Origin of the sequence: Thauera sp. 2A1 (assembly GCF_009469595.2) — a bacterium.
Lineage (GTDB): Bacteria > Pseudomonadota > Gammaproteobacteria > Burkholderiales > Rhodocyclaceae > Thauera.
Genome location: NZ_SSXV01000017.1, coordinates 56,546 through 99,690 on the forward strand (window position 1 = coordinate 56,546; position 43,145 = coordinate 99,690).

At 65.1% G+C, this 43,145-nt stretch carries 40 protein-coding genes, 1 tRNA gene and 1 pseudogene (1 of these 42 cut by a window edge); 26 read left to right on the forward strand and 16 right to left on the reverse strand.

Annotated elements, in window-relative coordinates; genetic code table 11:
* The 4 genes in view from GH664_RS15280 to GH664_RS15295 are tightly spaced (at most 59 nt apart) and all read right to left on the reverse strand, a layout consistent with a single transcriptional unit that may run on beyond the window.
* Positions 1 to 164 carry the 5' portion of a hypothetical protein gene (locus GH664_RS15280; protein ID WP_228111556.1) on the reverse strand. The gene continues 523 nt to the left of window position 1, outside the view, so only the first 164 of its 687 coding nucleotides appear in the window; it begins with the start codon at positions 162 to 164; its stop codon lies off the left edge, out of view.
* 59 nt (positions 165 to 223) lie between these two features.
* Positions 224 to 1,612 carry a pilus assembly protein TadG-related protein gene (locus GH664_RS15285; protein ID WP_153168947.1) on the reverse strand — a complete coding sequence of 463 codons (1,389 nt, stop codon included), beginning with the start codon at positions 1,610 to 1,612 and terminating at the stop codon, positions 224 to 226.
* The gene (gene lnt / locus GH664_RS15290; RefSeq protein WP_153168948.1) at positions 1,609 to 3,168 is read right to left on the reverse strand and encodes an apolipoprotein N-acyltransferase; all 1,560 of its coding nucleotides are present in this window, start codon (positions 3,166 to 3,168) and stop codon (positions 1,609 to 1,611) included. Before lnt ends, GH664_RS15285 begins: the two co-directional genes overlap by 4 nt.
* A gap of 30 nt (positions 3,169 to 3,198) precedes the next feature.
* On the reverse strand, positions 3,199 to 3,468 hold the full coding sequence (locus GH664_RS15295) for a hypothetical protein (protein ID WP_153168949.1): 270 nt from the start codon (positions 3,466 to 3,468) through the stop codon (positions 3,199 to 3,201).
* 173 nt (positions 3,469 to 3,641) lie between these two features.
* Between GH664_RS15295 and GH664_RS15300 the strand changes: the two genes are divergently transcribed.
* The gene (locus tag GH664_RS15300) at positions 3,642 to 4,148 is read left to right on the forward strand and encodes a TIGR00645 family protein (protein ID WP_153168950.1); all 507 of its coding nucleotides are present in this window, start codon (positions 3,642 to 3,644) and stop codon (positions 4,146 to 4,148) included.
* A gap of 7 nt (positions 4,149 to 4,155) precedes the next feature.
* On the opposite strand, the gene GH664_RS15305 is transcribed toward GH664_RS15300, so the two are convergent.
* Both GH664_RS15305 and map read right to left on the reverse strand, forming a co-directional pair.
* Positions 4,156 to 6,732 carry a [protein-PII] uridylyltransferase gene (locus GH664_RS15305; protein ID WP_153168951.1) on the reverse strand — a complete coding sequence of 859 codons (2,577 nt, stop codon included), beginning with the start codon at positions 6,730 to 6,732 and terminating at the stop codon, positions 4,156 to 4,158.
* Positions 6,733 to 6,755: 23 nt separating this feature from the next.
* Positions 6,756 to 7,571, reverse strand: coding sequence for a type I methionyl aminopeptidase (map, locus tag GH664_RS15310; RefSeq protein ID WP_153168952.1), 816 nt, complete (start codon positions 7,569 to 7,571; stop codon positions 6,756 to 6,758).
* A gap of 240 nt (positions 7,572 to 7,811) precedes the next feature.
* Here map and rpsB point away from each other — a divergent pair, with 240 nt between their 5' ends.
* The 18 genes from rpsB (at position 7,812) to GH664_RS15400 (ending at position 24,861) form a co-directional block, all read left to right on the forward strand.
* Complete coding sequence (gene rpsB, locus GH664_RS15315) at positions 7,812 to 8,567, forward strand: 30S ribosomal protein S2 (RefSeq protein WP_153168953.1); 756 nt, start codon at positions 7,812 to 7,814, stop codon at positions 8,565 to 8,567.
* Between the two features lie 128 nt (positions 8,568 to 8,695).
* Positions 8,696 to 9,601, forward strand: coding sequence for a translation elongation factor Ts (gene tsf / locus GH664_RS15320; protein ID WP_153168954.1), 906 nt, complete (start codon positions 8,696 to 8,698; stop codon positions 9,599 to 9,601).
* A 10-nt stretch (positions 9,602 to 9,611) separates the two neighbouring features.
* Positions 9,612 to 10,325, forward strand: coding sequence for a UMP kinase (gene pyrH / locus GH664_RS15325; RefSeq protein ID WP_153168955.1), 714 nt, complete (start codon positions 9,612 to 9,614; stop codon positions 10,323 to 10,325).
* Positions 10,326 to 10,358: 33 nt separating this feature from the next.
* Positions 10,359 to 10,916, forward strand: a complete 558-nt coding sequence (gene frr / locus GH664_RS15330; RefSeq protein WP_153168956.1) for a ribosome recycling factor — start codon at positions 10,359 to 10,361, stop codon at positions 10,914 to 10,916.
* Positions 10,917 to 10,963: 47 nt separating this feature from the next.
* Positions 10,964 to 11,761 (forward strand): polyprenyl diphosphate synthase, encoded by a 798-nt coding sequence (gene uppS / locus GH664_RS15335; protein ID WP_194270423.1) that lies wholly within the window; start codon positions 10,964 to 10,966, stop codon positions 11,759 to 11,761.
* The gene (locus GH664_RS15340) at positions 11,754 to 12,575 is read left to right on the forward strand and encodes a phosphatidate cytidylyltransferase (RefSeq protein ID WP_153168957.1); all 822 of its coding nucleotides are present in this window, start codon (positions 11,754 to 11,756) and stop codon (positions 12,573 to 12,575) included. Before uppS ends, GH664_RS15340 begins: the two co-directional genes overlap by 8 nt.
* A gap of 20 nt (positions 12,576 to 12,595) precedes the next feature.
* On the forward strand, positions 12,596 to 13,789 hold the full coding sequence (gene ispC / locus GH664_RS15345; protein ID WP_153168958.1) for a 1-deoxy-D-xylulose-5-phosphate reductoisomerase: 1,194 nt from the start codon (positions 12,596 to 12,598) through the stop codon (positions 13,787 to 13,789).
* Positions 13,790 to 13,793: 4 nt separating this feature from the next.
* The gene (rseP, locus tag GH664_RS15350) at positions 13,794 to 15,161 is read left to right on the forward strand and encodes an RIP metalloprotease RseP (RefSeq protein WP_153168990.1); all 1,368 of its coding nucleotides are present in this window, start codon (positions 13,794 to 13,796) and stop codon (positions 15,159 to 15,161) included.
* Positions 15,162 to 15,169: 8 nt separating this feature from the next.
* Positions 15,170 to 17,533 (forward strand): outer membrane protein assembly factor BamA, encoded by a 2,364-nt coding sequence (gene bamA, locus GH664_RS15355; RefSeq protein ID WP_153168959.1) that lies wholly within the window; start codon positions 15,170 to 15,172, stop codon positions 17,531 to 17,533.
* Positions 17,534 to 17,568: 35 nt separating this feature from the next.
* Complete coding sequence (locus tag GH664_RS15360; RefSeq protein ID WP_153168960.1) at positions 17,569 to 18,069, forward strand: OmpH family outer membrane protein; 501 nt, start codon at positions 17,569 to 17,571, stop codon at positions 18,067 to 18,069.
* A gap of 15 nt (positions 18,070 to 18,084) precedes the next feature.
* Complete coding sequence (gene lpxD, locus GH664_RS15365; protein ID WP_153168961.1) at positions 18,085 to 19,119, forward strand: UDP-3-O-(3-hydroxymyristoyl)glucosamine N-acyltransferase; 1,035 nt, start codon at positions 18,085 to 18,087, stop codon at positions 19,117 to 19,119.
* Between the two features lie 2 nt (positions 19,120 to 19,121).
* On the forward strand, positions 19,122 to 19,559 hold the full coding sequence (gene fabZ / locus GH664_RS15370; protein ID WP_368857356.1) for a 3-hydroxyacyl-ACP dehydratase FabZ: 438 nt from the start codon (positions 19,122 to 19,124) through the stop codon (positions 19,557 to 19,559).
* Positions 19,556 to 20,326: an acyl-ACP--UDP-N-acetylglucosamine O-acyltransferase gene (gene lpxA, locus GH664_RS15375; RefSeq protein ID WP_153168963.1), complete on the forward strand. Its 771-nt coding sequence runs from the start codon at positions 19,556 to 19,558 to the stop codon at positions 20,324 to 20,326. The genes fabZ and lpxA overlap by 4 nt, the downstream gene beginning before the upstream one ends.
* Positions 20,327 to 20,330: 4 nt before the next feature.
* A complete protein-coding gene (lpxB, locus tag GH664_RS15380; RefSeq protein WP_153168964.1) occupies positions 20,331 to 21,506 on the forward strand; it encodes a lipid-A-disaccharide synthase in 1,176 nt (391 codons plus the stop codon).
* Positions 21,479 to 22,066, forward strand: a complete 588-nt coding sequence (gene rnhB / locus GH664_RS15385; protein ID WP_153168965.1) for a ribonuclease HII — start codon at positions 21,479 to 21,481, stop codon at positions 22,064 to 22,066. The genes lpxB and rnhB overlap by 28 nt, the downstream gene beginning before the upstream one ends.
* Positions 22,063 to 22,875, forward strand: coding sequence for an RNA methyltransferase (locus GH664_RS15390; protein WP_153168966.1), 813 nt, complete (start codon positions 22,063 to 22,065; stop codon positions 22,873 to 22,875). Before rnhB ends, GH664_RS15390 begins: the two co-directional genes overlap by 4 nt.
* Positions 22,876 to 22,936: 61 nt before the next feature.
* Positions 22,937 to 23,722 (forward strand): peroxide stress protein YaaA, encoded by a 786-nt coding sequence (gene yaaA / locus GH664_RS15395; RefSeq protein WP_153168967.1) that lies wholly within the window; start codon positions 22,937 to 22,939, stop codon positions 23,720 to 23,722.
* 8 nt (positions 23,723 to 23,730) lie between these two features.
* Positions 23,731 to 24,861, forward strand: coding sequence for a M14-type cytosolic carboxypeptidase (locus GH664_RS15400; RefSeq protein WP_153168968.1), 1,131 nt, complete (start codon positions 23,731 to 23,733; stop codon positions 24,859 to 24,861).
* 106 nt (positions 24,862 to 24,967) lie between these two features.
* On the opposite strand, the gene hpnE is transcribed toward GH664_RS15400, so the two are convergent.
* Genes hpnE through hpnC form a run of 3 tightly spaced genes read right to left on the reverse strand, consistent with a single transcriptional unit; the run spans position 24,968 to position 27,970 of the window.
* Positions 24,968 to 26,290, reverse strand: coding sequence for a hydroxysqualene dehydroxylase HpnE (gene hpnE / locus GH664_RS15405; RefSeq protein ID WP_153168969.1), 1,323 nt, complete (start codon positions 26,288 to 26,290; stop codon positions 24,968 to 24,970).
* Between the two features lie 4 nt (positions 26,291 to 26,294).
* Positions 26,295 to 27,128: a presqualene diphosphate synthase HpnD gene (hpnD, locus tag GH664_RS15410; RefSeq protein WP_153168970.1), complete on the reverse strand. Its 834-nt coding sequence runs from the start codon at positions 27,126 to 27,128 to the stop codon at positions 26,295 to 26,297.
* A complete protein-coding gene (gene hpnC, locus GH664_RS15415) occupies positions 27,125 to 27,970 on the reverse strand; it encodes a squalene synthase HpnC (protein WP_153168971.1) in 846 nt (281 codons plus the stop codon). The genes hpnD and hpnC overlap by 4 nt, the downstream gene beginning before the upstream one ends.
* A 118-nt stretch (positions 27,971 to 28,088) precedes the next feature.
* Here hpnC and GH664_RS15420 point away from each other — a divergent pair, with 118 nt between their 5' ends.
* The 5 genes from GH664_RS15420 to GH664_RS15440 all read left to right on the forward strand — a co-directional run bounded on the left by GH664_RS15420 (position 28,089) and on the right by GH664_RS15440 (position 34,994).
* Positions 28,089 to 28,766, forward strand: coding sequence for an ABC transporter ATP-binding protein (locus GH664_RS15420; protein WP_153168972.1), 678 nt, complete (start codon positions 28,089 to 28,091; stop codon positions 28,764 to 28,766).
* A complete protein-coding gene (locus GH664_RS15425; protein ID WP_153168973.1) occupies positions 28,763 to 31,312 on the forward strand; it encodes an FtsX-like permease family protein in 2,550 nt (849 codons plus the stop codon). Before GH664_RS15420 ends, GH664_RS15425 begins: the two co-directional genes overlap by 4 nt.
* Positions 31,312 to 32,505, forward strand: a complete 1,194-nt coding sequence (locus tag GH664_RS15430; protein ID WP_228111553.1) for a carotenoid 1,2-hydratase — start codon at positions 31,312 to 31,314, stop codon at positions 32,503 to 32,505. The genes GH664_RS15425 and GH664_RS15430 overlap by 1 nt, the downstream gene beginning before the upstream one ends.
* Positions 32,506 to 32,595: 90 nt before the next feature.
* On the forward strand, positions 32,596 to 33,486 hold the full coding sequence (gene rfbD, locus GH664_RS15435) for a dTDP-4-dehydrorhamnose reductase (protein ID WP_153168974.1): 891 nt from the start codon (positions 32,596 to 32,598) through the stop codon (positions 33,484 to 33,486).
* Positions 33,487 to 33,545: 59 nt separating this feature from the next.
* On the forward strand, positions 33,546 to 34,994 hold the full coding sequence (locus GH664_RS15440) for a mannose-1-phosphate guanylyltransferase/mannose-6-phosphate isomerase (protein WP_153168975.1): 1,449 nt from the start codon (positions 33,546 to 33,548) through the stop codon (positions 34,992 to 34,994).
* A gap of 28 nt (positions 34,995 to 35,022) precedes the next feature.
* Here GH664_RS15440 and GH664_RS15445 read toward each other — a convergent pair.
* From GH664_RS15445 to GH664_RS15455, 3 genes and pseudogenes are all read right to left on the reverse strand, one after another.
* Positions 35,023 to 35,107, reverse strand: a tRNA-Leu gene (locus GH664_RS15445).
* A 145-nt stretch (positions 35,108 to 35,252) separates the two neighbouring features.
* A pseudogene (locus tag GH664_RS15450) lies at positions 35,253 to 35,399 on the reverse strand (4Fe-4S dicluster domain-containing protein); the annotation flags it as partial.
* A gap of 358 nt (positions 35,400 to 35,757) precedes the next feature.
* A complete protein-coding gene (locus GH664_RS15455) occupies positions 35,758 to 36,849 on the reverse strand; it encodes a DNA-binding protein (protein ID WP_194270424.1) in 1,092 nt (363 codons plus the stop codon).
* 187 nt (positions 36,850 to 37,036) lie between these two features.
* Between GH664_RS15455 and GH664_RS15460 the strand changes: the two genes are divergently transcribed.
* Positions 37,037 to 38,212: a tyrosine-type recombinase/integrase gene (locus GH664_RS15460; protein ID WP_194270425.1), complete on the forward strand. Its 1,176-nt coding sequence runs from the start codon at positions 37,037 to 37,039 to the stop codon at positions 38,210 to 38,212.
* A gap of 28 nt (positions 38,213 to 38,240) precedes the next feature.
* On the opposite strand, the gene GH664_RS15465 is transcribed toward GH664_RS15460, so the two are convergent.
* Positions 38,241 to 38,498: a helix-turn-helix domain-containing protein gene (locus GH664_RS15465; RefSeq protein WP_096447404.1), complete on the reverse strand. Its 258-nt coding sequence runs from the start codon at positions 38,496 to 38,498 to the stop codon at positions 38,241 to 38,243.
* 131 nt (positions 38,499 to 38,629) lie between these two features.
* Between GH664_RS15465 and GH664_RS15470 the strand changes: the two genes are divergently transcribed.
* Entirely contained in the window at positions 38,630 to 39,556 is a 927-nt protein-coding gene (locus tag GH664_RS15470) for a DUF2726 domain-containing protein (protein WP_153168978.1), read from the forward strand.
* On the opposite strand, the gene GH664_RS15475 is transcribed toward GH664_RS15470, so the two are convergent.
* From GH664_RS15475 to GH664_RS15485, 3 genes are all read right to left on the reverse strand, one after another.
* Entirely contained in the window at positions 39,515 to 40,309 is a 795-nt protein-coding gene (locus GH664_RS15475; protein WP_153168979.1) for an HD domain-containing protein, read from the reverse strand. The two genes, GH664_RS15470 and GH664_RS15475, sit on opposite strands and share 42 nt — an antisense overlap.
* The gene (locus tag GH664_RS15480; RefSeq protein WP_153168980.1) at positions 40,293 to 40,883 is read right to left on the reverse strand and encodes an HNH endonuclease; all 591 of its coding nucleotides are present in this window, start codon (positions 40,881 to 40,883) and stop codon (positions 40,293 to 40,295) included. Before GH664_RS15480 ends, GH664_RS15475 begins: the two co-directional genes overlap by 17 nt.
* A gap of 84 nt (positions 40,884 to 40,967) precedes the next feature.
* Complete coding sequence (locus GH664_RS15485; RefSeq protein ID WP_153168981.1) at positions 40,968 to 42,164, reverse strand: RtcB family protein; 1,197 nt, start codon at positions 42,162 to 42,164, stop codon at positions 40,968 to 40,970.
* Positions 42,165 to 43,145 lie beyond the last annotated feature (981 nt).

Here is a 43,145-nt window from a genome sequence, read left to right on the forward strand (position 1 = left end):
CGCACCTCTTGTGCCAGTTCTGCATCGGTGCGGCGCCCACCGTCGGCGCGGGCTGCTGTGGCTTCGAAAGCCAGGTAGCGCGCCGCGCTCTCCGACATGTGTGCCAGGTCCTGGTATTTGCCGAGAAGCGGAATGGCCAGGAAGAGCGGCACCAGGACGAGCATCAGCACCGCAAACTCGGCGAGGGACTGACCGCGCTGGGCGGAGGAGGCGCTTCGTCGCGTCATGGCAGCAACGCGCCTTCCTGACGTGCTGCTGCCCAGGCGCGATCGTCAGCCGTCGGACTCACCAGGCGCACCTCCCAATAGGGGCTATACAGGCTGGGGTACTCGCGCCCGCCGTCCCTGCGTTCGTCGATGCGGTCGAAGAAAACTTCTGCACGCGACAGCGCGGCCATCTCTTCGCCTGGCGGCGCCGCATTGAATTGGCGCAGGCGCCCCGATGGCTGCACGACGCTGTTGCCGCCGGACATCCGCAGGCTGCCACCTGGCTTGCTCACGCGCAGGCTGACTCCCGTTCTCGCCGATTGCGACGGCTCGAGCCGCGCGAGATCGCGTGTCGTGGGCAGGCCGCTGAATCGAGCGCCGAGTTCATCGAGATCCAGCATCGAAGGCTCGGCGTACATCTTCGTGGTGCGCCGGTTGTCGGCGTACGTGCCGCCGTGGAAACCGGTGCCCGACGCACCATCGTCGCTGTCCGCTTCCGCCGCTCCCCAGGCCAGGGAGGTGCGCCGCCAGCGCCAGCTCCCCTTGCGCAAGCGCTGACCCTGGTGCTCCAGCGTATCGATCGCACGCCACTCGTCGTAGTTGATGAGATCGGTGCCACCACGCCGCTTCAACTCGACATTGCGCTGCAGGGGCCAGATGTCGGGCCCGTCGATGGACCAGCGTCGCTCGGCGGTGAACGCGTCCCGCGACCGAAGCACCGTTTCGGCGAGCCGACCGCGCCCGTCGCCATCGGGGTCGTCCTTCCGATACGCCTTTGTGAAGGCATCGAAACCATGACCCGTCACGATCAGCTCCGCCGACATCGCGGGGTCGATGCGATGCACGATTTCGTTTGCCAGCGTGCGCTGCGCTGCGCCGGCGCTCAGTGCCGTGTGAATGATCGACTGCGATTGCGACAGCGCCTGCGAAACCAGGTCGTGCGCTGAGACGATGGCGGCAAGGCCTTCATCCAGGACACGCACCGCACCATCCGTCACCCCGCCGGTGACATGGTCGAGATAGGCGGTGCCGCCGAAAGCGGCAACGAGGCTTGCCAGCCGGGGATATTCTTCCGGGTCGTAGATCCAGCTCGATGCGACGTCCGCGAGCGCGTCCGCGTTGTCAACGCCAGTACCAAAGTAATGGATCCATGAAGCAAGACTCACCGCCTGGGCGATCGCGACCTGGTTCGCGACGATCGCGCGGTTGGAGTAGGCATCGAAGTTGAGCGCGCGCGCCTCGAGGACGGCCACGCTGTAGGCCGCACTGTCGGCTGCGTTCGTGATGCGGAGCTTCTCATCGACGACGCGGCCGCTGTTGAACATGAAGTACATCACCACCGCCGAGCCGAGCATGAAGAAGAGGCCGAGCGGCAGCGCCTGTCCGGCATTTCGCGTACGCATCATGTCCGCACCACGATGTGGGGGGCACCGCCGCGGCTGGCAGGGCCGACACCCAGCACCGCGAGCACGGCGGCAAGCGCGGCGAAGCCGACAGGGATTGCGTCGCCGTAACGCGTGTAGGGCGTCACTCCCTCGCGCGGCTGGACTGCGGCATCCAGCACGGCGGGTCGATTCGGAGGCGCTGCCGCGACGATGCGGCCTCGATGGTCGATCGACGCGCTCCAGCCGGTATTGGCCACCCGCAGCAGCGGCTTGCCCGCCTCTGCCGCACGCGCCTGCGCAACCTGCAGGTGCTGATGCATCGGTGCGTCGCTGCCTTCCCAGCTATCGTTGGAGATGACGACAAGGTAGCCGGCGGCGGCATCCTCCGACCTCAAGGCGCTCGCGAACAGATCCTCGAAACACAGCTTCAGCGCCACCCTGACGCCTCCCATCACGATGCCGTCCTGGTCGACAAGGCCCGGGACGGTGTCGGTCATGTGCGTACCGCTCGGTCGTTCGGGTAACAGGCCCAGCAAGCCGGTGGCAGGGAGGTATTCACCGAACGGAACGAGAAAGCGCTTGTCCCGCGTCTGCGCACCGGAAACACCGATCACCCTCGCTGAGCTGAAGTAGCCACCTGTGTCCAGGCCCGAGGGGCGAAAGAAGGAGATGAGCAGGTCACGCTTCTCCTCCGTCGCAGCACGCTCAAGAGAAGCGATGTAAGCCTCAGGCAACTGGTGCTCGAGCAGCGGCAGCGCCGTTTCGGGCAGTACGGTGACCGGAGCATCGCTCGCAAGCAACGCGCTGCGGTACTGGTCGAGCGCGCGTAACACTTGCGCACGATCGAATTTGTCGGTGGCCGGAAAATTGCCCTGCAGCAGGCGCATGCGAATCGGCTGAAGGACAGGCCGCGTCCACTCGATGGCCGTGCTTGCCAAGCCAAGGCCGACCAGCGCCGCAATGGCGGCCACCGTCGCAGGCCACTCGCGCCGGGTATGCCTGAGGCTGAGTAGCGCCAGCAAGCCACCGAGCATCACGACGACGAAGCTCAGGCCCAATGCACCAATCACTGGGAACAAGGCGCTTAAGGGGCTTCCCGGGGCCTGCGTGTAGCCCAGTTGCCCCCAGGGAAAATGGAAGCGGCTGAAGTGGCGCGCCCACTCGCCCAAGGTCCACAGGCCGGGGATGAGCAGGCCGGCGACCGCGAGGCTGCTCGTTCCCCTGCGCCAGGCCGACATGGCAATCCACGCAATCACGGCGGGCGCAGCCGAAAAGGCGAGGATGAGCACCGACGGCAGCGCATGAGCACGCAGGAGTGCATCCGATGGAGCAATGCCGGTGAAAAGCCAGCTCAGTGTCGCACCATAAAGGCCGACCCCGAACAGACCGCCTGCGACGAGCGCGGCTGTGGGCACGGGTGCCCGGTCCGCGATCCAGGTCAACGCCAGCCCGGACAGCGGCGCCAGGAACCATGCACCATGGGGCGCGTGCGCGAAGCTCGTTGCAACACCACCGACCAGGGCCAGCGCGTGCAGGCGCAGGTTGCCGGGCAGCGGCTTGAGGACAGTGCGCGACATCGTGACGACTTCTGAAGGACCAGCGGAAACTCAGCGCCCGGTATTCCCGACGTAGTTGTCGAGCGTGCGCTTGGTGTCCGCCTGGCTCGCAGCGCTGGTCGCCGCGGCCTGCGCGCGCGATTTCGCCGAAGTTCCGTCGCTTCCTGCGATCTCGGTTGCGATCGCGGCCGTCTGATTGCGGACTGCCTGCCCGAAATACTGATACACCGCGATGGCAGCGACGGCGATGAGTGCAACGATGATGATGTACTCGGTCATTCCCTGGCCGTACTGGCCAGCCAATCCGGGTTTGCGTGACATTTCGCGCCTCCTCCTGAAAATGCGAGATGCATTAATATGGCGCGATTGAAAGCGTAGTGCAATATGTATATGCCATATTATGCGCAGGCCAGGGACTGTTTTTGAAAGCAAGACAGGATGCTGCATTGCAGCACTGCTAGAATCGCGCGCTCTGCTACATCAAGGGCTCAGCCATGAAACGACTCGAAAACGGATTCGAACATCTGCTCTTCTCCAGCCGCTGGCTCATGGCGCCGGTGTATTTCGGGCTGGTGCTGGCGATGCTCATCCTGCTCGTCAAGTTCGGCAAGGAGGTGTGGGGGCTGTTCGCCCACATCATGACTGCGACCGGCGGCGAGCTGATCATCGGCGTGCTGTCGCTGGTCGACATCGCGCTGATCATGAACCTGCTGATCATCATCATGTTCAGCGGCTACGAGAACTTCGTCTCGAAGATGGAGGATCTGCACAGCCACCAGGATCGCCCCGACTGGATGGGGCACATCGGCTTCTCCGACCTCAAGATCAAGCTGATCGGCTCGATCGTCGCGATCTCGGGGATCGAACTGCTCAAGGCCTTCATGAACGTCGGCAATCTCAGCGATCGTCATCTGGCGTGGATGGTGGGCATCCACATCACCTTCCTGTTCTCCGGCGTCCTGTACGCGGCGATGGACCGCATCGCCGGCAAGGGGCACTGATCGGCGACTAGACCTGCAGCCGGTCGAGGATTTCGCGCTCCACCTTCAGTACCTGGGCGTCCTGCGACAAGCAGCCACCCGAGAGCAGGAACGTATCCTCGACGCGTTCGCCGAGGGTATCGATTCGCGCCGTGTGCAGCCGTATGCCATGGCTCGCGAGCACCTCGGCCACATCGAAGAGCAGGCCAGGGCGATCGGCCGCGGTGAGCGAAAGGATGTAGTGCCGGCCCGCTTCGTCCGGACGCACACTGACCTCGGGCGTGATGGGGAAGTGTTTCACCTGGCGTGACAGTCGCCCGCGCGCCGGCCGCTCCGGTGCACCAGGATGCTTCAGGCGCTCGGCCAGTTCATGCTCGATGAGCGCGATGATGTCGCGATAGGGCATGTCATGTCCGGGATCCTGCAGCACGAAACTGTCGAGGGCGTAGCCGTGGCGGGTGGTATGCACCTTGGCGTCCAGGATGGTGAAACCCATGCGCCCGAAAAAGCCGGTCAGCCGAACGAACAGGTCCTTCTGGTCCGGTACATAGACCATCACCTGGATGCCTGTTTCGTCGTCGACCACCCGCGCCTTGACCACCGGTTCATCCGCGGCGGGGCGATGGTAGAGGACCCGCGCATGCCATGCGATCTCGTCTGGCGTCAGGCGCATGAAGTACACCGCGTCGAGCTGCGACCAGAGCGCATCTTCGACCCCCGGCCGCAGGCCGTGATAGCGCAACAGGCGTCGTGCATCTTCCTGGCGGTCGTCCAGGCCGAGCGCCTTCGCCGGCGTCGCGCCGCGCAGCAGTCTCTGCGTGGCAAGGAAGAGATCTTCGAGCAAGCGCCCCTTCCAGCCATTCCAGACTTTCGGGCTGGTACCGCGGATGTCGGCATGGGTCAGCAGGTAAAGCGCAATCAGGCGGCGTTCGGTGCCGACAACGGCGGCGAAGCGCTGGATCACATCCGGATCGGAGGTGTCTTCCTTCTGCGCGAACTGTGACATGGTGAGGTGCTGCCCAACCAGCCAGACCACCAGTTCGACGTCCTCCGGCGGCAGGGCGTGTTGCGTGCAGAACTCGCGGGCGTCCTCCATGCCGAGCCGCGAGTGGTCGCCGCCGCGCCCCTTGGCGATGTCGTGGAAGAGGGCGGCGAGGTAGAGCAGCCAGTGTCTCGGAAAGCCAAGGACAAGGCGCGACATCAGCGGGTATTCGTGCGCGTGCTCACCCATCGTGAAACGGCGCACATTGCGCAGCACCATCAGGATGTGCTGGTCGACCGTATAAACATGGAAGAGGTCGTGCTGCATCTGGCCGACGATCTTGCGCCAGGCCGGCAGGTAGCGCGACAGGATGCCGTACTGGTTCATGCGCCGGAACGCATGCACGATGCCGCGCTTCTGCTGCACGATCTGCATGAACAGCGCACGATGTGCCGGATCGGCACGGAACTCCGCGTTGATTCGGTTCCGGTTCAGCCACAGGGCGCGGAGCGTACGCGCCGTCATCCCCTTCAGCTCGGAGCGCTGCTGCAGGATCAGGAAGCATTCGAGCAAGGCCGCCGGATGGCGCTCGAAGGTGTCCTCGTGGCGGATGTCGAGCAGCTCGCGAACCGCCTGGAATCGCTCGCTGATGACGATGGCCGCACCGCGATCGGGAAACATCACGCTGCCGTAGTTCTGCAGCAGGATGGTATTCAGTTGCGTCACCATCTTCGCCGTCAGGTAGTAGCGCTGCATGAACACTTCGGATGCGCGCTTGCTGCCCGCGGCTTCGAGCCCCATCAGCCTGGCGAGTTTTTCCTGATGGTCGAACAGCACACGGTCTTCCGCGCGGCCGGTCAGCAGGTGCAGCCGGATGCGGACATGCTGCAGGAAGCGCTCGATGTTGCGAAGGTCGCTCGCCTCGCTGCCGGTGATCAGGCGATGCCGCGCAAGATCGCGCCAGTTGCCGCCCAGGCGCGCGGCGCGGGCGATCCAGCCCAGCATCTGGAGGTCGCGCAGGCCGCCCGGACTTTCCTTGCAATTGGGCTCGAGCGCGTAGGGCGTGTCGTTGTAGCGTGCGTAGCGCTGTTCCTGCTCGAGCCGCTTCGCCTTGAAGAAGGCGCGCGGATCCATTTGCTGGTCGTAGCGCCGCACCAGTTCGCCGAAGAGCGCCCGATCACCGGTGACCAACCGTGCCTCGAGCAGGTTGGTCTGCACGGTGATGTCCGCTTCCGATGCCTCGAGGCAGTCGTCCACGGTACGAACCGAATGGCCGATTTCCAGGCCGATGTCCCACAGCGCGCCGACCAGCGCCGACAACCTGGTTCTCAGCGCCTCGTCGGGCGCCTCAGGAAGCAGGAAGAGCAGATCGACATCGGAATGAGGGAACAACTCGCCCCGTCCGTAGCCGCCCACCGCGACCAATGCAGCCTCGGCCGGCATGCCGCAGGCGCACCACAGGCGCGTGAGCACGCGATCGACCACCTTGGCGCGCCCCTCGAGATACGCCCGGGTGCGAGGCTGGCCCTCGTACGCTGCACGCAGCCCTGCGCATTCGGACGCCAGTTCGCTGCGCAGCGCAGCGACGATGTCTTGCAGGGCTGCTTCGCCGGCTTGGCTCATGGCGAGGGGGGCGGGTGCCCGGGTCAGGAGAAGCGATCCGCGACCAGCGCAGGCGCGGGCGGCGTCTTCCCGGACACAGTGAGCACCTCGACGCCCGTCTCGGTGACGAGCACGGTGTGCTCGAACTGCGCCGACAGGCTACGGTCCTTGGTGACGATCGTCCAGCCGTCCGGCAGTTCCGAAATGGCCGCCTTGCCGGCGTTGATCATCGGTTCAATGGTGAAGATCATGCCGGGCTTCAATTCAACGCCGGTTCCCGCCTTGCCGTAGTGCAGCACTTGCGGCTCCTCGTGGAACTTGCGCCCGATGCCGTGGCCACAGAACTCGCGCACCACCGAAAAGCCGCTGCCTTCCGCATGCTTCTGGATCGCGGCGCCGATATCGCCGAGATGGCCGCCCGGCCTGACCGCGGCAATGCCCAGCCACATGCACTCGTAGGTGACCTGCGTCAGGCGCTTGGCGATGATGCTGGCGTCGCTGCCGACGATGAAGGTGCGGCTGGTATCACCGTGATACTCGTCCTTGATGACGGTGATGTCGAGATTGACGATGTCGCCCTTCTTGAGCACCTTGTCGCCCGGAATTCCATGGCAAACCTGATGGTTGATCGAGGTGCAGATCGACTTCGGGAAAGGGGTGTAGCCGGGTGGGGCATAGTGCAGCGGCGCCGGAATCACCTGCTGCACATTGACCATGTATTCGTGGCAGAGGCGGTCGAGTTCGCCGGTGGTGACACCGGGCTTGACGTAGGGATCGATGTAATCGAGGACTTCGGCTGCCAGACGGCAGGCCACCCGCATCTTTTCGATTTCTTCGGGCGTCTTGATGGTGATGCTCATGTCGGGGTCGGGGGTTCCGGTGAAGCGTACAGGGTTGACAGGCTATCGCATGCGCCTTCGCCGGGCAAACCGGCACCATCGCCTGCCTTGAGCCAGCCAACCCGCGCGTGCTAATATCGCGGGCTTGTCTGCCAAGGCAGGCAAAATCCACACGCCCGACAATCCGGGGTCCGCTGCTGCAAGCACCTTGCGCAGCGGCGATGGCGGGCGGCGGTCCAACCCTTGATACTGGAGCAGCACATGTCCGTCACTATGCGTCAGATGCTCGAAGCGGGCGTCCATTTCGGTCACCAGACCCGTTTCTGGAACCCGCGCATGGCCCCCTACATCTTCGGCCAGCGCAACAAGATCCACATCGTCAACCTCGAGAAGACGATGGCGAAGTACACGGAAGCGATGAGCTTCGTGCGCAAGCTCGCATCCAACCGTGGCAACATCCTCTTCGTCAGCACCAAGCGCCAGGCGCGCGAGATCATTGCCGAAGAAGCGCGCCGTGCCGGCATGCCCTTCGTTGACGAGCGCTGGCTCGGCGGCATGCTGACCAACTTCAAGACGGTCAAGCAGTCGATCAAGCGCCTGAAGGAAGTCGAGGCGATGATGGAAGACGGCTCGATCGATCGCCTGTCCAAGCGCGAGGCGCTGACCGTGCGCCGTGAGCTCGAGAAGCTGCAGAAGTCCATCGGCGGCATCAAGGACATGGGCGGCCTGCCGGATGCGCTGTTCGTGATCGACGTGGGCTATCACAAGATCGCCATCACCGAAGCGCAGAAGCTGGGCATCCCGGTCGTTGCGGTGGTCGATACCAACCACTCGCCGGAAGGCGTTGACTACGTGATCCCGGGTAACGACGACTCGTCGCGCGCGATCCGCCTGTACGCCCGTGGCGTGGCCGACGCTGTGCTCGAGGGCCGCAGCCAGGTGCTGCAGGAAATCGTCGCCGCCGGTGGTGACGAGTTCGTCGAAGTCGAGGAAGAAGGTTCGCAGGGTCAGGCCTGATGAATCCAGGCCGGCGTCCTGCGGGTGCCGGCCTGCAATGGATTTCTCGGTTCTGTTGCCAAACGGAATTCCGATCGCGGCGGGCGCTTTGTCCGCCGTTTGCAATATAGAGACATTCAGGAGCTAGCATGGCGGAAATCACCGCAAGCATGGTCAAGGAACTGCGCGAGAAGACCGACGCGCCGATGATGGAATGCAAGAAGGCGCTCGCCGAAGCCGCCGGCGATATGGCCAAGGCTGAGGAAATCCTGCGCGTCAAGCTGGGCAACAAGGCCTCCAAGGCGGCTGCCCGCATCGCCGCCGAAGGCATCGTCTGCGTCAACGTCTCCGCCGACGGCAAGCTCGGCTCGATCATCGAAGTCAACTGCGAGACCGACTTCGTCGCCAAGAACGATGACTTCCTGGCCCTCGTCAAGAACTGCGCCGAACTGGTCTCGACCAAGAACCCGGTCGACGTCGCCGTGCTGTCGGCGCTGCCGCTGGGCGAAGGCACGGTCGAGTCGACCCGCGCTGCGCTGGTTGGCAAGATCGGCGAGAACATGTCGCTCCGCCGTTTCGTCCGCGTCGAGGCGAAGGGGCAGCTCTACTCGTACATCCACGGCGGAGCCAAGATCGGCGTGCTGCTGGACCTGGTCGGCGGTGACGAGCAACTCGGCCGTGACATCGCAATGCACATCGCTGCCTCCAAGCCCAAGGCGCTGGACGCCTCCGGCGTGTCGCAGGACCTGATCGACGCCGAGCGTCGCATCGCCATTGAGAAGGCCCGTGCCGACAACAAGCCGGAAGCGATGCTCGAGAAGATTGCTGATGGCACCGTGCAGAAATTCCTCAAGGAAGTGACGCTGCTGGCCCAGGTGTTCGTCAAGGCCGAGGACGGCAAGCAGACGATCGAGCAACTGCTGAAGGCCAAGGGCGCCTCGGTGGCCAGCTTCACGCTGTACATCGTTGGCGAAGGCATCGAGAAGAAGGTTTCCGACTTCGCCGCGGAAGTGGCCGAGCAGGCCGCCGCCGCTGCCGCAGCCGCGCAGAAGTAAGGAGTCCGATGTGTCCGCCGCCTACAAGCGCATCCTGCTGAAGCTCTCCGGTGAAGCCCTGATGGGCGACGACCCTTACGGCATCAACGAGGAGGTCGTCACCCGCATCGTTTCCGAGGTCGCCGAGATCACCCGTCTCGGCGTTCAGGTGGGTGTGGTGATCGGCGGCGGAAACATCTTCCGTGGCATGAAGGGCGCTGCGTCCGGCATGGACCGCGCCACCGCGGACTACATGGGCATGCTGGCAACGGTCATGAACGCGATGGCGCTGGCTGACGCGATGCGCCGCATGGACGTCGAGGCGCGCGTGCAGTCGGCGCTGCGCATTGACCAGGTCGTCGAGCCCTACATCCGCGGCCGCGCGATCCGGCACCTCGAGGAAGGGCGTGTCGTCATCTTCGCTGCCGGCACCGGCAACCCCTTCTTCACCACCGACACCGCAGCTGCGCTTCGCGGCGCCGAAATCGGTGCCCAGATCGTGCTGAAGGCGACCAAGGTGGATGGCGTGTACACTGCGGATCCGAAGAAGGACCCCAGCGCCAAGCGTTATCATCGCATCAGCTTCGACGAGGCCATCGGTCGCAATCTGGCGGTTCTGGACGCGACGGCCTTTGCCTTGTGCCGCGACCAGAAGCTGCCGATCAACGTGTTCTCGATCTTCAAGCCGGGCGCGCTCAAGCGCGTCGTACTAGGCGAGGACGAGGGCACGCTGGTGCATTCCTGAGCCGCCCGTCGAACCCAATTCGAGGAAGCACGCATGATTTCCGAACTCAAGAAAACGGCCGAGCAGAAGATGCAGAAGTCGATCGAGGCGCTGAAGGCGGATCTCGCCAAGGTGCGGACGGGTCGCGCGCACACCGGTCTGCTCGACCACGTGATGGTCGAATATTACGGCTCGATGGTGCCGGTCAACCAGGTGGCGAACATCACCCTGATCGACGCCCGCACCCTGGGTGTCCAAGCCTGGGAAAAGAACATGATGGGCAAGATCGAGCGCGCGATCCGCGATAGCGACCTCGGCCTCAACCCGGCCAACATGGGTGAAATACTCCGTGTGCCGATGCCGGCGCTCACCGAAGAACGCCGCCGCGACCTCACCAAGATCGTTCGCCACGAAGGCGAGACGGCCAAGGTGGCCGTGCGCAATCTGCGCCGCGACGCCAACCAGCACCTGAAGGATGCGGTGAAGGACAAGACGATCTCCGAGGACGACGAGCGTCGTGCCCAGGACGACATCCAGAAGTTGACCGACAAGGCGGTTGCCGAAATCGACAAGCTGCTGGCGCAGAAAGAACAGGAACTGATGCAGATCTGATCCCTCCGGATCGGCTGTTCCCATTGGGGCACGCGAGGAGGCGAATCGTGGCAAAAGCAGGCTTCACCAGCTCGACGCGGGATATTCCAGCGGTTTCAGGCATCCCGTCTCACATCGCCGTCATCATGGATGGAAACGGCAGGTGGGCACGCAAGCGCTTCCTGCCGCGCGTGGCCGGGCACAGCCGCGGCGTGGATGCACTGCGTGAAGTGATCCGCGCCTGCATGGATCGCGGCGTGGCCTATCTGACGGTGTTCGCGTTCAGTTCCGAGAACTGGCGCCGACCGGTGGAGGAGGTGTCCTTCCTGATGCAGCTCTTCATGAAGTCGCTGCAAAAGGAAGTCGAGCGCCTGCACCAGAACGGCATCCGGTTCCGCGTCGTCGGCGACCTGTCGCGTTTCGATCCCTCGCTGGTGACGATGATCCGCGACGCCGAGACGCTGACCGCCGGCAACACCCGCTTCAATCTCACCGTGGCCGCCAACTATGGCGGGCGTTGGGAGATTATCGACGCGGTGAACAAGATGCTCGAGCGCAACCCCGACAAGCGCTCGGGTTTCACCGAGGATGACCTCGCGGCGGGGCTGTCGACGCATTTTGCGCCGGAGCCCGATCTTTTCATCCGCACCGGCGGCGAGAAGCGCATCAGCAACTTCCTCTTGTGGCAGCTCGCCTACGCCGAACTCTATTTCACCGACACCCTGTGGCCCGATTTCGGCGCCGAGGCGCTGGACAAGGCCATCGAGTCCTATCGGACGCGCGAACGCCGCTTCGGGCGCACCAGCGAGCAACTGACCGAGCAGGGCGGCGCCGGTGGCGCAACGCCCGCGGGGCGTCATGCTTAAGGCGCGCGTCCTCACCGCGATCGTCCTCCTTGCCGGGCTCCTGTCCGCCTTGCTGCTGTTGCCAGCAGCAGGCTGGCTCGGCCTCTGCGCGCTCGTGTGCGGCGGGGCAGCGTGGGAATGGGGCGGGCTCGCTGGTTTCGGCACGCGCCCGCGCGCAATCCTCGCGCTGAGCTTCGGCCTGATCTGCCTTTCTGCGGGTTTCTGGCTCGGACTGGCAGCCGATCGCCCGCTGGCAGCCTCGCAACTCGGCGGGTTCTATCTCGTCAGCGCGATCTTCTGGATTGCAGTGATCCCGCTGTGGCTCACACGCAAATGGAAGCTGGCCAGCTCACTTGCCGCCATCCTCATCGGCGCCGTCGTGCTGCTGCCGCCCGCGCTCGCGCTCGCACATCTGCGCCTGATCGATCCTCGGGTGCTGCTTGCCGCCATGGCAATCGTCTGGGTGGCCGACATCGCGGCCTACTTCTCCGGGCGAGCGTTCGGCCGCCACAAGCTCGCGCCCTCAATCAGCCCGGGCAAAACCTGGGAAGGCGCCGTCGGCGCGGCCGTGGGCGTACTGATCTTCGGCTTTGCACTGTCGGTTTCCCTGAACGTGCCGGCGCCGGTAGGGTGGGGTGGTTTCGCCTTCGTGCTGGTCGGTTACACCGCGGTGAGCATCATCGGTGACTTGTTCGAATCGCTGCTCAAGCGGCAAGCCGGCCTCAAGGACAGCGGCAACCTGCTGCCCGGCCATGGCGGCATCCTCGATCGCATCGACAGTCTCACGTCCACCTTGCCCATCGCCGGCCTGGCGGCCCTGTGGTGGGCACGCTGAATCCTGCCGGGCTTCACCTCATGTCAGACACTCCTCACCAGCGCATCACCGTCCTGGGCGCAACGGGCTCGATCGGTCTCAGCACGCTGAACGTGATCGCACGTCATCCTGAGCGGTTTTCCGTCTTCGCGCTGACCGCGCAGCGCCAGGCCGACAAGCTGCTCGAGCAATGCCTGCAGTTTTCGCCGCGCTATGCGGTGCTCGGCGACGAGAACGGCGTCGCCGCGCTGCAGGCTGCGCTGGCTGCGGCGGGGAGCCGGACCGAGGTGCTTACCGGTGTGGACGGGCTCGAATATGTGTCTGCGCACGCCGACGCCGACGCGGTGATGGCCGCCATCGTGGGTGCCGCCGGGCTGCGGCCGGCGCTCGCGGCCGCGCGCGCAGGCAAGAAACTCATGCTGGCCAACAAGGAAGCGCTGGTGCTCTCCGGCCAGCTCTTCATCGATGCGGTGAGCGCGAGCGGCGCGGCGTTGTTCCCGATCGACAGCGAACACAATGCCATCTTCCAGTCCTTGCCTGCAGGCTATGGGCGTGATCCACGCGCGGCGGGGGTGCGAAGGGTGTTGCTGACTGCCTCGGGCGGACCGTTCCGCACGACGCCGGTCGAGCAACTCGCGGGCGTCACGCCGGAGCAGGCCTGCGCGCACCCCAACTGGGTCATGGGGCGCAAGATTTCGGTCGATTCGGCGACGATGATGAACAAGGGGCTCGAAGTGATCGAGGCTCACTGGCTGTTTGGCGCGCGCGCCGATCAGATCCAGGTCGTCGTGCATCCGCAGAGCGTGATCCATTCCATGGTCGACTACGTCGATGGCTCGGTGATCGCGCAACTCGGCAATCCGGACATGCGCACGCCGATCGCCCACGCGCTTGCCTGGCCGCAGCGCATCGATGCCGGAGTGCGTGCACTCGACCTGTTCGAGATCGCGCGGCTCGACTTCGAACGCCCTGATTTCGAACGTTTCCCCTGCCTGGCGCTGGCCTATCAGGCGCTTCGGGCGGGCGGCAGCGCCCCGGCGGTCCTGAACGCCGCCAACGAGGAAGCCGTGGCTGCCTTCCTCGACGGCGGCATCGGCTTTCGCCAGATCGCAGAGGTCATCGAGAGCACGCTGGAACAAGTGCCGTCCTTGCCGGTCGATTCGCTGGATGCGGTGCTCGCGACCGATCTGCGGGCGCGCGAGCATGCCCGCGTCGAGATCCGCCAGCGGCAATGACACGATGAACCTGTTCGACTACCTGATTCCCTTCGCGCTCGCCCTCGGCGTCCTGATTCTCGTCCATGAGTTGGGACATTACCTGGTGGCACGCGCCTGCGGGGTGAAGGTGCTGCGCTTCTCCATCGGCTTCGGCAAGGCGCTGCTGGTCCGCCGGGCCGGCCGCGACGGGACCGAATGGGCGATTGGAGCCTTCCCGCTGGGTGGCTACGTCAAGATGCTCGACGAGCGCGAAGGCGAGGTCGCGAGCGAGGAGCTGCACCGCGCGTTCAACCGCCAGACCGTCTGGAAGCGGTTCGCCATCGTGGCTGCGGGCCCGATTGCCAACTTCCTGCTCGCGATCGCGCTCTACTGGGGAATGTTCGCAGTCGGCACCGCCGAACTGAGGCCGCGCATCGCGCTCGGCGATATGACGACGATCGCCGCGGCTGCGGGCCTGCGCGACGGTGATCTCGTCGTCGCAGTCGACGATGAACCCATCCGTAGCTGGCAGGAGCTGCGCTGGGCTTTGCTGAAATACGCCGTCGATGGCCGCAGCGTCGTACTGCATGTCAGGACCCTCGAGGACGTCGACGCCTTCCGTACCCTCGACCTGCGGGACGTCGACATCGACGACGGACGCAGCGATCCGATCGGCCGCATCGGTCTGCGCCCATGGAGACCCCAGATCCCGGCCGTGATCGGCCGGCTGGTGGCCGGCGGTGCCGCGGAGCGTGCCGGAATCAGGGTGGGCGACGAAGTCAAGGCCATCGACGGCGAGGCGCTCGCCGGCTGGACTCAACTCGTCGACCGCGTGCGGCATGCCGCCGGGCGCGAGCTGCGCCTCGACGTCGAGCGTGCGGGCGAAAGGCTCACCTTCAATCTCACGCCAGACCTGGAGACCGACAACGGCCACCAGGTCGGCCGCATCGGCGTGGGTGTTGCAGATCCCGGCATCACCGGCGGCCCCGAGCTTTTCGCCACCGTGCGCTATGGCGTAGTCGAGGGGTTGACCAAGGCGGTGCGCCAGACGTGGGAAACCAGCGTGCTCAGCCTGCAGATGATCGGCAGGATGCTGCTTGGTGAGATCTCGTGGAAGAACCTCTCCGGACCGGTCACGATTGCGGACTATGCAGGCCAGACGGCCCAGCTCGGCCTGGCGCATTACCTCAAGTTCGTGGCGATGATCAGCATCAGCCTGGGCGTCCTGAACCTGCTGCCCATCCCGGTGCTGGATGGGGGGCATTTACTGTATTATGTTGTGGAAATCATCAAAGGCGGGCCCATTCCGGAGCGCATCATGGAGATCGGTCAGCAGATCGGCCTGGCGCTCCTCATCATGCTCATGGCCTTCGCCTTCTACAACGACATCAACCGACTAATTTCCGGCTGAATACCCGAATGAATCGCAAGCTCCTGCCCGGGCTCGTCATGGCCCTGTTTGCCGCTGCGCCGGCGTTCGCTTTCGAGCCCTTCGTCGTCAAGGACATCCGGGTCGAGGGCATCCAGCGCACGGAAGCGGGCACGGTCTTCAATTACCTCCCTGTGCGGGTCGGCGATCGCTTCGACGAATCCCAGGCTGCCGACGCAATCCGGGCTCTTTTTGCCACCGGCTTTTTCAGTGATGTTCGCATCGAGGCAGAAAACGACGTCATCGTTGTCGTCGTGGACGAGCGGCCTGCCATTGCGCAGATCGATTTCGTCGGCGTCAAGGAGTTTGACAAGGAGGCCCTGAAGAAGGGCCTGCGAGACGTGGGTCTCGCCGAGTCGCGTATCTTCGACCGCTCGCTGCTCGAGAAGGCCGAGCAGGAACTCAAGCGCCAATACCTGTCGCGCGGCAAATATTCAGCGACGATCACCACCACCGTGACGCCGCTCGAGCGCAACCGTGTCGGCATCAACTTCGCAGTGGACGAGGGCGACGTCGCCAAGATCCGCGAGATCAGGATCGTCGGCGCCAAGGCGTTCGACGAGGACGACCTCATCGCTCAGATGCAGCTCACCACCCCGGGCTGGCTGACGTGGTATACGAAGAACGACCAGTATTCGCGCCAGAAGCTGTCTGCCGACCTGGAAACGCTGCGCTCCTATTACCTGAACCGCGGTTATCTCGACTTCAACATCGATTCGACCCAGGTCTCGATCACGCCGGACAAGAAGGACATTTTCATCACCCTGAACATCACCGAGGGTGAGAAGTACAAGGTGACGGGCGTGCGCTTCACCGGCGACCTCATCCTGCCCGAGTCGGAATACCTCGCCATGGCGAAGATCAAGCCGGGCGAGACCTTCTCGCGTGAGAAACTCACCGAAACCACCAAGGCGATCACCGACCGGCTCGGCAACGAAGGCTACGCATTCGCAAACGTCAATGCGGCGCCCGAGGTCGACAAGGAAAAGCACGAAGTCGCCTTCACCGTCTTCGTCGACCCGGGGCGGCGGGTGTACGTGCGGCGCATCAACGTCGGCGGCAACACCAAGTCGCGCGACGAAGTCGTCCGCCGCGAAATGCGGCAGATGGAGGGCGCCTGGTACGACGCCGCCGCGATCAACAAGTCGCGTACCCGCGTCGACCGCCTGGGCTACTTCGACGAAGTGACCGTCGAGACGCCAGCGGTGCCGGGAACGACCGATCAGGTGGACGTCAATTTCAACGTCAAGGAACGTCCGACCGGCAACCTGATGCTCGGCGCGGGCTTCTCCAGCGCTGACAAGGTGGTGCTGTCGGCTTCAATCTCGCAGCAGAACCTCTTCGGCAGCGGCAACGCGCTCACCCTCGGCTTGAATACGAGCAAGATCGGCCGCACGCTGGCGTTGTCCTTCACCAACCCGTACTACACCGTCGATGGCGTCAGCCTGGGCTGGGATCTGTACCACCGGACTTACGATCCGACGCAGAGCTACAACATCTCGCCCTACAAGACGGTGTCGCAGGGCGCCGGATTGCGCCTGGGCTACCCGATTGCAGAAGACGACCAGATCAACTTCGGCCTGACGGTCGATCGGACGCGAGTCACGACGTTCACCAACAGCCCGCTGCGCTACAAGGAATTCTGTGTCGATTTCGGCTGCAAATCAGGCAGCACTGATCCTTCCGATCCCGACTATGGCGTGGGCGATGTCACCGTCAACAGCCTGGTAGCCAGCGCCGGCTGGGCGCGCGACACGCGCGACAGCGTGATCTATCCGCGCAAGGGTGTTTATCAGCGAGTGTATGGCGAAGCGGCGGTGCCACCGGGCAAGCTGAAATACGCGAAGGTGAGCTACCAGTACCAGCACTGGTTCCCCTTCGGTCGCGACTATGCGTTGATGCTGAATGGCGATGTGGGCTGGGCGAAAGGCTTCGACGGCAAACCGGTGCCTTTCTACAAGAACTTCTACGTGGGTGGCATCGGATCGGTTCGCGGTTACGAGCAGAGCTCGATTGGTGCCAAGTTCATCGACACGAACGGCGATCGTACGTCGACGGGTGGTACGCGCAAGCTCGTCGGCAACGCAGAGTTTTATTTCCCGCTGCCGGGCTCAGGCACCGACCGCTCCTTCCGCGTGTCCGCCTTCCTCGACGCCGGCTATGTGTGGGGTAATGATCCGGACACCGGTGAGCAGGAGAAGATCAAGCTGAGCGACTTGCGCTACAGTACGGGCCTTGCCTTCTCGTGGAGCTCACCGGTGGGCCCGCTGAAGTTCAGCCTGGGTTTCCCGCTCAAGAAAGAGAAGGACGACAAGACGCAGCGCTTCCAGTTCCAGTTGGGCAGCGTGTTCTGATAGCGTCATCGAAAGCGCAATTTCTGGAGGTTTTTGTGAAAGTCAGCACCCTCACCCTGGTCGCAGCAGCACTGCTTGGCATTTCTCAGGCTGCCACCGCGGAAACCAAGATCGGTTTCGTCAATTCGGACCGCGTGATGCGTGAGGCCGGGCCGGCGGTGCGCGCGCAGCAGCGGCTGGAGAAGGAATTCGAGAAGCGCGACCAGGAACTGCAGCGCATGGCCAAGGATCTGCAGGCCATGCAGGAAGATCTCGAGCGCAATGGCTCGAGCATGGCCGAGAACGACCGCCGCACCAAGGAGCGCGCGCTCAACGACCTCAATCGCGATTTCCAGCGCAAGCAGCGTGAGTTCCGCGAGGACCTCAACCAACGTCGCAACGAGGAACTCGCCTCAGTGCTGGAGCGCGCCAACCGCTCCGTGAAGCAGATCGCCGAATCCGAGAAGTTCGACATCATCTTCCAGGAGGCGGTGTACGCCAGCCCGCGCATCGACATCACCGACAAGGTCATCAAGGCCCTGTCCGAAACCAAGTAAGCATCGGTCGCGGACATGTTCCGGCTCGACGAACTGGTTGCACGACTCGGAGGTGAGCTCGTCGGTGACGGCGCACTGGTCGTTCGCCGCGTGGCAACGCTCGATCAGGCTGGGGAGGGCGACCTCGCCTTCCTCGCCAACCCGAAATACCTGTCCCGCCTCAAGACGAGCACGGCGGCGGCGGTGATCGTCGGCCAAAAGTCGCGCGATGCGGTCACCGATCGTCCGCGCATCGTCACCGAGGATCCCTACCTCTACTACGCGCGCGTCGCTTCGCTCTTCAACCCGCCGCCCGCGGCGGTGCCCGGTGTTCATCCGCTGGCGTCGGTGTCGTCGACGGTACCAACCTCCGTCCAGATCGATGCGGGCGCGGTGGTGGAAGCCGATGTCCAGATCGGTGAGGGCGTGGTGATCGGCGCCGGCTGCAGCGTCGGCCGCGGCTCGAGCATCGGTGCGGGCACCCGGCTGGCGCCGCGCGTCGTCGTGTACCCGGGGTCAGTCATCGGTGCCAACTGCATCCTGCAGTCGGGCGCCGTCATCGGTTCGGACGGTTTCGGCTTCGCCCGCGAGAAGGACGGACGCTGGGTCAAGATCCCGCAAATGGGTCGGGTCGTGATCGGCGACGACGTTGAGATCGGCGCCAACACGACCATCGATCGGGGCGCGCTCGACGACACCGTGATCGGCCGCGGCGCCAAGCTCGACAACCAGATCCAGATCGCCCACAACGTGCAGATCGGCGAGGACACCGCCATCGCCGGATGTGTCGGCATCGCCGGCAGCACGACTATCGGCGCGCGCTGCATGATTGCGGGTGGGGTCGGCATCTCCGGGCACCTGACGATCACCGACGACGTCGTCGTCTCGGCTGCGACAGTGGTCGTCAAATCCATCCACAAACCCGGCGTGTATACCTCGACGCTGCCGCTCCAGCCTCATGCGGACTGGGTGAAGAACTTTTCGCACCTGCGCCATCTCGACGCCCTCGCCGAGCGCATCCGCGCACTGGAGCAGGACGTGCAGCGCCTTTCAGACAAGAATCCAGGCTGAACATCATGGACATCAACGAGATTCTCCAGTACCTGCCGCACCGCTATCCATTCCTGCTGGTGGATCGCGTGCTGGAGATCGAACCCGGGAGCCGCATCCTGGCGCTCAAGAACGTGACGATGAACGAGCCGTTCTTTCCGGGGCACTTCCCGCACCATCCGGTGATGCCCGGCGTGCTGATCATCGAGGCGATGGCACAGGCCGCTGCCCTGCTGTCGTTCAAGAGCACTGGCGTGAAGCCGGACGAGAACAGCGTGGTGTATTTCGCCGGCATCGACAACGTGCGCTTCAAGCGCCCGGTGGTACCCGGCGACCAGTTGCTGTTCGACATGACCATCACCCATGCCAAGCGCAACATCTACAAGTACAAGGGCGTTGCGCGCGTGGGCGACGAGGTCGCCACCGAAGCCGAACTGATGTGCGCGATCAAGAATCTATGATCCACGCGACTGCCATCGTGCATCCCGGCGCCCGACTCGGCGCGAACGTCGAGGTCGGCGCGTATTCGATCGTCGGCGAGCATGTCGAGATCGGCGACGGCACGCGCATCGGCCCGCATGTCGTGGTCGAAGGCCACACCCGCATCGGTCGCGACAACGAGATCTTCCAGTTCTGCTCGATCGGCGCGCAGCCGCAGGACAAGAAGTACGACGCCGAGCCGACGCGCCTGGAGATCGGCGATCGCAACACGATTCGCGAATTCTGCTCGTTCAACGTCGGCACCAGCCAGGACGCGAACGTCACGCGCATCGGTAACGACAACTGGATCATGGCCTACGTGCACGTCGCGCACGACTGCCTGGTGGGCGACCACACGATCTTCGCCAACAACGCGACGCTGGCCGGCCATGTGCATGTCGGCGACTGGGCGATCCTCGGCGGTTTCACAGGCGTGCATCAGTTCTGCCGCGTCGGCGCGCACAGCTTCTGCGGCGTCGGTACGGTGCTGCTGCAGGACCTGCCGCCCTTCGTGACCGTCTCCGGCAACCCGGCCAAACCGCACGGCATCAACAGCGAAGGGCTGCGCCGCAGGGGATTCACCGCCGATGGCATCGCTGCCATCAAGCGTGCCTACCGTGCGCTGTACCGCTCCGGCCTGTCGCTGGACGAAGCGCGTCTGCGCGTGGCCGAGATCGCCGCGGAACAGCCCGAAGTGTCGTCATTCGCGGAATTCATCGCCGAATCCGGCCGCGGCATCGTCCGCTGATACCATGGCAGTGCGGATCGCCATGGTTGCCGGGGAGGCCTCCGGCGACCTTCTCGCAAGTCATTTGATCCGCGCGATCAAACGTCACCTGCCGGATGCAGAGTTCTTCGGCATCGGCGGCCCCAAGATGCAGGCCGAGGGCTTCGATGTGCGCTGGCCGTGCGAGCTGCTCGCTGTCCATGGCTACGTTGACGCCCTGAAGCGCTATCGCGAGCTCTCCGGCATCCGCAAGACCCTGCTGTCGCAGATCCGCCGCGAGCGCCCAGCCGCTTTCATCGGCGTCGATGCCCCCGATTTCAACCTGTGGCTCGAGGGCAAGGTGAAGCGGGCGGGGATGCCTGCGATCCATTTCGTCAGCCCGTCGATCTGGGCCTGGCGTGGCGGCCGCATCAAGCGCATTGCGCAGTCGGTGACGCGCATGCTCTGCCTCTTCCCGTTCGAGCCGCAGATCTACGATCGCGCAGGGGTACCGGTCAGCTACGTCGGTCATCCGCTCGCGGACGTATTCCCGCTGCATCCGGATCGCGCCGCGGCGCGCGAGCTGCTGGGCCTGAATGCGGGTCGCAAGGTGATTGCGCTGCTGCCTGGCAGCCGTCAGTCCGAAGTGCGCAACCTTGCCGACACCTTCATCACCACCGCCAAGCTGCTCCTCGCGCGCCGATCCGACATTACCTTCCTTGTGCCGCTCGCAACACGTGAGACGCGCGCGCTCTTTGAAGAGGCGATACATCGCAATGATGTCGCCGAGTTGCCAATCCGCATGCTGTTCGGCCACGCGGTCGAGGCGATGACCGCCGCAGACGCGGTCCTGGTGGCGAGCGGCACCGCAAGCCTGGAGGCCGCGCTGCTGAAGCGGCCGATGGTGATCACCTACCGCATCGGCAAGTGGCAATACCGCCTGATGAAGCGTCTGGCCTACCTGCCCTGGGTGGGGCTGCCGAACATCCTGTGCAACGAGACGATGGTGCCGGAACTGCTGCAGGACGATGCCTCGCCGGACAAGCTCGCCGACGCCCTCGAAGCCTGGCTGGTGGATACCGCTGCCGTGGCACACGTGGTGGAGCGCTTCACCGAGTTGCATCTCACCTTGCGCCAGAACACCGCGGAGAAGGCGGCTGCGGCCATCCTGCCCTACCTCACCGGAAGTGACGAATGGAAGTTGTCCCGGCAGCCAGCCTGATCTGCGGAGTGGATGAAGCAGGGCGCGGGCCGCTGTGCGGCCCGGTGGTCGCGGCAGCCGTCATTCTCGACCCGGCGCGGCCGATCGAAGGGCTGGCCGATTCCAAGAAGCTGACGGAGCGCGCGCGCGAGCGACTTGCGCCGCTGATCCGTGAGCGGGCGCTGGCCTGGGCGGTGGCGGAAGCGACGGTCGAGGAGATCGATCGGCTGAACATCCTGCATGCGACGATGCTGGCCATGCAACGCGCGGTCACCGCGCTGCGTGTCGCTCCTCACGAGGTGCGCATCGACGGCAACCGCTGCCCGGCCTTGCCCTATCCCGCGCGCGCCATCGTCAGGGGGGATGCCACCGAGCCGTCGATCTCGGCCGCATCCATCCTCGCCAAGACGGCGCGCGACCAGGCCATGCGCACCCTGGACCTGGCCTTTCCGCATTACGGGCTCGCCGCGCACAAGGGCTATCCGACCGCAGCGCACCTCGCTGCGATCGAACGCCACGGCGTGGCGGACTTTTACCGTCGCAGTTTCGCGCCGGTGCGGCGCATCGTCGAAGCGCGATGAGGCCGGTCAGCTCACGCGACAATCCGCTCGTCAAGCACCTGCACGCGCTTGCCACATCCGCGCGCGAGCGGCGCAAGGCCGGCGAGACCCTGCTCGATGGTGCGCACCTGATTGCCGCCGCGCTGGATCACGGCTTTCCGTTGAAGCGGGTCGTGTTCTCCGACAGTGCGGCGCAACGCACCGAAGCGGCAGACCTGCTCGCGCGCGTGTCGGGAAACGTCGATTGCGTGAGCCTGAACGACACGCTTTTCGCGCACGTCAGTCCGGTCGACTCGCCCTCCGGCATCCTGGCACTGATCGACATCCCGGCCCAGGCTCAGGACGCGGCGCAGGTGCCCACTGGCAATGTCGTCGTGCTGGATGGCGTGCAGGATCCCGGCAACCTGGGCACCATCCTGCGCACCGCCGCCGCCGCCGGCGTCGCAGATGTGCTGCTCACCGCGGGCTGCGCGCAGGCATGGTCGCCCAAGGTCTTGCGCGCAGGCATGGGAGCGCATTTCGTTGTCCGCATCCGCGAGCACGCCGAAGTGCTGTCCGTTCTGCGTGCTTTTTCCGGTGTCAAGCTCGCCACCGCGCTCGCGCCAGGCGCACGACCGCTCTATGAGCTTGATCTGGCCGCTCCGGTGGCGTGGATGTTCGGCGCGGAAGGGCAGGGGCTGTCACCCGCCTTGCTGCAGGCGGCCGACGCGCTGCTGACGATCCCGATGCAGGAAGGCATCGAATCGCTCAACGTCGGTGCCGCCGCCGCAATCTGCCTGTTCGAACAGCGCCGGCAAGTCCTCGCCGCACGCTCGTCCGCCGCACGCTAGTCGGCCGCAGCGGCCGGTTTGCTACCATCGCAGCCACTCAGTCCATAGATCGTCCGAGCTCATGATCCTCGTCATTTCCCCAGCCAAGGCGCTCGATTTCGAGACCGCACCCGCGACCGCCGTCCATACCCAGCCCGATTTTCTCGATGACGCGCAAACGCTGATCGAGATCCTGCGGCAGCGTTCGCCGGCCGAGATTGCCGAGCTGATGTCGCTGTCGGACCCGCTCGCGACTCTGAACGTGGCTCGCTACGCGACCTGGTCGCGTCCTTTCGATCGGGAAAACGCCAAGCAGGCGGTGCTCGCCTTCAACGGCGACGTCTACGAAGGCCTGTCAGCGACCACTTTGAGCGATACCGATCTTGCCTGGGCGCAGGATCACCTGCGCATCCTGTCCGGCCTCTACGGCGTGCTGCGCCCGCTCGACCTGATGCAGCCCTACCGCCTAGAGATGGGAACACGGCTCGGCAATCCACGCGGCAAGGATCTGTATGCCTTCTGGGGCGAGCGCATCACCGCCGAACTCAACGGCTTGCTTGCCCGTGAGGCCGAGGATGGCGGCGTGCCGGTGCTGCTCAACCTCGCCTCCGACGAATACTTCAAGTCGGTGAAGGCGAAGGCGATCAAAGGCCGCATCGTCACGCCGGTGTTCGAGGACTGGAAAGCCGGCCGCTACAAGATCATCAGCTTCTACGCCAAGCGCGCGCGCGGCCTGATGAGCCGTTTCGTGATCGAGCGCCGCATCGACGACATCGAAGCGCTGAAGGCGTTCGACAGCGAGGGCTACGCCTTTGCCGCTGACGCCTCCGAAGCCGACAAGCTCGTCTTCCGCCGTCGTCTTGACTGAGGGTCGTCATGCGCATCAGCTCAAACTTCGATTCCGGTGCCATCGAGGTCGTCAGCCTGGACGACCCGCAGGACATCCGCCTGCGCCTGCGCGCCGACAACGCAGCCGATTTTCGCCAGTGGTTCCACTTCCGCCTGCATGGTGGCGCCGGGACTGCGTTGCGCATGGTGTTCGAAAACGCGGGCGAGGCTGCCTACCCTGACGGCTGGCCCGGCTACCGCTGCGTGGCATCCTACGATCGCCGAACCTGGTTCCGCGTCTCGACGACCCGCTATGAAGACGGCAAGTTGATCGTCGACCACACGCCGGAGCGGGATACGATCTACTACGCGTATTTCGAGCCTTACTCCTTCGAGCGCCATCTCGCGCTCCTTGGCCGCGCCGACGCATCGCCCTTCGCCAGGTTGCGTAACCTCGGTGCAACGGTGGAAGGCCGCGACCTGGACATGATCGTGGTCGGCCAAGTGGCACCCGGGCGCAAGCCGGTGTGGATCACCGCGCGCCAGCATCCCGGCGAGACGATGGCGGAATGGTTCGTGGAAGGCCTGCTCGAGCGCCTGCTCGATCCCGCGGACGCGGTGGCGCGCAGGATTCGCGAGCATGCGGTGCTCTACATCGTGCCGAACATGAATCCCGACGGCGCGGTGCTCGGCAACCTGCGCACCAATGCCGCCGGGCGCAACCTGAACCGCGAGTGGCGGGAGCCCGATCCGGTGACGAGCCCCGAGGTCTTCCTGGTGCGCGCTGAGATGCAGCGCACAGGCTGCGACCTGTTCCTCGACATCCATGGCGACGAGGCGCTGCCCTACGTGTTCTTTTCGACCGCGGAGGAGGTGCCCGGCTTCACTTCAGACGCCGCGATCCGCCAGGCGCGGTTCGTCGAGTGCTTCGCGACAGTGTGCCCGGACTTCCAGACCGAAGAAGGCTACAAGCCCGGACGTTTCGGCGAGGAACTGCTCACGCTGGCCAGCAAGTGGGTGGCGAACCACTTCGGCTGCGTGTCGCTGACGCTGGAGATGCCGTTCAAGGACAACGCCAATCTGCCCGACGAGCAGACCGGCTGGAGCGGCGCCCGCAGCAAGCTGATGGGCGCAGCGATGCTCAATCCGGTGCTGCGACACCTGTGTGACGATCGCTGAGGCGGCGGGCCGGTGTCACGACGTGTACGAGCGGACCTGGCCGCGATTTCGTTCGCCGGTCGCGGCTAGGTCCGCTCCTACGGGGCTGCCTCCGATCCGCAGATATTCAGGACGCAACGGCGCCGCCGCCGAAGATGGCCTGCGCGCAGGCAACGCCGGAGCGCACTGCCGACTCCAGCGTCGCCGGGTAGTCGGAGTCGACGTAGTCGCCGGCCAGCCACAGACCGGGGAGCGGCGTGCGCATGCCGGGGCGGAAGATGCCCGGTCGGCAGGCGATGGTGGCGCGTTTCTCGACGATGACCTGCGACCATTCCGGCGCCGGCAGGCGACGCCCGAGCTGGCGTTCGAGCTGGCCGTGGGTGGCCAGGATCAGCTCGTCGCGCGCCAGTTGCTCGTGCGGACCGCTGGCGCTGATCACACAGGCAATGAGGCCTTCCGGGCCGCCGAGCCGGCCGCGGTCGAAGGCCCATTGTGCCGGACCGGCCGTGCTGCCGCTCACCAGCCCGATCATCGCGTAGGGGAGGTGCTGGCCTCGGCCCAGGGCCAGATAAACCGTCACGATTGGTTCGTGGGGCAGGGCGTCGATCTGTGCCGCGAGCCGGTCGCAGGCCCCGGTCGAGGCCAGCAGCGGCGCGGCATGGTAGGGCGCGGTCGCCAGCACCACCTGCTGCCAGGGCTGGCTGCCGGGGTCGCCTTCGAGGCGGAAGCCGCCGTCGACCGGCTGGATCGCGGTAATGGCATTGCCGGTGCGCAGTCTGCCTCGGCGGGTGGCGAGAAAGCGCGCGGCAGGAACGGGAAATAGCTCCGAAAGATCGACGCGCGGAATCAGCAGCTCGCTGGCGGCCGCGCTGGACGCGAGGCTGTCGCGCAGCACGTTGGCAAAGACCTGCGCGCAGGCCTCGGCGATCGGCGTGTTGAGCGCCGCGACGCACAGCGGCTCCCACACGAGCTGGATCAGGTTGGCCGTCTGGCCGGTTGTCCGCAACAGATCCGCCACCGTGGCGCCCGGCGCCACACGAAAGCCATCGCGCTTCAGGGCGCGCATCAGGCGCAGCATCGCCAGCCGGTCGCTCCAGCTCAGGCCCTGTGCCCGCAGCAGGCCGACCGCGAGATGGAACGGCGCGGGGAGTGCCGCCGCGCGCAGATGCAGTCGACCGGGCACATGCAGGGTCAGCGGCAGATGTTCGAGCTGGCGCGGCGAGCCGCCGGTGAGCCGCAGCAGACGGGTCAGCTCGGCATAGGCGCCGATCAGGATGTGCTGTCCATTGTCGACGCGCCAATGCGGGTCCTTGTGCACCACGCGTGCGCGCCCACCCAGCGTATGCGAGCGCTCGAACACGGTGACATGCACGCCGCGGCGCGCGAGTTCGACCGCGCAGGCGAGCCCGGCATAGCCGCCCCCGATGACCGCGACCGCCGGCACGCTCATCGGCTCAGCCCTTGAACCAGGTCGTGCCCGCCAGCCACACCTTGCGCAGCGGCGTCAGCGAGGTGCGGCGATCCAGCACCTGGAAGCCGTCCGCGGCGATCTCGCGCAGCAGCGTGCGGTAGATGGCCGCCATCACCAGGCCCGGGCGCTGCGCCTTGCGGTCGACGGCCGGCAGGTAGGCGAAGGCCTGCTCGTAGAACTGCTCGGCACGCTGCGCCTGGAATTCCATCAACTGGCGGAAGGCGTCTGAATGGCGCGCCTCCAGGATGTCCTTGGCGGGGACGTTGAAGCGCTGCAGATCTTCCATGGGCAAGTAGATGCGGCCACGGCGCGCATCCTCGCCCACGTCGCGGATGATGTTGGTGAGCTGGAAGGCAAGCCCGAGGTCGTGTGCGTATTTCAGCGTCTGCCGATCCTGGTAGCCGAAGATTTCGGCCGCCAGCAGCCCCACCACGCTCGCGACCCGGTAGCAATAGAGCTGCAGACCCTTGAAGTCGAGGTAGCGCGTCTGCGACAGGTCCATCGCCATGCCGTCGATGATCTCGAGCAGTTGCTCCTGCGGCAGGTTGAAGGCGGGCGCGACGTCCTTGAGCGCGTGGCCGACCGGGTGGGTCGGGGTGCCGCCATACACCCGCGCGACTTCCTGGCGCCACCATTCGAGCTTGGCCTGGGCGATGGACAGGTCATGGCATTCATCGACCACGTCGTCGACTTCGCGGCAGAACGCATACAGCGCGGTGATCGCCTGCCGACGCTCGGGCGGCAGGAACATGAAGCTGTAGTAGAAGCTAGAGCCGCTCTTGGCGGCCTTCTGCTGACAATAGTCGTGGGGATTCATGCCGGTTTCCAGTTGAGAGCCCGCCAGCCCAGGCGCAGCCAGTCGCGCTTGCCCAGCGCCGGCCGTTGCCGGAAGACGTCGTAGCCCACCGCTTCGATGCGTTCGAGGATGCGCAGCCCGCCGAGCACCACCAGGCGCAGCTCCCAGCCGATGCGGCCGGGCAGTCGGGTCGCCAGCGGCGCGCCTTCCAGCATCATCGCGCGCGTGCGCTGCACCTCGAAGGCGAGCAAGGCGCGCCAGTTCGCGTCGATGGTGGCGCTGCCTGAGCACAGCCCGGCGATCGTCGCTTCGTCGACGCCGAAGCGCGCCAGATCGTCCTGCGGCAGGTAGATGCGGTTCTTGCGCCAGTCGAGGGCGACATCCTGCCAGAAGTTGATCAGTTGCAGGCTGGTACAGATGCGGTCGGACAGCAGCAGGTTGTCGGGCGTGGCCGCCCTGTAGAGATGCAGGAGCAGCCGGCCCACCGGATCGGCCGAGCGCCGGCAGTAGTCGCGCAGTTCGCCAAGGTCCGCATAGCGCGTCTTGCCCACGTCCTGGCTGAAGGCGTCGAGCAGGTCGCGCAGCAATTGCACCGGCAGCCGGTGTTCGCGCACCGCGCGTCCCAGGCGGTCGAACATCGGCGCCAGGCTGGCATCTCGCACCGCCTCGCCGCGCTCCATCGCATTGAGCGCGATCAGGTAGTCATGCAGCCGCGCCAGCCGGGCTACCGGCTGCGCATCGCCTTCGTCGGCGACGTCGTCGGCGCTGCGCGCAAAGTGATAGATCGCCTCCACCGGCTCACGCAGCGAAGACGGCAGCAGCACGGATGCGACAGGAAAGTTTTCGTAGTGGTCGACGGGCATGGGGCAGCGGCACGGCGGCTGGCACGGGCCAGGGAGGTTTGGCGCGTGCAAGGCGCGCGGAGTATAAGCGAAGAACCCGTTCGGGCACTTTTCGCTGGATCAAGTGGTCCTTGCTGCCATGTTGCGTATCCATTCACTCATCAAGACCCTGCCGGGCAAGCCGCCTCGCACCCTGTTCGACCGCCTTTCGCTGCAGGTCGAGCGCGGCGAGTGTGTCGCCATCGTCGGCGAGTCGGGCGCCGGCAAATCCACGCTGCTCAATTGCATCGCCGGGCTGGACGTGGCCGACGGCGGCAGCATCGTGATCGGCGCGCAGGAGGTTTGCGGCCTTGACGACGACCGCCTCGCGCGCCTGCGGCGAGCGCACTTCGGCTTCGTGTTCCAGGCCTTTCATGTGCTGCCGCACCTGAGCGTGCTGCACAACGTGGCGCTGCCACTGTGGCTGCTGCGCGTCGCCGACGACGAAGCCGATGCACGTGCGCAGGCGATGCTGGAGCGCGTCGGCCTTGGCGGACGTGGCGCCGACGCACCTCAGGTGCTGTCGGGCGGCGAGTTGCAGCGCGTCGCCATCGCCCGTGCGCTGGTGCACAAGCCGTCCGTCGTGCTCGCCGACGAGCCCACCGGCAATCTCGATCCGGAGCGCGCGGCCGGCGTCCTCGGGCTGCTGCTGGAACAGATCCGCGAGGGCGGTGCGGCGGGCATCCTGGTCACGCATTCGCGCACCGCCGCGGCGCGGGCCGACCGGGTGCTGGAGTTGCGCCGCGGCCTGCTCGTGGATGTCGGCTCGACAACATGAGGAGCGTGCTGCGCCGCATCTTCGTCGCCAGCCTGCTCAAGCGCCGGCTGGGGAGCGCGCTGTCGCTGCTGTCGATCGCGCTCGGTGTGGCGCTCGGACTGGCGGTGCAGATCATCCACGGCGCGGCCTTGGCCGAGTTCGGCCAGGGCGTGCGGCGCATGTCCGGCGTTGCCGACCTGCAGGTGGTCGGGCCGCGCGAAGGATTCGACGAGGCGCTCTATGTCCGCCTCGCGCAGCGACCGGAAGTCGCCGAGGCGAGCCCGGTGGTGGAAGTGGATGCGCTCGTGCCGGGCCTCAGCGCGCCCTTGCGCATCCTGGGGGTCGACCTGTTCCGCGTCGCCGCCGTGGAGCCGCAACTGCTGCCTGTCGCCGAGGACAAGGTCGGGGCCGGGGCCGGGGCCGAATCCGACCGGCTGGCTGCGCTGCGGCAGGATGCGGTGTTCCTGTCGGCCGAGGCAGAAGCCTCCCTGTTTGACGACCAGGGCGGCGTCGGGACCTCGGCGCCCCGGCGGCTCACCGTGCAGTCCGGCTTGCGCCTCCAGGAGCTCGAGGTTGCGGGCAAGCTGCCCGGCGCGCGCGCGCGCATCGGCGTGATGGACATCGCCGCAGCGCAGGACAGCTTCGACCGTGCCGGGCTGCTCACCCGCATCGACCTGCGCCTGGCGGCTGGCGTGACGCCCGGCCAGGCGCTGGCCGCGCTGACGCCCCTGTTGCCCGCAGGCGTGGTGCTGCGCACGGTGGACGAGGCCGCCACCGAGGCGGCAAACCTGTCGCGTGCCTATCGCGTCAACCTCAACATGCTGGCGGCGATCGCGCTGCTGACCGGCGGTTTCCTCGTCTTCTCTGCGCAGTGGCTCGCCGTCGTGCGGCGCCGGCGCGAATTCGCCGTGCTCCGTGCGCTGGGGCTCGAGCGGGGCCAACTGGTGCGCGGCCTGCTCGCTGAGGGCGCGACCCTTGGTTGCGCCGGAGGACTGCTCGGCGTGGCCTTGGGGCATGGGCTCGCCGCCCTGGCCTTCCGCTTTGCTGGTGCCGATCTGGGTGCGGGCTTCTTCCAGGGCGTCGTGCCGGCGCTGCATTTCGATCCGCTCTCATCGACAGCCTACCTGCTGCTCGGGATCGCCGCCGGGGTCGGCGGCACCTGGGCGCCCGCGCGCGAAGCGGCGCGCGTGGTGCCGGCCCGCGCCCTGCACGCCGCCGGGCTGCCGGCGAGCGCCGGCGGCTCCGGGCAGGGCAGGACATTTGCGGCGCTGGCGGTCCTGGCGGCGGCGGTGGCGGCCAGTCTGCTGCCGGCCGTCGGCGGCATCCCGGTGGGCGGTTACGCGTCGGTCGTGCTCATCCTGGCTGCGGCCATTCTCGCGCTGCCGCCGCTGGCGATGCTCGCGTCGCGCTTGCTCGCAGCCGGCCGCTGGCCGGTGTGGCGGCTGGTGCGGGCGCGGTTCGTCGCTTCGCCGCAGCAGGTGGTCGTGGCAGCAGCCGGCGTGGTGGCGAGCGTCGCGCTGGCGTCGGCGATGGCGATCATGGTCAATTCCTTCCGCCTGTCGGTGGACGACTGGCTGACACAGGTGCTGCCCGCCGATCTCTATCTTCGCGCCTCGTCGGCCTCGGCCAGCGGCTACCTGGACGACGCGGCGCTGCAACGCATTCGCGCGCTGCCGGGCGTGGCCGGCGTGGATGCGGTGCGTGCAATCAACCTCAGGCTGGATGCTGACAGCACGCCGGTGACGCTGCTGGCGCGCCCGGTGGCGCAGGGCTGGGGGTTGCCGCTGGTCGACGGCACGCGCACGCCAGCGCACGATGCGAGGCGCCCGCCCGCCTGGATTTCCGAAGCGATTGCCGACGCACGGGCGCTGAAGCCGGGCGACCGGCTGGATCTGCCGATTGCCGGGGCATTGCACGCATTCACCGTCGCCGGCATCTGGCGCGACTACGCCCGCCAGCATGGCGCGGTGGTCATCGAGCGCGCCGACTATGTCGCGCTGAGCGGCGACGGGCGCATCAACGACATCTCGCTCCGGCTTGCCGACGTGGGTGACGGAGATCGCGTCGCTTCCGCGCTCAGGGAGCTTTTCGGCAGCGACAGGGTGGAGATTGCCCGGCCGGGGGAGATCCGCGCCGTCACGCTGCAGATCTTCGACCGGACTTTCCTCATCACCTATCTCATGGAGGCAGTTGCGGTGGCGATCGGCCTGTTCGGGATCGCGACGACTTTCGCCGCGCAGGCGGCGACACGAAAAGGCGAGTTCGGCATGTTGCGGCACCTGGGCTTCACCCGGCGCGACGTGGGCCGCTTGCTGGCGCTCGAGGGCAGCCTGGCGTGCCTGATGGGGGTGCTGGCGGGGCTGCTGGGCGGGGGCGGCGTGTCGGTGGTGCTGGTCGAGGTCATCAATCGCCAGAGCTTCCACTGGAGCATGGACTACGCCGTTCCCTGGCGTGCGCTGGGGCTGTTCGCGCTCGGGCTCGTGGTGCTTGCCGGCGTGGTGGCCCGGCTTGCCGGCGCGCATGCGATGCGGCGCTCGGCAGTGCTGGTAGTGAAGGAGGACTGGTGATGCGACACTCGCCATCGCCCCGATGGATGGAGCAGGGGAGCGGCGGCTTCGTCCACGCGATCCTTCATCGGCTGCAAGCCGTCCTCTTCCTCTTGTTTGCCACGCTTGCTGCGCTGCCGCCGGCAGCGGCAGCGGACTTTGCTACCGTGCGACCGGATGTAGCGCTCTCCTTTCCGCGCGACCTGGGGGCCCACCCCGCATTTCGCACCGAATGGTGGTACGTCACCGGCTGGATCACCGACGAGACTGGGTCCGATCGTGGCTTCCAGGTGACCTTCTTTCGCGTGCGCACCGGTATCGGCGAGCGCAGCGCAAGCCGCTTCGCACCGACGCAGTTGGTGCTCGCCCATGCCGCCATCGCCGACCCTGCGGCGGGCCGGCTGCAGCATGGCGAACGCGCCGAGCGCGCATTGCCTCCGCTGGCGGGTGCCGAGGAAGGGCGAACCCGCGCCTGGATACGCGACTGGCTGCTGGAGTGGGATGGCACCCGCTACCGCGCACGCGCGTCCACCGACGCGTTTTCGTTTGAACTCGACTTCGTGCCCGGCGACGCCCCCCTCCTGAATGGGCGCGGCGGTTTCAGCCGCAAGGCGCCCGATCCCCGCCATGCCAGCCACTACTACAGCCGCCCGCAATTGAATGTGGACGGCACCCTGACGCTCGATGGCAGGCGTCATGTGGTTCGGGGCTCGGCGTGGCTGGATCACGAGTGGTCCAGCGAGCTGATGCCGGAGCGTGCGAATGGCTGGGACTGGATCGGCATCAACTTGCACGAAGGTGGCTCGCTGATGGCCTTCCGCATGCGCGATGGCGACGGCCAGCCGATGTGGACCGCATTGACGTTCGTGGAGAAAGGGCACATTCGGCGCGGCGAGGGACAGGACGCCGTGCGCTTCGTGCCGCTTCGTGTCTGGCGTTCCCCGCGCACCGGCGCTGCCTATCCGGTCGAGTGGCGCCTCGAGCTGCCCCCGGCCGAGCCGGGCGAGCGCACACGGCAACTCCGCCTGGTGCCCTTGATGGATGACCAGGAGCTCGACAGCTCGCGTTCGACGGGCGCCATCTATTGGGAGGGGGCGGTACGGCTGCTGGAAACCACCGACGACGCGGGGGCGGGTGAAGCAGATGGCGTATCGCGTGAAATCGGCCGCGGCTATCTGGAGATGACGGGTTATGCCAACCGGCCACGCATGTAAGCTCTGATGCGGCACCATTGCACGCCTTGCCTGCCCACCCCGATGCGATAATCCGGGCGCCGGAATTTCCGCAATGCAAGGGCAGGGGGCATGAAGATTCTGTTGTTGGGCAGTAACGGGCAGGTGGGCTGGGAGCTGCAGCGCTCGCTCGCACCGCTGGGCGAGGTGGTGGCTTTGGGCCGCGCAGGCGATGGCAGATTGAGTGGCGACCTCTCGCGACCGGCCGATCTGGTCGCGACCGTCCGCCGGCTGAAGCCAGACGTGATCGTCAACGCGGCGGCCTACACCGCCGTCGACAAGGCCGAGAGCGAGCCCGCGCTCGCGCATACGATCAACGCGGACTCCGTCGCCTGTCTGGCCGCCGAGGCTGCGGCACTGGACGCGTGGCTGGTGCATTACTCCACCGATTACGTGTTCGACGGCAGCGGCGACCGGCCGTGGCGCGAGGACGATGCCACCGCGCCGATGTCAGTGTACGGCAGCACGAAGCTGGCGGGCGAGGAGGCGATCCGTACCAGCGGCTGCCGCCACCTGATCCTGCGCACGTCGTGGGTTTATGCGGCGCGCGGCGGCAACTTCGCGCGCACGATGCTGCGCCTGGCCGCCGAGCGAGACCGCCTGACGGTGATCGACGACCAGGTAGGCGCGCCCACCGGCGCCGAGCTGATCGCCGACGTCAGCGCCCATGCTCTGCGCAGCGCAGTGCGCGAGCCCGGCCTGTCGGGCACCTATCACCTGGCGGCGGCTGGCGAGACGAGCTGGCACGGCTATGCGCGCTTCGTCATCGACGAAGCCCGCGCACTGGGACTCGCGCTGAAGGTGACCGACATCGCCCCCATCCCGACCTCGGATTACCCCACGCCCGCGCGGCGACCGCTCAATTCGCGGCTCGACACCTCGCGCCTGCGCGAGCGCTTCGGCCTCGTGCTGCCCGACTGGCGCTCAGGCGTGCGGCGCATGCTGCGCGAAGTGGTGCAGTAGCGCTCGCGTCGGTCCGCACCGGCAACGCCTTTTCGACGATTCCATACGAGATCCAGCAGATGACCATCAAGAGCGTAATTCTTTCCGGCGGCTCGGGAACCCGTTTGTGGCCCGCCTCACGCGAAACCTATCCGAAGCAGTTGCTGCCGCTGACCGGCGAGAACTCGCTGCTGCAGGAGACCGCGCTGCGGCTGAAGGGCTTCGAGGCGATGGACGTCGATCCGCGCCCCATCGTCGTGAGCAACGAGGAATACCGGTTCATCATCGCCGAGCAGTTGCGCCAGATCGGCGTGCGTTCGCCGCAGATCGTGCTCGAACCTGTCGGCCGCAACACGGCGCCGGCGCTGACGCTGGCGGCGCATGTGGCGGCCGAGGAGGGCGATCCGGTGCTGCTGGTGATGCCGGCGGACCACGTCATTGCCGACGTGAGTGCGTTCCAGCGCGGCATTGGCGAAGGCGCACGGCTCGCAGCGGAGGGGGCGCTGGTGACCTTCGGCATCGTGCCCGACCGCCCCGAGACCGGCTACGGCTACATCCGCGCGGGCGATGTGCCGGCCGGCGCCGACACGGCCCGCAGTCTGCTCGAATTCGTCGAGAAACCCGACGCGCAGACTGCCCAGGCCTATGTCGACAGCGGCCAGTTTTTCTGGAACAGCGGCATCTTCATGATGAAGGCGTCGGTGTGGCTGCGCGCCATCGCGCAATGCAATCCTGCGATGGCCTCCGCCTGTGCCGACGCCGCGGCTGCATCGGCGCGCGACGCCGACTTCCTGCGCGTCGATCGCGCAGCATTCGAGCGTTGCCCGTCGGATTCGATCGACTACGCGGTGATGGAGCGGCTGCCGTCCGCACCGGAACTCGGGGCAGGCGTCGTCGTGCCCTTGTCTGCAGGCTGGTCGGATGTCGGCGCGTGGGATGCGCTGTGGGCGGTGTCGGACAAGGACGCGCAGGGCAACAGCGCGCGTGGCGAGGTGATGTTCGAAGCCAGCCGCAACACCCTCGTGCATGCCAGCAACCGCCTGGTGGCGGCGATCGGCTGCGAGGACATGGTGGTGGTCGAGACGCCCGACGCGGTGATGGTCGCGCACAAGAGCCGCACGCAGGACGTGAAGAAGGTCGTGGCACGCCTCAAGGCGGAGGGCCGCAGCCTGGCCCAGAGCCACCGCAAGGTCTATCGGCCCTGGGGCTGGTACGACTCGATCGACGCCGGCGAGCGCTTCCAGGTCAAGCGCATCGTCGTCAATCCGGGCGCCAAGCTGAGCCTGCAGATGCACCATCATCGCGCCGAACACTGGATCGTCGTGCGCGGCACCGCCGAGGTGACCTGCGGCGAAAAGGTCTTCCTGCTGGCGGAGAACGAGTCGACCTACATCCCGCTCGGCCACACGCACCGCCTGGCCAACCCGGGCCGGCTGCCGCTGGAGATCATCGAAGTGCAGTCGGGCGGCTATCTCGGCGAGGACGACATCGTGCGCTTCGAGGACAACTACGGCCGCATCGGCCACTGATGCGGCGAAGCGCCGCAGAGGAAAGTGATGGTGCGGGGAAAGAGACTCGAACTCTCACGCCTTGCGGCGCTGGAACCTAAATCCAGTGCGTCTACCAATTCCGCCATCCCCGCGTAACCGGTGCCTCAGGTCTTGGGCGGGCGCATTATACACGCGCCCCAGGCGCTTCCGTTCGCTCCAGTGGTCGGTCCTAGAAGTGCGATAATGTGCATTATGTAAACTAAAGAACTATGCAGCGACAACGCTGCACACGAAAACTTACATGCCCTGGTAGATCGGCCCCTCACCGCCCTGCGGCACGACCCAGTTGATGTTCTGGGTCGGGTCCTTGATGTCGCAGGTCTTGCAGTGCACGCAGTTCTGCGCGTTGATCTGCAGCCGCGGGCCGGTGTCTTCCTGCACGATAGTGCAACTAAGTAAATCCTTGGGACGGGATACTACACATACGGATTTTGCCCAAAAACTATGCGTACTGCTTCCTGCCGACACATTTACACAGCGAGCAGAAATTTCTGCACCGAACCGAGACATTTCCTTTGCCCACCGCAATCCTGACTTCAGTAGGACCGCTGTCGGCTCGGGTAGGCAAAACACCGTTCGCAGGATAGGTCTTAGCCGTCTTTACTTGCACCCAGCAGGGCGGCGCTCCGGATTGCCGTTGATAGGTGTCGCTGAAAAGGCTCTTCTTTCTCGGCCAAATCTGGCCACGCTCACCAAAAGTGGAGAGCTACGAGAGCCTGACGCGAAGGGTTGTGCAGCGGTCTCAGCCACTATTTCCCCGTTTCGCAACTGTTTCTTCCTTACTCCTAAGAGCGCTCTCTTCTGGAGCCCGGCTCTTGACGCGTCTCCTCCTAAGATTTGCAATTTCTTGCCGCAGTTGTCCGATTTCCTCAGCCTGGACGTTAAGCTTGACCATTACCTCTTGCCGGAGTTGATCAGCCATCTCGTGCCGCACTCTCACCGCAGCAAGGTTACTCTCCGATATGGAGAGTTGGGCCTCAGCTTTCTCGAGGCTGCTTCGCAGGGTCTCCATTGAGGCTGTTGCCTCTGTCACCCTCTCGCATGCCTTGACGCTCTCTGCCTTGAGTCGGGTGCAGTCCTCACGCAGCGCTACGAATGCCTCGCGGGCCGTGGCCGCGTCCTTGCGCGCGCGCTCTACCTCGACGTTCTGTTGCCTCCGTTCTTTGTTCGCAGTTTGACGCTCGTTGTCCAGTTGCTGCAACAGCCGATGGGTCTCCAGGCGGTGATGTTCATTAGTTTGCTCGATGGCAAGTCTCGCCGCGTCCAGCGAGGAGAACTGGCGCACGAGTTCGGCATCCTTTTCGTCGATCGTGCGCTGGTGCTCAAGGACCCTATGCGACTCCTCCGCCAACTTCTTCTGAGACTCCGCGAGGTTGGCCTCCAGGTCTCCGATCCTCAGCTTCAAGGCCGCGACCTGACTCTCCATGCGTAGGCGGAGCTGATGGGATTCGAGGGCACGCTCGTTCGCCTCCTGAACGGTTGCCTCCATTTCTCTGGATCGCTTGTCCAGATGGGCCTCCCGCTCCCTGAGGCCCTCCTCAGCAAGTCTCTTGGCAACCTGCACCATATCGCCAAGTGCGCGATCGATGATCGTTACGAAGGCCTCGGGGATCCCGTCCACCGCCCGCACGGGCACCTGCAACGTGTTTGCCATGGCACTCCAGAACTCTTGAATGTGGTTCTGGACGACGGCGTTGCTGCCTTTCTGGCCAACATACCGGTCAGTGGAAAGCAGCTCCTGGACGGCTGGACGGGTTGGTCGTTCCCCTTTGGCGAGGATCTCGTAGCAGGCCTGACGGACATGCTCGTATGTAACAACGGAGCTACGGCTCATTTTTTGGCTCGGATTTTTGACCAATGTCAGGATGGTAGCTGCCTTGGCGGTGGAATCAACTAAAACAGCCGTACCAGTCCGGAAACCGGACATTGCTGTCCGTATAATCATTAACTTTAGACATTATTCCTATAATGTGTAGTAACGTGCGGAATCCGCCGTTCTGGATGTGACCCTCGTGAATTTGATGCCCCGAAACGCGTTCGGCCCGTTGGAACTGGTCAACTTGCCAAGCGAACTCAACGGAAGTGTCGGTAATAACCGCGCCGTTGGCGGTCGGCCGCAGATTTCAGCGCAGAACGACGTCGATGCCGTCAGAGCGTGGCTCGCCCGCTTTGTCGACACCCGAACGACGTTCGACAGCTACCGCAAGGAGGCTGAGCGCCTCCTCCTCTGGACGGTCACGGAGTTGGGTAAGCCCCTTTCCAGCCTCAGTCACGAGGATCTGTTGTTGTACAGGCGGTTTCTCTCAGACCCACAGCCCGTTGCACGCTGGGTCATGGCCAAAGGCCGCAAATGGCCGCGAAATGATCCTGGCTGGAGACCGTTCTCTGGGCCGCTGTCTGCCAGCAGTCAGCGACAAGCGATTGTCATCCTGAACACGATGTTCGCCTGGCTTGTGAATGCTGGGTACCTTGCTGGCAATCCGCTATCCCTCTCTCGACAGCGCCAGCGGCGGTCGAAGCCCCGAATCACCCGATTCCTCGATGAGCCTACCTGGGTGGAAGTCAAGGCATCGATCGAATCGATGCCAAACGAGACGGATCGCGAGCGCGAGCATTACTTCCGCGTGCGCTGGCTCTTCAGTTTGCTGTACCTGTGCGGCCTTCGGATCACGGAGGTCACTACCAATACCATGGGGTGCTTCTTTTCCCGGCGTGACCGAAACGGGGACGACCTTTGGTGGCTTGAAGTAACGGGCAAAGGTGAGAAGACGAGGATCGTCCCTGCCACGAACGAACTGATGATGGAGTTGGTGCGCTACCGCCGGGAGTACGCGTTGGCGCCCTATCCAGTTCCAGGCGAGCCGACCCCCCTCCTCCTCCCAATCGGCGGACAGCGTCGGACTCTGACGCGCGGGGCCGTGCATCTAGTCGTGAAAGAAGTCTTTGAGCGTGCAGCGAAGCGAGTTGAGGAGCGTGGCGATGAGTTTGTGTCGCGGGCAAATGCACTGCGTGCGGCTTCGGCGCACTGGCTACGTCACACGGCCGGTTCGAACATGGCAGGCGCCGAGGTCGACTTGCGGTTCGTCCGCGATAACTTAGGCCACGAGTCAATCACAACCACGAGCCTATACCTCCATGGCGACGATGATGAACGCCACAAGGCTACAGAGCGCGGTCACCGCATCGCCTGGTCCTGATGCTGGCGTGCGGGCCCTCGATTGACCTCTAACTCAGGCCCGATGCAACACGGCCGCCGTTGCGATCCTCGTACTCAAGAAGCTTAGAGGGCGGGAGCTCCAGCGCGTTTGCCAAGCGAATGATGTTCAGAAGCGCGATGTTCCGCTGCCCACGCTCAACGCCGCCTAAGTAACTCCGCGCGAGACCACTCTCAAGCGCGAGGTATTCCTGGGACCATCCGCGGCTTCGGCGAAGCTCGGCAAGGTGCTTACCGAAGAGGACCCTGGGGTCGGAGGAAGAAGTCACAGCAGTCGGAAATGGATTTTCGACTGATGCTAGGAGTGTGGCCTCTATGAGGCGACGCTCTATGAGTGACAATGGGCGCGCCGACACGTACCATTCCCACTCGATTCTGACGACTTAGACGACGAGACTTCGTGCAGACAAGGGATAAAGCAAGCGTCATTCGGACGTTGCGTGGGCATCTGCATCGGCGGGAGCATGCCGCCTTTGTCACTTTATTTCTCGACGGTGAGGTTCGGGTTTTCCGGAGGAACGACGACTACTTGAAGGCCCTCGCCGGCGAGGCCTTATGTCTCCTCCTGGAAGCACCGCAAGCAGCAGAGGACCTACTGACTGAGTATGAGCAGCTCCTTCTCGCTGGTGAGATATCAGCTCCTTACTCAACCGTCCTCGGCCTCGCCGAGCGCTTGGATTCAAGCGCGTTGCACGCTATCGCGAGGACACTTCGCGACGAGCATCGACGTTGGTCCGAACGACGCCAAAATACCAATCGAAAGCAGTTGGAAGCAGCCAAGGCTCTTTCCGAGCCCGTCATTGAGGTGCGGCGCGTTGTCAGCAGCACACTTATGCGCTTCGGCGATCCAAACGCGTCCGACGCAATGGGAATCCGGCGTTCGGTTTTCAGGAGTAGCCAGGAGAGAGCGTTTCTCAAGGCCTTGTCGCTGAGATTTCCTGCGCTACTTGCGCTGCCGAATTATCCACTTGACCAGATGATCGAGTTCAGTCGCCTGCGTGAGCTCGTCGGTAAGTCGACGTGGGCCTACGCAAAGAACTCCCGGGTCGATGCGGTGTTGATCGTGCCGGATGAAGGGGATCCCGTTGCCGCGTTCGAGCTCGATAGCTCATATCATGATCGGCCCGAAATCAAGACCCGCGATGAGATGAAGAACGCGATTTTCGGTCTCGTTGGACTTCCCTTTTATCGTCTGCGCGCCGAATCTCCGGAGACGATGACGACAGACGACTGGTATGCATTCCTGACGGAAGAAGTCGCTCCAAACATTGACGTCGGTAAGCGGTTACGAACGCGATCCACTGGAACGAAGTTCATTCCCGCCTGATGCGTCGCTGCTGGCCTCCACAAGCACTGCTGGACCATGGGCTGAGCCCTCGCCCACGTTCCACTCCTCGAGGAAACGCTCGATAAAGGACGCCATGAACCGGTGTCGCTCCTGCGCAAGCAGGCGTCCCGTCGCGGTGTTCATGCGGTCCTTCAGCAAGAAGAGCTTCTCGTAGAAGTGATTGACGCTGGTCCCCTTCGCGGCCTTGTAGGCATCAGCGGTCGCGTGCAGGACGGGCGGCACCTCGGGGTCGTACATCAGGCGTCCCGCATGACCGCCGTACGCGAAACAGCGGGCGATACCGATCGCTCCGATCGCATCGAGCCGGTCGGCATCCTGGACGCACAGCCCCTCGAGCGTCCGCATGGGCTGCCGGACCCCTGCGCCTTTGAACGAGATCGTCGCCACGATCTCGACGACCGGCTCAACGAGGTCGTCGCCAGCACCTTCCTCGCGCAACAGCCGCTCGGCCTCGCGTGGCCCGATGGCGTCGTCACCCCCGTGGAACTTCCAGTCGGCAATGTCATGGACGAGCGCCGCCAACTCGACCACGTCGAGCCTCGCCCCCTCGGCCACGGCGATCTTCCGAGCCAGGCGCCAGACGCGGTGGATGTGATGCCAGTCATGGCCCGAGGCCTCCTCGGCGAACCGGGACCGGATGCGGGCGGCGACACGCTGCACCAGGTTGTCGGCGTCCGGCGGAATCCCATGGCCCGCAGCGACGCCAGCGTTGGGATCAGAGCTTGTAGGCAACCTTGCCCTCCGTGATCGTCACCTGCCCGCGCTGCTGAAGTTCGGCGAGCAGCTTCTTCAGGTTGGCGTCGGAAATCGGCTGGTTCGTACGCTGCTTGATCAGAGCCTGGATCGTCGTCATCAGGGTCGCCTCCTTGCGCGGTCGCGAGTTGCCGCGCTTGCGAAGGTCCTCGAGAACGAGCGCAAGTCGCTCCTGATGCGTGTCCCGAGCCGGCGCGGCCGCTGCAGGCGCACTGGGGGCAACAGCGGGCGACTTCACGACCGGTGGGGTCAGGTTATCGCCTTCAGGCAGGGGCAGCGCACCTGGCGGGGCAGCGGACTCTCGCGGCCGGGGGCAGCGGAAGTCGCCGCGCTGATTCAGCACGATCTGCAGCTTCTCCTTGATCGACTTCGATCCGAGCAGGCTGTTGAGGGTACGGCAGCAGGCGACACAGTTCTCCTCGCTGTTCGTGCCCCCGTTGGCGCTGGCCACCAGATGCTCGATGGAGGCCTCACCACGAGGCAAGGGCTGTCGGCAGAAGAAACACTGGCCGCCCTGCATAAAGAGAAGCCGATCGAGATGTGGAGTGCTCATGCGCGGATTCTATGGGCGGCTTGCATCCGGCATCAATGCAAGACCGGCATGCGATGTGAGAGATTGCCTGACGACGCGTCACCCCTACCCCTTCACGCAAACCACCTGCTTCAAGGTATGCAGGATCTCGGTCAGGTCGCGCTGGTTGGCCATCACTTCGTCGATGTCCTTGTACGCGCCGGGGATCTCATCAACCACGCCCTTGTCCTTGCGGCAGATCACCCCTTCGGTCTGGCGTGCGAGATCGGCCTCGGTGAAGCGCTTGGTCGCCGCCGTGCGGCTCATGCGCCGGCCGGCGCCGTGCGCGCTGGAGCAGAAACTCTCCGCGTTGCCCTTGCCGCGCACGATGTAGCTGCGCGCGCCCATGCTGCCGGGGACGATGCCGAGCTCGCCTTGCCCCGCCCGGATCGCGCCCTTGCGCGTCACCCAGACATCGGCGCCGTAGTGGTGCTCGCGGGCGACGTAGTTGTGGTGGCAGTTCACGGCTTCGGTCGTGACCGCAAACGGCGGCAGGTGGCGCGCCAGCCCCGCGAGCACGAGATCGAGCATCGCCTGGCGGTTGGCCATCGCGTATTCTTGCGCCCAATGCACCGCCTCGACGTAATCGGCGAAGTGCTCGCTGCCCTCGGCAAAGTAGGCCAGATCGCGATCAGGCAGGTGGATCATGTGGCGCGCCATGTCCTTTCTCGCCAGCTCGATGAAGTACGTCGCGATGGCGTTGCCGATGCCACGGCTGCCCGAGTGCAGCATCACCCAGACCTGCTGTGATTCGTCCAGGCAGACCTCGATGAAGTGGTTGCCGCCCCCGAGCGTGCCCATCTGGTTCGCCCACTTCGAGAACTTGCCGAACGCCTTGAGCAATTGCGGGTGACGCTCGGTCAGGGCCTTGAGGCCGGGCTCGAAGGGGCGCACCGCGTCGACCAGCACCTGGCCGTCCGCATGCTGGTCGCGGCCGACCGGCACATCGCGGCTAATCTGGTCGAACACCTTCTTCAGCCGCTTCTCGTCGATGTCGTTCGCGGTGAGCGACAGGCGCGCGGCGACCATGCCGCAGCCGATATCGACCCCCACCGCCGCCGGGATGATCGCCTGGTGGGTGGCGATCACCGAGCCGATGGTCGCGCCGATGCCCAGATGCACGTCGGGCATGGCGGCCACGTGGTAGTGGATGAACGGCAGGCTCGCGATGTTGGCGAGCTGCGCCTTCGAGCCTTCATCGATGTCGTCGGTCCAGATCCTGACCGGTACGGCGCTGCCGTCGAGGACGGTCTTCACGGGCATGACTGCTCCCTTACGTTTCCCTGCCTCTATCCAATGCCGACACCCGACTGTTCGAGCGCCGACGCCCCGTCCTGGAGCGCAAAGACGCAGTCGGGTGCCTGGGCATCCTGTTGCTTTGCGCGACGGTCATCGGTTTCGTGCTGCCGATGACGCTGCATCCCATGCTGTTGCCCAGCGTACCGCTGGGGGTCGGAGTGCTGGCGGAACGGGCGGTGGGATGTTTTCATCGGCGTGGGTAATGCGACGTCCGCGCAAGCAGAATTCTTCCGGGGACATCCAGTCTCTCGGTGAAAGGAGATCGCGATGGAACAACACTCGAACTATGGTTCGAACTTGACATTATCCCCCTTCCGAATTCCGCCCCAAGAAATCAGCGGCGATCAGCCCGATACAAACTCGCCGTATTCTGCAGCCTCACCCCGTGCGCGTTCACAGTCTTCCGTGTTCTAGGGCTTGATCCGCAGGGTCACAATCAAGGTGACGGTAGGCATTTTCAAAACATGCCCATACTCCGCCAAACCGCGTCCCTTGTAGGACCGCGAGCATAGAGCGGGGCACTCCAACTCCTGATCTACGTCGTGATGAACCACGCCGTCCTCATCGACTGACTGGATGTTCTACCTTCGTAAAGTACGCGAGTTACGAAAGCCAACCAACGGCGACCGTAAGACTCAGCGCCCTTAGCGAGAAGGGCATGAAAAACATTTGTCATGGCGTCAAGAACGTCCCGTAACTCACGCTTCTTAAAAACCGTTTCGAAGCGCGTATGCCCGGGGGTACCCGGCACTCGCGCTCCCGGTCTCCACAAGAGGTTGCTCCCGAGTTCGACAGTTACGCTCGTAAGTAATTGTTTTTGCTAGAGCGCACTTTCAAAAATGCCACTACAGCAGCGCCAACTACTCCGGCGCTGCTGGCTTTGCTATCCCCAAGGCATGAAGCACCTCGTTCTGTTCCGTGCTGAGCGTCGACACCCCCGCGACC

Excerpts from the sequence above, each read along its gene's own strand:
- GH664_RS15285 (WP_153168947.1), bottom strand. The coding sequence starts at position 1,612 with ATGATGCGTACGCGAAATGCCGGACAGGCGCTGCCGCTCGGCCTCTTC.
- lnt (WP_153168948.1), bottom strand. The coding sequence starts at position 3,168 with ATGTCGCGCACTGTCCTCAAGCCGCTGCCCGGCAACCTGCGCCTGCAC.
- GH664_RS15295 (WP_153168949.1), bottom strand. The coding sequence starts at position 3,468 with ATGTCACGCAAACCCGGATTGGCTGGCCAGTACGGCCAGGGAATGACC.
- GH664_RS15300 (WP_153168950.1), top strand. The coding sequence starts at position 3,642 with ATGAAACGACTCGAAAACGGATTCGAACATCTGCTCTTCTCCAGCCGC.
- GH664_RS15305 (WP_153168951.1), bottom strand. The coding sequence starts at position 6,732 with ATGAGCCAAGCCGGCGAAGCAGCCCTGCAAGACATCGTCGCTGCGCTG.
- map (WP_153168952.1), bottom strand. The coding sequence starts at position 7,571 with ATGAGCATCACCATCAAGACGCCCGAAGAAATCGAAAAGATGCGGGTG.
- rpsB (WP_153168953.1), top strand. The coding sequence starts at position 7,812 with ATGTCCGTCACTATGCGTCAGATGCTCGAAGCGGGCGTCCATTTCGGT.
- tsf (WP_153168954.1), top strand. The coding sequence starts at position 8,696 with ATGGCGGAAATCACCGCAAGCATGGTCAAGGAACTGCGCGAGAAGACC.
- frr (WP_153168956.1), top strand. The coding sequence starts at position 10,359 with ATGATTTCCGAACTCAAGAAAACGGCCGAGCAGAAGATGCAGAAGTCG.
- GH664_RS15340 (WP_153168957.1), top strand. The coding sequence starts at position 11,754 with ATGCTTAAGGCGCGCGTCCTCACCGCGATCGTCCTCCTTGCCGGGCTC.
- ispC (WP_153168958.1), top strand. The coding sequence starts at position 12,596 with ATGTCAGACACTCCTCACCAGCGCATCACCGTCCTGGGCGCAACGGGC.
- rseP (WP_153168990.1), top strand. The coding sequence starts at position 13,794 with ATGAACCTGTTCGACTACCTGATTCCCTTCGCGCTCGCCCTCGGCGTC.
- bamA (WP_153168959.1), top strand. The coding sequence starts at position 15,170 with ATGAATCGCAAGCTCCTGCCCGGGCTCGTCATGGCCCTGTTTGCCGCT.
- lpxD (WP_153168961.1), top strand. The coding sequence starts at position 18,085 with ATGTTCCGGCTCGACGAACTGGTTGCACGACTCGGAGGTGAGCTCGTC.
- lpxA (WP_153168963.1), top strand. The coding sequence starts at position 19,556 with ATGATCCACGCGACTGCCATCGTGCATCCCGGCGCCCGACTCGGCGCG.
- lpxB (WP_153168964.1), top strand. The coding sequence starts at position 20,331 with ATGGCAGTGCGGATCGCCATGGTTGCCGGGGAGGCCTCCGGCGACCTT.
- rnhB (WP_153168965.1), top strand. The coding sequence starts at position 21,479 with ATGGAAGTTGTCCCGGCAGCCAGCCTGATCTGCGGAGTGGATGAAGCA.
- GH664_RS15390 (WP_153168966.1), top strand. The coding sequence starts at position 22,063 with ATGAGGCCGGTCAGCTCACGCGACAATCCGCTCGTCAAGCACCTGCAC.
- yaaA (WP_153168967.1), top strand. The coding sequence starts at position 22,937 with ATGATCCTCGTCATTTCCCCAGCCAAGGCGCTCGATTTCGAGACCGCA.
- GH664_RS15400 (WP_153168968.1), top strand. The coding sequence starts at position 23,731 with ATGCGCATCAGCTCAAACTTCGATTCCGGTGCCATCGAGGTCGTCAGC.
- hpnE (WP_153168969.1), bottom strand. The coding sequence starts at position 26,290 with ATGAGCGTGCCGGCGGTCGCGGTCATCGGGGGCGGCTATGCCGGGCTC.
- hpnD (WP_153168970.1), bottom strand. The coding sequence starts at position 27,128 with ATGAATCCCCACGACTATTGTCAGCAGAAGGCCGCCAAGAGCGGCTCT.
- hpnC (WP_153168971.1), bottom strand. The coding sequence starts at position 27,970 with ATGCCCGTCGACCACTACGAAAACTTTCCTGTCGCATCCGTGCTGCTG.
- GH664_RS15420 (WP_153168972.1), top strand. The coding sequence starts at position 28,089 with ATGTTGCGTATCCATTCACTCATCAAGACCCTGCCGGGCAAGCCGCCT.
- GH664_RS15425 (WP_153168973.1), top strand. The coding sequence starts at position 28,763 with ATGAGGAGCGTGCTGCGCCGCATCTTCGTCGCCAGCCTGCTCAAGCGC.
- GH664_RS15430 (WP_228111553.1), top strand. The coding sequence starts at position 31,312 with ATGCGACACTCGCCATCGCCCCGATGGATGGAGCAGGGGAGCGGCGGC.
- rfbD (WP_153168974.1), top strand. The coding sequence starts at position 32,596 with ATGAAGATTCTGTTGTTGGGCAGTAACGGGCAGGTGGGCTGGGAGCTG.
- GH664_RS15440 (WP_153168975.1), top strand. The coding sequence starts at position 33,546 with ATGACCATCAAGAGCGTAATTCTTTCCGGCGGCTCGGGAACCCGTTTG.
- GH664_RS15455 (WP_194270424.1), bottom strand. The coding sequence starts at position 36,849 with ATGAGCCGTAGCTCCGTTGTTACATACGAGCATGTCCGTCAGGCCTGC.
- GH664_RS15460 (WP_194270425.1), top strand. The coding sequence starts at position 37,037 with ATGCCCCGAAACGCGTTCGGCCCGTTGGAACTGGTCAACTTGCCAAGC.
- GH664_RS15480 (WP_153168980.1), bottom strand. The coding sequence starts at position 40,883 with ATGAGCACTCCACATCTCGATCGGCTTCTCTTTATGCAGGGCGGCCAG.
- GH664_RS15485 (WP_153168981.1), bottom strand. The coding sequence starts at position 42,164 with ATGCCCGTGAAGACCGTCCTCGACGGCAGCGCCGTACCGGTCAGGATC.